Source organism: Rhodococcus sp. 06-418-5 (assembly GCF_002258285.1).
In the GTDB taxonomy this organism is placed as follows: domain Bacteria; phylum Actinomycetota; class Actinomycetes; order Mycobacteriales; family Mycobacteriaceae; genus Rhodococcoides.
The window spans coordinates 1-57,671 of sequence record NZ_NOYE01000012.1; the positions used below are offsets into that span (position 1 = coordinate 1).

General features: G+C 65.7%; 56 protein-coding genes (1 of these 56 running past the window's edge). 38 read left to right on the top strand and 18 right to left on the bottom strand.

The genetic code is table 11. The features are described 5' to 3' along the window. The first annotated feature begins 240 nt into the window (after positions 1-240). Genes CH274_RS05645 through CH274_RS05660 form a run of 4 tightly spaced genes read left to right on the top strand, consistent with a single transcriptional unit; the run spans position 241 to position 3,770 of the window. Complete coding sequence (locus CH274_RS05645; RefSeq protein WP_094657221.1) at positions 241-1,077, top strand: biotin--[acetyl-CoA-carboxylase] ligase; 837 nt, start codon at positions 241-243, stop codon at positions 1,075-1,077. A gap of 47 nt (positions 1,078-1,124) precedes the next feature. Then, positions 1,125-1,724, top strand: coding sequence for a PH domain-containing protein (locus tag CH274_RS05650; protein ID WP_045199999.1), 600 nt, complete (start codon positions 1,125-1,127; stop codon positions 1,722-1,724). A gap of 39 nt (positions 1,725-1,763) precedes the next feature. Then, positions 1,764-2,444, top strand: coding sequence for a response regulator transcription factor (locus CH274_RS05655; RefSeq protein WP_032398281.1), 681 nt, complete (start codon positions 1,764-1,766; stop codon positions 2,442-2,444). A 6-nt stretch (positions 2,445-2,450) separates the two neighbouring features. After that, positions 2,451-3,770, top strand: a complete 1,320-nt coding sequence (locus CH274_RS05660; protein WP_032397649.1) for a sensor histidine kinase — start codon at positions 2,451-2,453, stop codon at positions 3,768-3,770. Between the two features lie 5 nt (positions 3,771-3,775). Here the strand turns inward: CH274_RS05660 and CH274_RS05665 are convergent, their stop codons facing one another. Continuing rightward, the gene (locus CH274_RS05665; RefSeq protein WP_179272769.1) at positions 3,776-4,336 is read right to left on the bottom strand and encodes a GtrA family protein; all 561 of its coding nucleotides are present in this window, start codon (positions 4,334-4,336) and stop codon (positions 3,776-3,778) included. A gap of 198 nt (positions 4,337-4,534) precedes the next feature. Here CH274_RS05665 and CH274_RS05670 point away from each other — a divergent pair, with 198 nt between their 5' ends. From CH274_RS05670 to CH274_RS05680, 3 genes are read left to right on the top strand one after another with little or no spacing between them, the layout of a single operon-like run. Then, a complete protein-coding gene (locus CH274_RS05670; protein ID WP_371828401.1) occupies positions 4,535-5,737 on the top strand; it encodes a 5-(carboxyamino)imidazole ribonucleotide synthase in 1,203 nt (400 codons plus the stop codon). Further along, positions 5,730-6,269 (top strand): 5-(carboxyamino)imidazole ribonucleotide mutase, encoded by a 540-nt coding sequence (purE, locus tag CH274_RS05675; protein WP_094656951.1) that lies wholly within the window; start codon positions 5,730-5,732, stop codon positions 6,267-6,269. Before CH274_RS05670 ends, purE begins: the two co-directional genes overlap by 8 nt. Next, positions 6,266-6,655 carry a hypothetical protein gene (locus CH274_RS05680; protein WP_373453908.1) on the top strand — a complete coding sequence of 130 codons (390 nt, stop codon included), beginning with the start codon at positions 6,266-6,268 and terminating at the stop codon, positions 6,653-6,655. The genes purE and CH274_RS05680 overlap by 4 nt, the downstream gene beginning before the upstream one ends. Here CH274_RS05680 and CH274_RS05685 read toward each other — a convergent pair. Together CH274_RS05685 and CH274_RS05690 are read right to left on the bottom strand one after the other, a co-directional pair. After that, positions 6,643-7,368, bottom strand: coding sequence for a TIGR03089 family protein (locus CH274_RS05685; protein ID WP_032397652.1), 726 nt, complete (start codon positions 7,366-7,368; stop codon positions 6,643-6,645). The two genes, CH274_RS05680 and CH274_RS05685, sit on opposite strands and share 13 nt — an antisense overlap. Positions 7,369-7,427: 59 nt before the next feature. Continuing rightward, positions 7,428-8,852: an LCP family protein gene (locus tag CH274_RS05690; RefSeq protein WP_094657222.1), complete on the bottom strand. Its 1,425-nt coding sequence runs from the start codon at positions 8,850-8,852 to the stop codon at positions 7,428-7,430. Positions 8,853-9,294: 442 nt separating this feature from the next. On the opposite strand from CH274_RS05690, the gene rfbD reads away from it, so the two are divergent. Genes rfbD through CH274_RS05705 form a run of 3 tightly spaced genes read left to right on the top strand, consistent with a single transcriptional unit; the run spans position 9,295 to position 12,179 of the window. Next, entirely contained in the window at positions 9,295-10,149 is an 855-nt protein-coding gene (gene rfbD / locus CH274_RS05695) for a dTDP-4-dehydrorhamnose reductase (RefSeq protein ID WP_094656953.1), read from the top strand. Positions 10,150-10,183: 34 nt separating this feature from the next. Next, a complete protein-coding gene (locus CH274_RS05700; protein WP_032397654.1) occupies positions 10,184-11,095 on the top strand; it encodes a glycosyltransferase family 2 protein in 912 nt (303 codons plus the stop codon). Further along, entirely contained in the window at positions 11,085-12,179 is a 1,095-nt protein-coding gene (locus tag CH274_RS05705) for a sugar phosphate nucleotidyltransferase (RefSeq protein ID WP_032397655.1), read from the top strand. The genes CH274_RS05700 and CH274_RS05705 overlap by 11 nt, the downstream gene beginning before the upstream one ends. Positions 12,180-12,192: 13 nt before the next feature. On the opposite strand, the gene CH274_RS05710 is transcribed toward CH274_RS05705, so the two are convergent. The 3 genes from CH274_RS05710 to cofD all read right to left on the bottom strand — a co-directional run bounded on the left by CH274_RS05710 (position 12,193) and on the right by cofD (position 15,104). Next, positions 12,193-12,654, bottom strand: a complete 462-nt coding sequence (locus tag CH274_RS05710; RefSeq protein ID WP_082074002.1) for an NUDIX hydrolase — start codon at positions 12,652-12,654, stop codon at positions 12,193-12,195. Positions 12,655-12,762: 108 nt separating this feature from the next. Next, positions 12,763-14,133 carry a coenzyme F420-0:L-glutamate ligase gene (locus CH274_RS05715; protein ID WP_094656954.1) on the bottom strand — a complete coding sequence of 457 codons (1,371 nt, stop codon included), beginning with the start codon at positions 14,131-14,133 and terminating at the stop codon, positions 12,763-12,765. Then, entirely contained in the window at positions 14,130-15,104 is a 975-nt protein-coding gene (gene cofD, locus CH274_RS05720) for a 2-phospho-L-lactate transferase (RefSeq protein ID WP_094656955.1), read from the bottom strand. Before cofD ends, CH274_RS05715 begins: the two co-directional genes overlap by 4 nt. A 713-nt stretch (positions 15,105-15,817) precedes the next feature. Here cofD and CH274_RS05725 point away from each other — a divergent pair. Beyond that, positions 15,818-16,051: a WhiB family transcriptional regulator gene (locus tag CH274_RS05725; RefSeq protein WP_027496498.1), complete on the top strand. Its 234-nt coding sequence runs from the start codon at positions 15,818-15,820 to the stop codon at positions 16,049-16,051. A gap of 30 nt (positions 16,052-16,081) precedes the next feature. Here CH274_RS05725 and CH274_RS05730 read toward each other — a convergent pair whose 3' ends face one another. Continuing rightward, the gene (locus CH274_RS05730) at positions 16,082-16,561 is read right to left on the bottom strand and encodes a metallopeptidase family protein (protein ID WP_032397658.1); all 480 of its coding nucleotides are present in this window, start codon (positions 16,559-16,561) and stop codon (positions 16,082-16,084) included. Positions 16,562-16,633: 72 nt separating this feature from the next. On the opposite strand from CH274_RS05730, the gene CH274_RS05735 reads away from it, so the two are divergent. The 14 genes from CH274_RS05735 (at position 16,634) to secA (ending at position 35,352) form a co-directional block, all read left to right on the top strand. After that, the gene (locus CH274_RS05735) at positions 16,634-17,044 is read left to right on the top strand and encodes a DUF3499 domain-containing protein (protein ID WP_179275648.1); all 411 of its coding nucleotides are present in this window, start codon (positions 16,634-16,636) and stop codon (positions 17,042-17,044) included. A 196-nt stretch (positions 17,045-17,240) separates the two neighbouring features. Beyond that, entirely contained in the window at positions 17,241-18,623 is a 1,383-nt protein-coding gene (locus tag CH274_RS05740) for a phosphomannomutase/phosphoglucomutase (protein WP_094657224.1), read from the top strand. A gap of 71 nt (positions 18,624-18,694) precedes the next feature. Next, a complete protein-coding gene (locus tag CH274_RS05745; RefSeq protein WP_032397659.1) occupies positions 18,695-19,837 on the top strand; it encodes a hypothetical protein in 1,143 nt (380 codons plus the stop codon). Then, on the top strand, positions 19,837-21,066 hold the full coding sequence (gene manA / locus CH274_RS05750; protein ID WP_094656956.1) for a mannose-6-phosphate isomerase, class I: 1,230 nt from the start codon (positions 19,837-19,839) through the stop codon (positions 21,064-21,066). The genes CH274_RS05745 and manA overlap by 1 nt, the downstream gene beginning before the upstream one ends. A gap of 150 nt (positions 21,067-21,216) precedes the next feature. After that, positions 21,217-22,734 carry an amino acid permease gene (locus CH274_RS05755; protein WP_032398289.1) on the top strand — a complete coding sequence of 506 codons (1,518 nt, stop codon included), beginning with the start codon at positions 21,217-21,219 and terminating at the stop codon, positions 22,732-22,734. Positions 22,735-23,000: 266 nt separating this feature from the next. After that, positions 23,001-24,104, top strand: coding sequence for an alkane 1-monooxygenase (locus CH274_RS05760; RefSeq protein WP_045199982.1), 1,104 nt, complete (start codon positions 23,001-23,003; stop codon positions 24,102-24,104). A 121-nt stretch (positions 24,105-24,225) separates the two neighbouring features. Further along, positions 24,226-25,710, top strand: coding sequence for an adenosylhomocysteinase (ahcY, locus tag CH274_RS05765; protein WP_032397661.1), 1,485 nt, complete (start codon positions 24,226-24,228; stop codon positions 25,708-25,710). A 20-nt stretch (positions 25,711-25,730) separates the two neighbouring features. Further along, a complete protein-coding gene (locus tag CH274_RS05770; protein ID WP_094656957.1) occupies positions 25,731-26,396 on the top strand; it encodes a dTMP kinase in 666 nt (221 codons plus the stop codon). 4 nt (positions 26,397-26,400) lie between these two features. Continuing rightward, complete coding sequence (mtrA, locus tag CH274_RS05775; protein ID WP_027496508.1) at positions 26,401-27,078, top strand: MtrAB system response regulator MtrA; 678 nt, start codon at positions 26,401-26,403, stop codon at positions 27,076-27,078. Beyond that, the gene (gene mtrB / locus CH274_RS05780; RefSeq protein WP_094656958.1) at positions 27,075-28,760 is read left to right on the top strand and encodes an MtrAB system histidine kinase MtrB; all 1,686 of its coding nucleotides are present in this window, start codon (positions 27,075-27,077) and stop codon (positions 28,758-28,760) included. Before mtrA ends, mtrB begins: the two co-directional genes overlap by 4 nt. Positions 28,761-28,795: 35 nt before the next feature. Then, complete coding sequence (lpqB, locus tag CH274_RS05785; protein ID WP_052050429.1) at positions 28,796-30,538, top strand: MtrAB system accessory lipoprotein LpqB; 1,743 nt, start codon at positions 28,796-28,798, stop codon at positions 30,536-30,538. 46 nt (positions 30,539-30,584) lie between these two features. Beyond that, positions 30,585-31,268 (top strand): ComF family protein, encoded by a 684-nt coding sequence (locus tag CH274_RS05790; protein WP_032397664.1) that lies wholly within the window; start codon positions 30,585-30,587, stop codon positions 31,266-31,268. A gap of 201 nt (positions 31,269-31,469) precedes the next feature. Continuing rightward, a complete protein-coding gene (gene hpf / locus CH274_RS05795; protein WP_032397665.1) occupies positions 31,470-32,138 on the top strand; it encodes a ribosome hibernation-promoting factor, HPF/YfiA family in 669 nt (222 codons plus the stop codon). A 307-nt stretch (positions 32,139-32,445) separates the two neighbouring features. After that, positions 32,446-35,352, top strand: coding sequence for a preprotein translocase subunit SecA (gene secA, locus CH274_RS05805; RefSeq protein ID WP_094648150.1), 2,907 nt, complete (start codon positions 32,446-32,448; stop codon positions 35,350-35,352). A 37-nt stretch (positions 35,353-35,389) separates the two neighbouring features. On the opposite strand, the gene CH274_RS05810 is transcribed toward secA, so the two are convergent. Next, entirely contained in the window at positions 35,390-35,965 is a 576-nt protein-coding gene (locus CH274_RS05810) for an Rv3235 family protein (protein ID WP_094632511.1), read from the bottom strand. 185 nt (positions 35,966-36,150) lie between these two features. Between CH274_RS05810 and CH274_RS05815 the strand changes: the two genes are divergently transcribed. The 5 genes from CH274_RS05815 to CH274_RS05835 all read left to right on the top strand — a co-directional run bounded on the left by CH274_RS05815 (position 36,151) and on the right by CH274_RS05835 (position 42,155). Beyond that, on the top strand, positions 36,151-37,596 hold the full coding sequence (locus CH274_RS05815; protein WP_094657225.1) for a WS/DGAT/MGAT family O-acyltransferase: 1,446 nt from the start codon (positions 36,151-36,153) through the stop codon (positions 37,594-37,596). Positions 37,597-37,607: 11 nt separating this feature from the next. Continuing rightward, positions 37,608-38,132: a DUF6912 family protein gene (locus CH274_RS05820; RefSeq protein ID WP_032397668.1), complete on the top strand. Its 525-nt coding sequence runs from the start codon at positions 37,608-37,610 to the stop codon at positions 38,130-38,132. Positions 38,133-38,256: 124 nt separating this feature from the next. Further along, positions 38,257-39,372 carry a ferredoxin reductase gene (locus CH274_RS05825; RefSeq protein WP_032398293.1) on the top strand — a complete coding sequence of 372 codons (1,116 nt, stop codon included), beginning with the start codon at positions 38,257-38,259 and terminating at the stop codon, positions 39,370-39,372. A 108-nt stretch (positions 39,373-39,480) separates the two neighbouring features. Beyond that, positions 39,481-40,782: a fatty acid desaturase family protein gene (locus CH274_RS05830; protein WP_032398294.1), complete on the top strand. Its 1,302-nt coding sequence runs from the start codon at positions 39,481-39,483 to the stop codon at positions 40,780-40,782. 122 nt (positions 40,783-40,904) lie between these two features. After that, positions 40,905-42,155, top strand: coding sequence for a fatty acid desaturase family protein (locus CH274_RS05835; protein WP_032397669.1), 1,251 nt, complete (start codon positions 40,905-40,907; stop codon positions 42,153-42,155). Between the two features lie 50 nt (positions 42,156-42,205). Here the strand turns inward: CH274_RS05835 and rsgA are convergent, their stop codons facing one another. The 3 genes from rsgA to ybaK are packed head-to-tail and all read right to left on the bottom strand — an operon-like array spanning position 42,206 to position 45,006. Further along, positions 42,206-43,240, bottom strand: coding sequence for a ribosome small subunit-dependent GTPase A (rsgA, locus tag CH274_RS05840; protein ID WP_179275649.1), 1,035 nt, complete (start codon positions 43,238-43,240; stop codon positions 42,206-42,208). Then, the gene (gene aroA, locus CH274_RS05845; RefSeq protein ID WP_032397670.1) at positions 43,192-44,508 is read right to left on the bottom strand and encodes a 3-phosphoshikimate 1-carboxyvinyltransferase; all 1,317 of its coding nucleotides are present in this window, start codon (positions 44,506-44,508) and stop codon (positions 43,192-43,194) included. Before aroA ends, rsgA begins: the two co-directional genes overlap by 49 nt. Positions 44,509-44,514: 6 nt before the next feature. Further along, positions 44,515-45,006 carry a Cys-tRNA(Pro) deacylase gene (gene ybaK, locus CH274_RS05850; protein ID WP_094656960.1) on the bottom strand — a complete coding sequence of 164 codons (492 nt, stop codon included), beginning with the start codon at positions 45,004-45,006 and terminating at the stop codon, positions 44,515-44,517. Positions 45,007-45,096: 90 nt separating this feature from the next. Here ybaK and CH274_RS05855 point away from each other — a divergent pair, with 90 nt between their 5' ends. Together CH274_RS05855 and rsrA are read left to right on the top strand one after the other, a co-directional pair. Further along, the gene (locus CH274_RS05855; RefSeq protein WP_230596997.1) at positions 45,097-45,879 is read left to right on the top strand and encodes a sigma-70 family RNA polymerase sigma factor; all 783 of its coding nucleotides are present in this window, start codon (positions 45,097-45,099) and stop codon (positions 45,877-45,879) included. Beyond that, positions 45,876-46,184, top strand: a complete 309-nt coding sequence (gene rsrA / locus CH274_RS05860; RefSeq protein WP_176459171.1) for a mycothiol system anti-sigma-R factor — start codon at positions 45,876-45,878, stop codon at positions 46,182-46,184. The genes CH274_RS05855 and rsrA overlap by 4 nt, the downstream gene beginning before the upstream one ends. A 71-nt stretch (positions 46,185-46,255) precedes the next feature. Here rsrA and CH274_RS29960 read toward each other — a convergent pair whose 3' ends face one another. Continuing rightward, complete coding sequence (locus tag CH274_RS29960) at positions 46,256-46,330, bottom strand: 50S ribosomal protein bL37 (protein WP_370878772.1); 75 nt, start codon at positions 46,328-46,330, stop codon at positions 46,256-46,258. A gap of 119 nt (positions 46,331-46,449) precedes the next feature. Here CH274_RS29960 and CH274_RS05865 point away from each other — a divergent pair, with 119 nt between their 5' ends. Both CH274_RS05865 and CH274_RS05870 read left to right on the top strand, forming a co-directional pair. Continuing rightward, entirely contained in the window at positions 46,450-46,665 is a 216-nt protein-coding gene (locus CH274_RS05865) for a biotin/lipoyl-binding carrier protein (RefSeq protein WP_008717734.1), read from the top strand. Between the two features lie 21 nt (positions 46,666-46,686). Then, positions 46,687-48,165: a sensor histidine kinase gene (locus CH274_RS05870; RefSeq protein ID WP_032397672.1), complete on the top strand. Its 1,479-nt coding sequence runs from the start codon at positions 46,687-46,689 to the stop codon at positions 48,163-48,165. Between the two features lie 110 nt (positions 48,166-48,275). Here CH274_RS05870 and CH274_RS05875 read toward each other — a convergent pair whose 3' ends face one another. Beyond that, positions 48,276-48,530, bottom strand: coding sequence for a WhiB family transcriptional regulator (locus CH274_RS05875; RefSeq protein ID WP_032366305.1), 255 nt, complete (start codon positions 48,528-48,530; stop codon positions 48,276-48,278). 265 nt (positions 48,531-48,795) lie between these two features. Further along, complete coding sequence (locus CH274_RS05880) at positions 48,796-49,749, bottom strand: diacylglycerol/lipid kinase family protein (protein ID WP_032398298.1); 954 nt, start codon at positions 49,747-49,749, stop codon at positions 48,796-48,798. Between the two features lie 158 nt (positions 49,750-49,907). Between CH274_RS05880 and CH274_RS05885 the strand changes: the two genes are divergently transcribed. Continuing rightward, on the top strand, positions 49,908-50,327 hold the full coding sequence (locus CH274_RS05885; RefSeq protein ID WP_094656961.1) for a hypothetical protein: 420 nt from the start codon (positions 49,908-49,910) through the stop codon (positions 50,325-50,327). An 18-nt stretch (positions 50,328-50,345) separates the two neighbouring features. Here CH274_RS05885 and CH274_RS05890 read toward each other — a convergent pair whose 3' ends face one another. Further along, entirely contained in the window at positions 50,346-50,822 is a 477-nt protein-coding gene (locus CH274_RS05890) for a GNAT family N-acetyltransferase (protein ID WP_045195752.1), read from the bottom strand. Further along, positions 50,819-51,460 carry an acid phosphatase gene (locus CH274_RS05895; protein ID WP_094656962.1) on the bottom strand — a complete coding sequence of 214 codons (642 nt, stop codon included), beginning with the start codon at positions 51,458-51,460 and terminating at the stop codon, positions 50,819-50,821. The genes CH274_RS05890 and CH274_RS05895 overlap by 4 nt, the downstream gene beginning before the upstream one ends. A gap of 180 nt (positions 51,461-51,640) precedes the next feature. Between CH274_RS05895 and CH274_RS05900 the strand changes: the two genes are divergently transcribed. Both CH274_RS05900 and CH274_RS05905 read left to right on the top strand, forming a co-directional pair. Beyond that, positions 51,641-53,107: a DHA2 family efflux MFS transporter permease subunit gene (locus tag CH274_RS05900; protein ID WP_094656963.1), complete on the top strand. Its 1,467-nt coding sequence runs from the start codon at positions 51,641-51,643 to the stop codon at positions 53,105-53,107. A gap of 59 nt (positions 53,108-53,166) precedes the next feature. Further along, positions 53,167-53,961, top strand: a complete 795-nt coding sequence (locus CH274_RS05905) for a ParA family protein (protein ID WP_032397676.1) — start codon at positions 53,167-53,169, stop codon at positions 53,959-53,961. A 21-nt stretch (positions 53,962-53,982) separates the two neighbouring features. Here the strand turns inward: CH274_RS05905 and CH274_RS05910 are convergent, their stop codons facing one another. Together CH274_RS05910 and CH274_RS05915 are read right to left on the bottom strand one after the other, a co-directional pair. Beyond that, on the bottom strand, positions 53,983-55,227 hold the full coding sequence (locus CH274_RS05910) for an Rv3212 family protein (protein ID WP_094648145.1): 1,245 nt from the start codon (positions 55,225-55,227) through the stop codon (positions 53,983-53,985). A 9-nt stretch (positions 55,228-55,236) separates the two neighbouring features. Then, a complete protein-coding gene (locus tag CH274_RS05915) occupies positions 55,237-56,916 on the bottom strand; it encodes a DEAD/DEAH box helicase (protein WP_094657227.1) in 1,680 nt (559 codons plus the stop codon). A 284-nt stretch (positions 56,917-57,200) separates the two neighbouring features. Between CH274_RS05915 and CH274_RS05920 the strand changes: the two genes are divergently transcribed. Continuing rightward, positions 57,201-57,671, top strand: partial view of a ferritin-like domain-containing protein gene (locus CH274_RS05920; protein ID WP_256993487.1) — the 5' portion only. It continues 261 nt past the right edge of the window; the window shows 471 of its 732 coding nt (coding positions 1-471); the start codon lies at positions 57,201-57,203; the stop codon falls past the right edge of the window.

The following is a 57,671-nucleotide window of genomic DNA, read 5'->3' on the forward strand; positions in this document are numbered from 1 at the left end:
GTGGACCTTGTCCACCGCCGCCTCACCGGACGGAATCTCCGCAACCGCGAGACGTTTACGAAGATCGGCCAATTTACCCGCAGTGGTATGGATATCGGGGGCTTCGGCCGACCCGTGTGCAGTGGAATCCTGGACGCTGGTCATGGGGCACTACTTTAACTGCGAGTGTGATCTGCGCCCCGACCGAGGGTGGTTCGCGGCAGGCCCAGGGCCTGTCGCCGAGCCCATATGCTGGTGCGTATGTGGACAAACCTCGATCGCCCACCACTGGACGTTCGCGCGCTTCGCCGGGCACTGGTGGACGGCCCGCAGGCCTCCTGGTCTCGGGTGGACGTGGTAGCGGAAACCGGTTCGACCAACGCGGACCTGATCGCGGGCGCAGCGAATTACGCGGACCGGACGGCACTGATCGCCGAACATCAGGACAGCGGACGCGGCAGGCACGCGCGACCGTTCTCCGGTGTGCCGCGGTCGCAGATTCTGGTGTCGATGCTGCTGAAGTTCCCCGGAATCGATCCGGCCGTGCTCGGGTGGGTATCGCTCATGACCGGAATCGCACTGGTCGACGCGTTGCGCACCGTCGGTGAAGTCGATGCTCGACTGAAATGGCCCAACGACGTCCTCATCGGTGGCAAGAAAGTCTCGGGCATCCTGGCCGAGGTCGCCGCGCACGGGCCCTCGCCCACCGTCGTCATCGGGCTCGGAGTGAACGTGTCGATGACGAGCGACGAGCTGCCGGTGCCCACGGCGACGTCTCTGGCGCTGGAAGGGGCTGCGGTTCTCGACCGCGACACGTTGGTTCGGGCGATCCTGCGGGGAATGGCCGCCGAGGTGGACTCGTGGCGGGACTCGAACTGGAACACCGACGCCCTCGTCCACCGGTACCGGGAGAGGTGCGGCACCATCGGACAGCGTGTACGAGTCGATCTGCCCGGCGGCGACGAGAAGGTGGGAACGGCAATCGACGTCGACGATCACGGCCGGATCGTGATCGAGGTCGAGCAGCAAGGGTCCGACGCGCCGTCGGTGCTGGCCGTGGCCGCCGGTGATGTCACTCATCTCCGACCCCTCTCGTGAGACCATATCGACTCGACGGAAGTCGAAGCGAGTAGTCAGGAGTGCACGTGGGTTACCCACAGGACGCGTTGGCCGACGAGGAAGAGCTCCTGCTCCATCATCACCCCCACTGGAAGATGCTCGTCCTGCCGTCGGTGACATTCGTTCTGGTCACCGGCCTGGCAGGGGTCGGTCTCGGAGTCGCGAGTGCGCGGCTCGAATCGACCGCCGCGAACGTCGCCATGATCGCCACCGCGGTGCTGTGGGTGGCGATCGTCGTGTGGCGGTGCCTGGTGCCGCTGATCAGCTGGAAGTGCACGCATTTCATCGTCACCGACCGGCGAGTGTTGATCAGACAGGGCGTGCTCACCCACTCCGGCATCGACATTCCGATGAGCCGAATCAGCAACGTGCAGTTTCGCCACGGACTCCTCGACCGGATGTTGCGAACCGGGACGCTCATCATCGCCTCGGCATCGGACGATCCGCTCGAGTTCGACGACATTCCGCACGTACAACGTGTGCATTCCCTGCTCTACCAGCAGGTATTCGACTCGATGGAGTACCGCCGGGAATCCGTGCACGGCCTGCAGGGAGCGTTCGAGCCGATTCCCGAGGATTCGGCTGTCGAGTCCAAACCAGGTTGGCGAGCCGGGAAACGCAGGTAACACAGGCTGTTCTCACCTTCGAACCGTATGGTGACCGATGTGACCGACGTGCTGCTTGCCGAAGACGACGAAGCCATCGCTGCGCCCCTGTCCCGAGCTCTCGGACGTGAGGGCTACACGGTGACCGTCGAACAGACCGGCCCCGCAACCCTCCAGCGCGCGCTGGATGGAAAGTTCGACCTGTTGATACTCGACCTCGGCCTGCCGGGGATGGACGGCCTCGAAGTGTGTCGGCAGGTGCGTGCCAACCGATCCGAGGTCGCCGTACTCATGCTCACCGCGCGAACCGACGAGGTCGACTTCGTGGTCGGTCTCGACGCCGGGGCCGACGACTACGTCGGCAAGCCCTTCCGGCTCGCCGAGCTCATGGCCCGCGTACGTGCGTTGCTCCGCCGCCGTGGTGCCGGGGAGGATTCCCCGATCGAGGTCGGTGCCATTCGTCTCGAACCCGCTGCTCGACGCGTCCTGGTCAGCGGCACCGAGATATCTCTGGCCAACAAGGAGTACGAGCTGCTCAAGGTCTTGCTCGACCATGCGGGCCAAGTCGTCTCTCGTGAGGTGATCCTGCGTGAGGTCTGGGGCGACGCGGAGCTGCGCGGATCGAAGACCCTCGACATGCACATGTCCTGGCTGCGTCGCAAGATCGGCGACGAAGGACCCGTGGCCGAGCGTCGTATCGCGACGGTGCGCGGCGTCGGCTTCCGTATCAACAGCGACTAGCGGTCGATGCGGCGCCGGATTCTGGTCTCGATTCTCGCTGTCGTCGTCATGACGGCCTTGCTGCTCGGTCTACCCCTGATGTACACCGCGTGGTTGTGGGTGGAGGATTTCACCCGCAACGACCTGCAGGCACGCCTGGATCGAATGGCGGCCGAGATCATTTCGCAGGAAGGGTCGGCGGGGCTGATCGAGGGCCAGCTCGATATCGGCTCGCTCCGGTTGGCGATCCCACAGGGTGGTCGGCTCGTGGTCATCTACCCGACCCCCGAGGATGCCGCGTCGCGCGCGGACATCGGGCAGTCGTCCGTGCCTCGACCGCTCGTCGAATCGCTGTCGATGGGTACCTCGGGTTCGCTTCGCCTCGAAGTTCCGTCCGACGACATGCGTTCCCTTCAGCGCCAGGCGCTCGGAGCGGTGACTCTCGTCGTTCTCGCATCGGCGATGGCAGGCACCGTCGTGGCCGTAGCGACGGCCAAGCGGCTGGCCGACCCGTTGCAGGATGTGGCGCGGCGCGCCGCCCGCCTGGCCGAGGGCGACTTTCGGCCGGACCCACGACGGCACGGCATCGCAGAACTCGATCGGGTCTCGGAGGTTCTCGATTCGGCGACCGTCGAGATCGCCGGGCGGCTGCAACGTGAACACACGTTGGTCGCCGATGTCTCGCATCAGCTTCGCAGCCGTCTGACCGCCGTCCGTCTACGTCTGGACGAGATCTCCACGCACCCGGATCCGGCAGTGGTCGACGAGGCCAATGAGGCGATGGATCAGGTGGACCGACTGACCCTCGCCATCGACGAGCTCGTTCGATCCTCTCGAAGTGACGGCGCTGCCGACGCGCACGAGGTCTCGGTCGTCGAGGAACTGATCGGCACCGTCGTCGAGTGGCAGCGAAACTTCGAGGACGTGGGGCGGACCCTGGTGCTCAAGGGTGATGCGGACCTGAAGGCATCGGTGACCGGCTCGCGGTTGCGCGAAGCGGTCTCGGTTCTGGTGGACAATTCTCTGGTGCACGGAGAAGGCGCGTGCACGGTGGCGGTTCGGGCCGTCTCGGCGGTCGAGAGCACCGAGGGACGCCGTGAACGACTGGTCTGTGTCGAGGTCTCGGACGAGGGACCGGGGGTGAGCAACGAACTCGCTCCGCACATCTTCGACCGTGGATTCTCGGGAGCCGGTTCCACCGGTGTCGGGCTCGCGCTGGCCCGGGCGCTGATCGAGGCGGACGGTGGCAGGCTGGAACTGCAGCGCCGCCGTCCGGCGCTCTTCTCGGTCTTCCTGCCTGCGTGGCGTGAACCGTCGGCTGCCGTGCCTCGGCGCGAGCCGCGCTGATCGTCTCAGGGAAGGTCGAGTGCGTCCGCTGCGTCGGTCGGGTCCTCGTTGCGTTCGGCGTCCACTTCCAAGATGGTGCGCGCGTTGTCCTCGGGGAAGGCGAAGCGGCGCAGTGCCCAGAACCGGAATGCCATCTGCAGCAGGTTGCCGATGATGTAGTTGAGGACGAAGTCGATGATGACCACCGTGGTCAGCGACTCACTGGTGTCGCGAATGTCGAAGACGTTGTTCGCGATCCACAGGGGACCGGCTGCGATGAGCACGCCGATGCCGCTGATCGCGAAGAAGAGCAGTGCCTCGTGGTGCCGCTCGCGTCCGCCGCGATGCTTGAATGCCCACTCGCGGTTGAGGAAGTAGCTGAGCAGGGTGGCGAGAACACCCGAGATGATCTTGGCGATCACCGGCTTCTGCTCGAGCACCGTCAGGCTCAGCGAGTAGAAGATGACGAGGTCGAACACCATCGTCGTGCCACCGACGATGGCGAACTTGATCAGCTCACTGTGCCGGATCGCGAGGTCCCGAATGGGCGTGGGTAAGCGTTGGAGCACGCTTGCGATCGTCGGCACAACGGTGAAGTCTACGAAACCCACCCTGGATTCGCCGAACCGAGGCTCCGATCATCAGGGTTTCCACAGGTCCTCGCCCAGCAAGTGGCCCGGCGGGCCGGACGCCGGTTCGGACCGAATGCGCGCGACATGACACCATGGTGAGCCGTGACAGGTACCGAACCGCGCCCCACCGCTGCGCGCCCGTCGTCGACCGGAATGCCCGTGGTGACGATGATCGGCGGCGGGCAACTCGCCCGAATGACTCACCAGTCCGCCATCGAACTCGGACAGACTCTTCGCGTCCTCGCCGCGGGTGCCGACGAGCCGGCAGCTCAGGTCAGCCCCGACGTCGTCTTCGGGCACCACGACGACCTCGATGCGCTCCGCACGGCCGCGACCGGTTCCAACGCTCTCACCTTCGACCACGAGCAGGTGCCGACCGAGCACCTCGAGACTCTCGTGGCGGAAGGCGTCAACGTGCAGCCGCCACCGAGTGCGTTGATCTTCGCCCAGGACAAACTTCGTATGCGCCGCAAGCTCGCCGAACTCGGCGCGCCCGGTCCCGCCTACGCCGAGGTCTCGTGGGCGCAGGACGCGATTGCGTTCGGAGACGAGCACGGGTGGCCGGTGGTACTCAAGGCCGTTCGCGGCGGCTACGACGGGCGCGGCGTCTGGATGCCCGCCGACGCCGAGGAAGCCGAGGCGATCGTCACTGCCCAACTCGACCTGGGTGTACCGCTCATGGTCGAGGAGAAGGTCGCCATGCGCCGCGAGCTGTCGGCGATGGTCGCCCGGTCGCCGTTCGGCCAGGGTGCCGCGTGGCCCGTCGTGCAGACCGTGCAACGCAACGGCCAGTGCGCCGTCGTGCTGGCACCTGCTCCCGACCTCGACGAGGACGTGGCCACGTTCGCAGGCAGGCTCGCGCTCGACATCGCCGGTGCGCTCGGCGTCGTCGGAGACCTCGCTGTCGAACTGTTCGAGACCACCTCGGGCAAACTCCTGGTCAACGAACTCGCCATGCGCCCCCACAACTCCGGGCACTGGACCATGGACGGGTGTCGCACCTCGCAGTTCGAGCAGCACCTGCGTGCGGTACTCGACTACCCGCTCGGCGACACCGATCCACTCGCTCCGGTGACGGTGATGGCCAACATTCTGGGCGCGCCCGAGGCCCCCGAGATGACGATGGACGAGCGGCTGCATCACCTGTTCGCCCGCATGCCCGATGCGAAGGTGCATCTGTACGGCAAGGGCGAGCGCAAGGATCGCAAGATCGGCCACGTGAACATCCTGGGCGCGCAATCGGGTTCGCTTGCCGACCCCGCCTACGTGGCCGCGGTGCGCGAGCGAGCCGAACGCGCAGCGCACTGGATGTCGCACGCCGAATGGACCGACGGATGGGACCCGCACGATGACTGACAACACTCCTGCCCCCGATGGTCGTTCCGCAGGCTCCACTCCTGCCGTGGGCCTGATCATGGGCAGCGATTCCGACTGGCCCACCATGGAAGCAGCAGCAGAAGCACTGGCGGAGTTCGGAATTCGCTTCGAGGTGGGCGTCGTGTCGGCGCACCGCACCCCGCAGCGCATGCTCGACTACGCGCGCGAGGCCGCAGGCCGCGGGATCCGGGTGATCATCGCCGGTGCCGGGGGAGCGGCCCACCTGCCCGGCATGGTCGCGTCGGCGACGCCGCTGCCGGTCATCGGCGTTCCGGTGCCCCTGAAGTACCTCGACGGTATGGACTCGCTGCTCTCGATCGTCCAGATGCCCGCCGGTGTTCCCGTGGCCACCGTCTCCATCGGTGGTGCACGCAACGCAGGGCTGCTCGCGGTCCGGATTCTCGGTGCATCCGATCCGGCTCTGCAAGAACGGATGGCTGCGTTCCAGGCCTCGCTCGAGGCCATGGTGCTGGAGAAGGACAAAGCGCTGCGCACCACTCTGCTCGGGTGAGCGCAGCCGTGTCACGCAGCGAGCAGATCGAGCGCGCAGGTCGCGGTAGTCGGCAGTCCATGCTCGTGACACGGCTGGCGTTGCTCTATGCCCGGCTCTGGCGCGGTACGGCGCGCTTCGACGACGAATTCTCCCTGTTCGTGTGCACCGGGCTGCGCGGCGGATTCGGCCGCGGCGGAACGACATTCGGCGGTGCCTATCTGACGAAGGGCAACACCGCCCGTCGGGTACTTCGGCACGAGGCCGTACACGCAGACCAATGGGCGAACTTCGGGCTCACCTTCCCGTTCCGCTACCTCGCCGAGGAAGCGCGGCATCGGGGCCCGGCGAACAAGTTCGAGATCGAGGCCGGACTCGCCGACGGTGGCTACCGTCAGCCCGGCTGAGCAGCGGTGGCGGTGACCTTTTCGGTCTCGGCGCGCCGCTGGGACTTCGTCTCGTCCGGATTGGCCACCTGAACCAATGACGCACCGACGACGAGAACCGAGAGCAGACCGTCGATCAGCTCGTCGGCCGTGTTCCAGGACGCGCTGGAGGCGATCCGGTCCGAGGCCGTCCACGACCGTGCGTCGGCTCGCTCACGAGCGGCAGCGAGCACCTCGTCCACCGAACGCCCGTCCAGTGCCGCGCCTGCGCTCGCGGAACCCGCGACCCTGAACTGATCGCCGTGCACCCGCACCGACGTCGCGTAATCGGTCATGCCGATCGGCAGATCGGGAACCGCCTTGCCGAACGCGTCGAGCGAGAACGCCAACACCTCGTCCGCCTCGGGAGACTCGTCGAGCCGATCGCCCGACACCATCGCCACGTCCGCGGAGTCGTCGGCCCCGATGACCACCTCGCCGCCTGCCCACCAGACTCCCAGCAGCGCCGCAGCCGTCTGCCAGTGCGCGGGCAACAGTACACTCACCCTGCCACCCACCTCGAAGGCGAACTCGTCGCGCAGCAGGTTGGCGGTCTTGGCGGCCCAGTTCGCGAGGGTCACCGCCGACACCTCGACCCGCTCACCGGACGCATCGTCGTAGAACGTCACGCGCGGACCGGCCGGATCGGCGGCGAGAATCGGGTCGAGCAGGGTCTGAGTCAGATTCGAAGCCACCCCAGCACCCTAGATGACGCTCGACGCCACCGATTCACACGCTCGGCGAGCGGCACCGATCAGTTGACGCACATCGGACCGGTGGAACCGGCGTCGATCGGAGCCGCCGGTGCCTCGGGAACCGCCGTACCCGATTCGGGAGCAATGGTTTCCGCAGTCGCGGCCTGCCCCGAGCCCGGCCCCGCGTAGTCGTTCGCGAGGACCACGCGCACGGTGTCCGCAGGCAGCGAGTCGTCGGCGGTGATCTGCAGATCGCCCAGGGCAGCCGACACGGCACGCGCGGCATCGCTGTCCACATCGGCAGCCTGGATACGGCTCGCGGAAATCGACGAGCCCTCGTAGTTTCCGATGGTGCCGTCGACGTATCCCAGTGCAGTCAGCGAGCCGGCGACACCGTTGGCGAGTCCGTCGATCCCGCTGTCGTTCGCGACGTCGACCGTCACCGTCGACGGATCGACAACCGGTGCGTCCGAATCCTCGGCGTTGGCCTCCGCCGAATTGCCGTCGCCGAGCAGTCCTTCGACGTACTTCTTCACCGCGGCCGGATCGACCTGCACGATCGATTCGCCGTAGTCGGTCGTCGCATTGATGTCGACTGCCGGGATCGTCTCGAACTTGACCTTGCCGCCTGCGAGATCCTGCAGGCGGGTGGCGAACTGCAGAATGTCCCAGTCGGAATCGAGCGTCACCGATCGCTGAACTGCGGTGCTGAGTTGGCCCAGTTTCGCGGGGTTGCTCAGTGTCTTGGCGCTGAGCACACTTCGCACCAGCGAGGCCATGAACACCTGCTGGCGCACGATGCGGTCCAGGTCTCCGCGGGGAAGATCGTGCCGCTGTCGGACGAAACTGAGAGCCTGCGAACCGGAGAGGTTCTGCTCGCCCGCCGGGAAGTTCGCACCCGAGAGTGGTTCCTGCACAGGGTTGTTCAGACACACCTCGACGCCGCCGACGGCATCGGTCAGCAGCACGAAGCCGAGCAGACCCACCTCGGCATAGTGATCGACGGTGATGCCGGTGAGGTTGGCGACGGAGTCGATGAGCGCCTCGCGCCCGGCTTCGGTGGCCTGTGATTCGGCATCGGCGTCGGTGACACCCTGCTCCACCAATTCGAGCCGCTTGTTCTCCTTCGTCGCGCCGTACGCAGCATTGATCTTCGACATCCCGATACCGGGAACCTCGACGTACGAGTCTCGCGGGATGGAGATCGCAGTGGCCGACGAACCATCGTTCGGGACGCGGATCAGCACGATCGTGTCGGTGTTGGACGCCACCTCTTCGCCTGCGTTCAGAGACGCGAGTTCGGCGGGGGACAACGCGTTGCCGTGGGCGTCGGTACGGCTGTCGGTGCCGACCATGAGAATGTCGACGGCACCGTCGGCGGCTCCGCCGAGACCGAGACCGCCCGCGGTGGCGATGTTCGAGCGCAGGCTGTCGACACTGCGCCAAGCGAAACCGGTCACCAGCAGAACCAGGATCGAGAGCACCGCGACCGCGACGTGCGTCGCGGGCCAGCGGGTACCGCCGACGCGAGGCGACCTGCCGTCGGATTCGGGTTGCTCGACGCCACCGTGAGCGCTGCGTCGTTCCGGCCGGCGCGATCTGTCCGCACGTTCGCTGCGAGTTCTCCGTCTGCCTTCTCCGCGGAGTTCGTCGTCGCCGTATCGGTGAGCAGCGTCCCCGCGGTCGGTGGGGCGGCCCGCGGTGCGCGCTCGGGGGCCGTCGGGTCGCCGGGGAGCGCTCCGCCTCGGCGGGGGAGTGCGCTCACCTCCGGGCGTGCCTGGATCTCGTGGCACCGTGACGACCCTCTCTCGTTTCCGGCCGGTCTGAGACACCCGCCTACTTCGTTGTTCCCCCCGCCGTTCGAAGGTTACTTGGCACCGGTCGCTGCCTCGCCGAAGCGAACGCGGCGTGCCACACTTGGCAACCGTGAATGCGATCGTGGTGACCGGTGCACACGGCCAGTTGGGCCGCCGAGTGATGTCTCTGGCCGCCGAACGAGGTGACGGTGTCGAGGTGTTCGGATATTCCTCCGCCGACCTGGACATCACCGACCCCGACGCCGTGGCTGCGGCGGTGACAGCGGGGGCAACGGTGATCAACTGTGCCGCGTACACCGCGGTCGATGCCGCCGAGACCGACGAGGCACGGGCATCGGCGGTCAACGCGGACGGCCCTCGAAATCTCGCGCGCGCCTGCGGGCGTGTCGGGGCCCGGTTGATCCACGTCTCCACCGATTATGTGTTCGACGGCACAGCAACAGAACCGTACGAGGTCGATGCGAAGACCGCACCGCAGTCGGCGTACGGACGCACCAAGCTCGCAGGCGAGCTCGCGGTGCACGAGGAACTGCCCGAGGCCGTGATCGTGCGGACCGCCTGGGTGTACGACAACACCGGCAAGAATTTCGTGACCACGATGCGTCGACTCGAAGGTGAGCGCGAGACGATCTCGGTGGTCGACGACCAGATCGGGTCGCCCACGTTCGCTCACGATCTGGCGTCGGGCCTGCTCGAGCTCGAAGCCGATCCTGCTGTGCGCGGTCGAACGCTGCACTACACCAATGCGGGGCAGGCCAGCTGGTTCGACCTCGCACGCGCGGTGTTCGCGGGCATCGGTGCCGATCCCGAGCGAGTGCAGCCGTGCTCGAGCGCCGAGTACGTCGTTCCGGCACCTCGGCCCGCGTACTCGGTGCTGTCACCGACTGCATGGGTCGATGCCGGTCTGACCCCGGCGCGGCCGTGGTCGGACGCGTTGGCGGCCGCCTTGACGCAGTCGACATGAGGGTCGGACGCGAGATCGGGCTAGTCTTGCCCGCGTGAGTTCCGAGCTGGCCGTGGTGACGGTGACCTATTCACCCGGCGAATACCTTGACCAGTTCCTGACGTCTCTGCGTGAGGCGACGACGCGTCCCCTTCGGGTGATCATGGCGGACAACGGCTCGGTCGACGGCACGCCCGAGGCAGCCGAGGCCGCGTTCGAGGAGGCGGAACTGCTGCGAACCGGAGCGAACATCGGTTACGGCGCAGCGGTCAACCGCGCGGTGGCCGAGATCGACCCCGACGTCGAGTTCGTCGTCGTGGCCAACCCCGACGTGCGGTGGCATCCCGGATCCCTCGACGGCCTGCTCGACGCTGCGGCGCGTTGGCCACGGGCGGGTGCCCTCGGACCGCTCATTCGTGAGCCCGACGGCTCGCGTTACCCGTCGGCACGGTCGGTGCCCGATCTCACGTCCGGTGCAGGCCATGCGGTGTTGGGCAAACTGTGGCCGACGAACCCGTGGACTCGGCGGTATCGCCAGGAGAACGAGACGGTCAGCGAGCGTCCGGTGGGGTGGCTGTCGGGATCGTGCCTGTTGCTGCGGCGTTCGGCATTCGACTCGATCGGTGGATTCGACTCGCGCTACTTCATGTACATGGAGGACGTGGATCTCGGCGACCGGCTCGGAAGAGCGGGCTGGCACAACGTCTACGTTCCCGATGTCGAGGTGACCCACTCGAAAGGTCATGCGGCAGGACGGCATCCGGAAGTGATGTTGCCCGCACATCACACCAGCGCGTACCGCTTCCAGGCCGATCGGCACGACCGGACGTGGCAGGCTCCCTTACGATGGGCCCTGCGCGCAGGTCTCGGTCTTCGCTCGAAGATCGTTGTGGCCGGAGCGCTTCGGGCGCGGGCAGTTGACGGACGAGTATCGGACGAGAGAACAGAGGCTGGACATGTCGGATAGTTCCACATCGGGTGCCGCACGTACCGACGCAGTCATCTTGGTGGGCGGCAAGGGAACTCGGCTCCGGCCGCTGACGCTCTCGGCACCCAAGCCGATGCTCCCCACCGCTGGGTTGCCGTTCCTCACGCACCTGCTGGCGCGCATCAAGGCCGCAGGCATCGAGCACGTGGTTCTCGGTACATCGTTCAAAGCCGAAGTGTTCGAGCAGCATTTCGGGGACGGATCCTCGCTCGGCATCGAACTCGAGTACGTCTTCGAGACCGAGCCGATGGGCACCGGTGGAGGTATCAGAAACGTACTGCCGCGTCTGCGCGCCGAGAACGTCATGGTCTTCAACGGCGACGTCCTGGGCGGCACCGATCTGACAGCGGTGCTCGATACGCACCGAACCACCGATGCGGACGTCACGTTGCATCTGGTTCGCGTCGGTGACCCGCGCGCGTTCGGTTGCGTACCGACGGACGAATCAGGCCGGGTGACAGCGTTTCTCGAAAAGACTCAGGATCCGCCGACCGATCAGATCAACGCGGGCTGCTACGTCTTCAAGCGCGAGATCATCGAGTCCATTCCGTCCGATCGCCCGGTGTCGGTGGAGCGAGAGGTGTTCCCCGCCTTGCTGGCCGAGGACAAGAAGGTCTACGGGCACGTCGACAGTGCCTACTGGCGCGACATGGGAACACCGGAGGATTTCGTCAAGGGCTCGGCCGATCTGGTTCGCGGCATCGCGCCGTCGCCTGCACTGCACGGTGATCGCGGCGAATCACTTGTTCATCCGGGTGCAGGCGTGGCCCCTGGTGCCTTGCTGATCGGTGGAACCGTCGTCGGACGCGGTGCCGAGATCGGGGCGGGTGCCCGCCTCGACGGGGCCGTCGTGTTCGACGGTGCGATCGTCGAAGCAGGGGCCGTCGTCGAGAGATCCATCCTCGGCTTCGGGGCCCGTATCGGACCCCGCGCACTGGTGCGCGACGCGGTCATCGGAGACGGTGCCGACATCGGTGCTCGCTGCGAGTTGCTCCGCGGCGCGCGCGTGTGGCCCGGGGTCAAGTTGCCCGACGGTGGAGTCCGCTTCTCCACCGACGTCTGAGGCGTGCTCGCCGTCAGCGGCGGCGGGCAGCGAGTGCGACGAGGTGGTCGATCGTCTCTCGCTCGGCGTCGTCGGGCAATGCATCGACCGGCCACCAGCGCAGATCCGTCGATTCCTCGCTGCGGACCGCTCGCGCGCCGTCCGGGGCCCGGACCAGGAATCTGAGGTCGAGGTGCCGCGTCGGTGCGCCGAGCGAGCACGTGATCGGGTGGGTGTGCGCCGAGAGCAGTATCGGATCGATGGTCAGATCGGCGATCCCGGATTCCTCGGTGGCCTCCCGTAGCGCGGCGTCGACCACGGTCTCGTCGGTCGGTTCGCAGTGGCCACCGAGTTGAATCCACCGACCGACCTTGGGATGAAGCGTCAGCAGCACATGGGCTCCCGATGCGTCGAGGACCAGCGAGGACGCGGTGAAGTGTCCGGCCCGGTTGGCGCGCAGGCAGGCGTCGGGATTGCTGTCGAGAAACGCCAGCATGGTGTGCCGGAGCGATTCGTCTCCCGAGTCGGAGGGTGCCCAGCCGTGCAGGGCCGTGCCGACCGAGTTCCACAGTGTCGAACGACGCGGCGTCGCCGCCGACACGCTTCAGACCTCCAGCAGCGAGGAGCCGGGCACCACTGGCTCCCGCACGGTCAGCGGCTCGGCGGAGTGCCCGATCGCGATGGCCCCCATGGCTTTCCAATCCGCTCGCAGGCCGAGTTCGGCGCGCACGGTGTCGGCCGCGAAGATCGTCGAGCCGATCCAACAGCTGCCCAGGTCACGAACCGCGAGAGCGACGAGCAAAGCCTGTACGGCCGCGCCGACGGCGACGGTGAACATCGTGTCCTCCGCCGCCCGTCGCCGCTCGTCGGGGTACGAGTGTGCGCCGTCGGGCACACAGAACGGGATCACGATCTCCGGAGCGTCGAACAGAATGTCGCCGCGGCTCAGTCGTGCGGCTGTTCGCTCCTCGCTCAGGCCGTCTGCGGTCAGGTCGGCTCGCCATTGCTCTCGCATCGCCTCGAGCAGCCGGCGGCGCAGCGCGGGTGTCCTGACCCAGACGAAGCGGACCGGACGGGTGTGGTGCGGAGCAGGGGCGGTGAGGGCATCGGACACGGCAGCACGAACGGAGTCGGGATCGACGGGTTCGTCGGTGAACGAGCGCACCGACCGTCGGAGCAGGAGGGCTTCGCGTCGACCACGATCGAGTGCCTCGGCGGTGCCGAGCCAGAACAGATCGTCCTCACCCCCGCGCAGGAGGGCTGCGGCGGTGGAACCGTCGTCGACCGGAGTCAGTCCGCGCACCACGGCGATCGGAACCCCGCCCAGCTTGCCTTTCACCAGATCGCCTGCGGCAGCGAGCTCGTCGGCGATCGCGACCTCGGTGACGACGAGCTCGTTCCCTTGGCCGTCCTCGGCTCCGGCGTATGCATGTAGGACGCCGAGGCCCGCCGCTCCGATGGCGGCGTCGGTCTGGCCGATCCGCCACGCCCGCCCCATGGTGTCGGTGACGACCACGGCGACCGTCACCCCCAGGAGCGACCCGAGGGCAGTGCGGAGTGCTGCGGCACTGGCGTCGGGGTTCTCGGGCAGCAGCGCCAGTTCGCCGCCGTCGACGTTGGAGCCGTCGATTCCCGACGCGGCCTGCACGATGCCGAGTCGATTCTCGGTGATGAGGGTGCGGCCCTTGCGGGCGACGATGCGTACGGCTTCCTGTTCCACCAGGACTCTGCGGGCGGCATCTCGCTCGTCTGCATCGCGAGGTGCCTGTACGAGACGGCCCTCGACCTTGGAGAGAATCTTGCTGGTGACGATGAGGATGTCGCCGTCACGCAACCATGGCGCACGGTCCGCGACGGTCGCAGCGAGATCGTCGCCCGGCCGGAACTCGGGGAGCCCGGTCACCGGAAGAATTTCGATGGCCCCGCCGGGCGCGTGATCACTGGGTGCGGTGTGTGTGGTGTGGGAGTCGGTCACAGGTCGAGTCCGGCTGCGCGCAGTGCAGTGCGTGCCATCACTGCAGTGGTCTCGGGGTCGGTCATCAGCAACGGAACCGACTGCACGTCCACACCGTCGACGACCGCCGTATCGGTGGTGTGCACCAGCCATGCGTCGAGAATGCCGGTACCGCTCCGGCTTCCGTAATGACGGCCCACCGCCTGCGCCGTGGTCTCGACTCCGATGACGGACAGGCACTCGTCGGCCATGCCGCGCAACGGCTTACCGTCGACGACGGGGGACAGGCCGACGACTTTGGCATCCGTCGTGCGAAGCGCACCGCGGATACCCGGCACTGCGAGGATCGCACCGACACTGACCACCGGGTTGGACGGCGCGAGGACGACGGCGTCGGCCTCGGTGATCGCCTCGACGACTCCCGGTGCCGGAGTTGCCTGTTCGGCTCCGATGTTGGCGAAGCTGTGGGTCGGGATCTGTGCGCGATACCGAACCCACCACTCCTGGAAGTGAATTGCGCGCTGCTGCTCGCCGCTCGGGTCGTCGGGATCGGTGACGACGACATGGGTCTCGGAGCGATCGTCGGTGACGGGCAGCAGCCGGACTCCCGGTTGCCAACGGTTGCACAGAGCTTCGGTGACGGCGGACAGCGGAAAGCCGGTGCGCAACATACGACTGCGGATCAGGTGCGTGGCGATGTCGCGGTCGCCGAGTCCGAACCAGTCGGGATCGGCACCGTAGGATGCCAACTCGTCTCGAGCGTTCCAGGTCTCCGCGATCCGACCCCAGCCTCGATCGGTGTCGATCCCGCCGCCGAGGGTGTACATGCAGGTGTCGAGATCCGGGCAGATGCGGAGTCCGTGCATCCACACGTCGTCGCCGACGTTGACCACGGCGGTGATCTCGTGCTCGGGCTCGTCGCCGAACAACGTTTTCAGGCCCTGCAGAAACCGAGCGCCACCGACGCCGCCGACCAGAACAGTAACTTTCACAACACGCGAGCCTAATGGGGTTGCGCTGGTGCGGGGTGAGCGCCCACCCCGTGCCGCAACGTCCGTGTGGACGGTTTGCGCGTGCCAGAACCGATGCGACACGCACGGGACGGGCTTCGATTCGGGGAGAGCGCCGATTTCGGGCATGTGATGGTATTGGATTTGCGCGATCGGCTTGACCGCGACACACCTGGACGTGTCTAATCACAGGTATGTCATTCAGTGTTCGCAGCACGAGTTCGATTGCGGCGAACCTGGTTTCGAACACTCGTTCCCTTCCTGTTCGTCCCTGACTGGACGTCGAGTAGAGGTCGAGAGTCGGATCCGGCACGTTGGACCAGCTCGATCGAATGACCGCGCGGGGCAAGGTATTCGAGAACACGAGGACCGAAAGTATCTGCGCTACCACAGGTGAGGAGGCGGAAGCGATGTATGACCAGCACGTGACACGTGATCAGCGGGGCGGACCCACTGCACATCTCAGCGCTGTCGACGACGCGCCGCAAACCGAGTCCGGCATCGGCGCAGATTCCAGCGTCTCGATCGATGCGGGTTCTGCGTACGTCGTCCCGACGGACGAGACCGACGACGTCGACGTCATCGACGCCGACGCGGAACTCGATTCGGATTCCGACGTCGACTCGATGCCGTTCGTCGCCGAGTCGGTTCCACCGGCCAAGCCGTTCCTCAGTCTCGTCGCGGGTTTCGACGAGATGTTCGAGGAAATCGAGGACCAGTGGCAGGAACGCGCACTGTGTGCGCAGACCGACCCCGAGGCCTTCTTCCCGGAGAAGGGCGGATCCACCCGCGAGGCGAAGCGCATCTGCCTCGGCTGCGAGGTCAAGGACGAGTGCCTCGAGTACGCGCTCGCCAACGACGAGCGGTTCGGCATCTGGGGCGGGCTGTCCGAGCGGGAGCGTCGCAGGCTCAAGCGCGGAATCGGCTGAGCAGTTCGGTTCGGTCTCCCGACGCGTCGGTCACTCCCCGGCCGGGTCGACCTCGTCCGGGTCGATTCCGAGATACGTGGCCACCTGCTCGACCAGAACCTCGAACAACAGATCCTCCAAATCCTCCGGATGCTTGGCGCGTCGTTCCAACGGGCGCCGAAACAGCACCACTCTGGCGCGTGTCGTCTCCCCGCGCTTGTCGATGCCGGCGGGTACCAGGCGTGAGAGCGGTACCGGACCCTCCGCCACCACCTCGGGTGGCCACGTCACCGATTCCGGATCCAACGCCCTGATCTTGGGTACCTCGTCCACGGCGATGTCGAGCTTCGAGAGCTTCTCGTGCCACCGATGATCGATCCGCGCGAACGCCTCGAGCACCAGCCGGTCGAACTTCTCCGCCCGTGAGCGCCGCGCCGGGATGTCCTCGGGCAGAACCGGTCCGCGGATGCCGCGTCCGTGTCGGGCCACGGACCGAGAAGTGATCCGGCGCGCGGATGAGAAACGAGGCATACGAGGAGGTTATCGCGCTCGTCCGGTGTGTCGGTCGTTCGGTCGGTTGCACCCACCGGATACTCTGCACTCGTGAGATCACTGCGTGGCTGCTGCAGGCCTGGTTGCAACCGTTCTGCCGTTGCGACGCTCACATACGTCTACTCCGATTCCACCGCGGTCGTCGGACCGCTGGCCACAGTCGACGAACCGCATTCCTGGGATCTGTGCGAGGTGCACGCGTCGACCACCACCGCTCCCAAGGGCTGGGAACTGGTGCGCTACGAAGGCGGCTACTCGACGTCGAGCCCCGACGAGGACGATCTGACGGCGCTCGCCGAAGCCGTACGCGAAGCGGGTCGCGGCGATCGCGTCCGATCCGAGGATCGCGAGAGCTACGATCGCTCGATCTCCCGGCCGTCCGAGACCGAACGCCGATCCGCTCCGGCCGTCCGAACGGGCAGGCGCGGCCACCTCCGAGTTCTTCCCGACCCCACGTCCTGAGCCGCCCGAGGACACCGAGTGTGGCGTCCGTCGGTCCGACTGGCCGGTCCGTCTGCCGTCTGGCAAGGTTCGGGGAGCAGGACAGAAACGGACCGCAAGGTTCAGCCGATACTTGGTGTGGATCGCACCGCTACCGACGCTCGATTTCCGACGCCGATGTGCGGCGTCGTCGACAACGATCACCAGGAGAATCTTCGTGGCCCGAACCGCAGAATCCGTGAACGCCGTCATCAAGGCATACGACGTCCGAGGCGTCGTGGGCGAGCAGATCGACGAGGCGTTCGTGCGCGACGTCGGTGCGTCGTTCGCTCGATTGGTTCGTGACGAGGCGGGGGCCGCGCGTTCGGTGGTCATCGGGCACGACATGCGTGATTCGTCGCCCGCACTCTCTCGTGCGTTCGCCGACGGCGTCACCGCTCAGGGGCTCGACGTCGTGCACATCGGCCTGGCGTCGACCGATCAGCTCTACTTCGCCTCGGGCCTGCTCGAATGCCCGGGAGCGATGTTCACCGCCAGTCACAACCCGGCGAAGTACAACGGGATCAAGCTCTGCCGCGCCGGTGCGAAGCCCGTGGGCCAGGACACCGGTCTGGCCACGGTGAAGGCCGAATTGGTGGACGGGGTACCGGAGTTCGACGGCCCCGCCGGGACCGTGACGTCTCGTGACGTGCTGACCGAGTACGCGCAGTTCCTGCGCGAACTGGTCGATCTGTCGGGGATTCGCGCCATGAAGATCGCGGTGGATGCAGGCAACGGCATGGGCGGGCACACCGTGCCCGCTGTGTTCGCGCCGCTGCCGGTGACGATCGAACCGTTGTTCTTCGAACTCGACGGCAGCTTTCCCAATCACGAGGCCAATCCACTCGACCCGGCGAACCTGGTGGACCTGCAGCGATTCGTCGTCGAGACCGGCTCCGAGATCGGCCTTGCCTTCGACGGCGACGCCGATCGGTGCTTCGTCGTCGACGAGAAGGGCGACCCGGTGTCACCGTCGGCGGTGACCTGCCTGGTGGCCGAGCGCGAGCTGGCCAAGGAGCCGGGCGCGGTCGTCATCCACAATCTGATCACCTCCCGTGCGGTACCTGAGCTGGTCGAGAAGCTCGGTGGCACGCCGGTCCGCACCCGCGTCGGCCACTCTTTCATCAAGCAGCAGATGGCCGACACCGGAGCCGTTTTCGGTGGCGAGCACTCGGCGCACTACTACTTCCGTGATTTCTGGGGAGCGGACTCGGGCATGCTTGCTGCGCTGCACGTTCTCGCGGCTTTCGGTGCACAGGATCGCCCCTTGTCGGAGATGATGGCCACCTACGAGACCTACAGCGCGTCGGGAGAGATCAACTCGACGGTCGGTGACGCAGCCGAACGGACCGAGGCCGTGCTCGCGGCGTTCGCCGATCGGACCGCCGGAATCGACCGCCTCGACGGCGTGACGGTCGAGTTGTCCGACGGCGGCTGGTTCAACCTGCGGGCATCCAACACCGAACCCCTGCTTCGACTCAATGTGGAAGCGCGGACCCGCGAAGAAGTCGACGCACTTTCGACGGAGATCTTGAGCATCGTTCGCGCCGGACTGGAATAGTGGTTACCGAGGGCCCGTGAGTGGGTATGCAGACGTTTCGAGCGGGTGACGTAAGGGGAGGTGTCGCAGCCATGACGGCAGTGTCGTCTCTGGTCGATCTCGACGATTCGGATGCTCTCATCGCAGCCGATCGCGAGGGCTCCCTGCGCAGCGCAGCGCTGGCGGGCGCTCAGGTTCGTGCCGTCGCGACCGCGGTCGACGAGTCGGTCCTCGCCCGGCTGGCCGATCTGCGTCCCCGGAGCGTGGTGATCGTGACCGGCGACGGGCGTAGCAGTCGAGCAGCGTCACTGCTGGTCGCTGCGCTCGGTGACCGCCTCGGCGTCCCCCTCGTGCGAAGCACCGGTACCCCGCCGTGGATCGGCCCACTCGACGTGGTGGTGGTGGCAGGCGACGACGCAGGGGATCCGCGGCTGGCAGAGTCGGTCGACGCGGCATCCCGGCGTGGTGCCGAAGTCGTGGTGGTTGCCCCCGAGGAGGGGCCGCTGCGTGCCGTCCGGGGAGCCAGGGTCATGTGGTTGCCGCCGCGAATCGCGGTTCGTGACCACAATGCGCTGATGCGTTACCTCGCGGCGTTCGTTGCGGTACTCGGGGCGGTTGCCGGCGGATCGTGGAAGACGTTGCTGCCCAATTTGTCTCGTCTTGCGGACCTGCTCGACGCGGAGGCGGTGAGGAACAGCCCGTCCAACGAGATGTTCCACAATCCGGCCAAGGCCCTCGCCAGTGGGTTGAACGGTCGACGCGTTGTGCTGACCGGGGGCAGTCCTGCTGCGGTCGAGGTCGCTCGGCACGGCAGCGAGGTGCTGCTGCGCGTGGCGGGTGTCGTCGTCGGTGCGGGGGAATTGGGTGACGTCATTGCCGCGTCCATTCGGGCGTCCGTCGTCGAATCATCCGGCACATCACAGACATTCGACTCGTTCTTTCACGACGAGCAGCTCGACGGACCACCGCCTGCGCTGCCGATGCGCGTCGTCGTGGTGGCCTCGGACGTCGATCGCGCGATGACCGAACGACGAATCGCAGGTGTACCGGAGTCGGAAATGTTGCTCGCCGATTCCAGCGAGGCGCTGTTCGGTGGCGAGCACGCACGTTCCGAATTCGACGGCCCCCCACCGGTGCGGGATCCGGATAGACTCTCGGTGCTCGACACGATGTCCGTGTTGGCCACGCGGTTGGACACCACTGCCGCGTACCTGCTGTTGATGGGCGGTAGCTAGTGCAGCTCTTGCGAGGCGCGGTTCGGTCCTACGCATGGGGTTCGCGAACCGCTCTGGCTCGAATTCAGGGACGCCCGGTGCCGTCCGATCATCCCGAGGCAGAAATCTGGCTCGGCGCTCATCCGGCCGACTCCGCGCATGTGGTGCACGAGGGCGGCAGCACCCCGCTGCTCACGCTGATCGACGACGATCCGGGTACTCATCTCGGTGGCTCCGCGCAGCAGTACGAGTCACGCCTGCCGTACCTGCTCAAACTGCTTGCCGCGGAAGAGCCCTTGTCTCTGCAGGCGCATCCCAGCAGTGCTCAGGCACGTGAAGGCTTTGCACGCGAGAACGCCGCGGGTGTCCCGATCGACTCTCCGGTACGCAACTACCGGGATCCGAACCACAAGCCCGAACTGATCGTCGCGCTCACGGAATTCGAGGCGTTGGCAGGCTTCCGGCGTCCTACCGAGACCGTCGAACTGCTCGACGCGTTGGCCGTCCCCGCCCTGAGCGGGTATCGAACTCTGCTGGCCGCCCAGCCCGATGCCTCGGGCCTGCGCACCGTGTTCACCTCGTGGATCACGCTGCCCGGGCAGGCACTCGACGACATGTTGCCTGCCGTCGCCCAAGGATGCATCGACTATCTTTCCGGGCCCGCACGCACGGACGGTGGACGATTCGCCGCCGAGGCCAGAACTCTGCTCGAGCTCGGGGAGTCGTATCCCGGTGACGCCGGAGTGCTCGCGGCGCTGCTGCTCAATCGGGTGAATCTGACTCCCGGCCAGGGTCTGTACCTCGACGCCGGAAATCTGCACGCGTATCTGCGCGGCACCGGGGTCGAGATCATGGCGAACTCCGACAACGTGCTGCGCGGCGGACTGACCCCCAAACACGTCGACGTCCCGGAACTGTTGCGGGTGCTCGATTTCGAGCCTGCCGACATCTCGCCCATCACTCCGGGTGTCGACGATCGACCGACCTATCTGTATCCGACGCCTGCACCGGAATTCGCGCTGAGTCGGACTTCGGTTGCGGCGGGGGAGACGGTCGCCGTTCCCGGCTCCGGCCCGAGAATTCTGTTGTGCACGAGTGGCACCGTCGTCGCCGCTACCGCAGACCGACAGTTCGAGCTGACGGTGCCCCAGGGCAGCTCGGCATGGATACCCGCTGCAGACGAATCGGTCACCGTGACCGCCGACTCGGGCGAGGCCGAGGTGTTCGTGGCCTCTGTTGGCCGCCTGTAGATCGCGCGTTCGCGGAGCGTCTGCCGATTCGAACCGTGAGATCGGTCCGATGGCGTGCCCGTAGGCAATAGTCTGATGCCACAGTGAATCGAAGTGACGGATGAGTTCGGTGATCCGTCGGTAGATGTGAAGTGGCGATACGGAGACCCGATGACCAGAGCAGACCGGCCCGCGAAGACCCCACGTACGACGGGTTGGTTCCGGACCAAATCGATCGAGCAGTCGATCGAGGACACCGACGAGCCGGACACGAAACTTCGGAAAGAACTCGGATCCTGGGATCTGACCGTGTTCGGCGTCGCCGTCGCCGTCGGTGCCGGCATCTTCACCCTGACCGCGCGGACCGCAGGAAACGTTGCGGGACCGGCTGTGTCGTTGGCCTTCGTGCTCGCGGCGATCGCCTGTGGCCTCGCGGCGCTGTGCTACGCGGAGTTCGCGTCGACGGTGCCCGTGGCGGGAAGTGCGTACACGTTCTCGTACGCGGCGTTCGGCGAGTTCATCGCATGGATCATCGGATGGGATCTGATCCTCGAGTTCGGCCTCGCAGCCGCCGTGGTGGCGAAGGCATGGTCGCTCTATCTGGGCGATCTGCTCGGTACGTCCGCTCCGGTGCTCGAGATCGGTTCTCTGAATTTCGACTGGGGCGCACTGCTGATCGTGGTGGTCCTGACGGTGCTGATCGCGTCGGGTACCAAGTTGTCCTCACGGGTGTCGCTGGTGATCACCGCGGTGAAGGTCATCGTCGTTCTCTTCGTCGTGGTCGTCGGCGCGTTCTACATCAAGGTCGCCAACTACGATCCCTACATTCCGCCGTCGGAGCCTGCGTCGACCGGCGAGGGGCTGCACCAGTCGCTGTTCTCGTTCGTCACCGGTGCCGGCGGCAGCACCTTCGGTTGGTACGGACTGTTGGCTGCGGCGTCACTGGTGTTCTTCGCGTTCATCGGTTTCGACGTGGTCGCCACGACCGCGGAGGAGACCAGGGAACCCCAGAAGGCACTGCCGCGCGGGATTCTCGGATCGCTCGCGATCGTGACCGTGCTCTACGTGGCCGTCACGTTGGTGCTGACCGGAATGGTCAAGTACACCGATCTGGCCGGCGACAGCTCCACGCTGGCGACGGCGTTCGAGCTGAACGGGTTGACCTGGGCCAAGAACATCATCTCGTTCGGTGCCCTCGCCGGTCTCACGACCGTGGTGATGGTGTTGATGCTGGGGCAGACCCGAGTGCTCTTCGCGATGTCGCGCGACGGACTGGTGCCGCGGGGACTGGCACACACCGGAAGCAAGGGCACGCCGGTTCGGACGACGATTCTGGTGGGTGTCATCGTCGGTCTCCTCGCTGCCTTCGTTCCGCTGGGAACGCTGGAGGAGATGGTGAACATCGGCACGCTGTTCGCGTTCGTGCTGGTGTCTGCGGGTGTGCTGGTTCTGCGCCGGACTCGACCCGACCTCGAGCGTGGCTTCCGGGTGCCGTGGGTTCCGTTGGTGCCGATTCTCGCCGTCCTGGCCTGCTTGTGGCTGATGCTCAACCTGTCGGTGGAGACGTGGTTGCGGTTCCTGGTCTGGATGGCCGCAGGCGTCGTGATCTACGTCCTGTACGGCAGGCGTCACTCGGTGATGGGGCTGCGAGAAGCAGGCAAGTCCAGGACCGAGAAGCCCGAGCGCTGACCCATGCAGTGACAGCGCCGGGCGTTCATGACCGCTGACCAGCGATTGTGCGGCGAATTTAGATAGCGTCACATCAGACCGTGGGAATGTTATACCCTCGAAAACAGACTTGGAGGACTCAAAAAGTTCGATGAGAGGGTGTTGCAACAGTGAGTGTGGACGGCCGAATCACTTCTACGGAGGATTCGGGTGTCGCTTTCGGGGGGCGGGATTCGAAGGCCAGTGAACGGTCGGTTCGCTGGCGGGACAACAAACGTTATCTGTGGATGCTGGGGCTGTTGGCCCCGGCGTCGGCGCTACTACCGTCGCAGTTGGTCTACTGGACGGGCATGCCGCTCTTCTGGTGGAGCGGCGTGCTGGTGTTCTTCGTGATCATTCCGGTGATCGATCTGATCGCGGGCGAGGACGGACACAATCCGGATGCGTCGGCCAGCGAAAAATTGCAGAACGATCGGTACTACCGATGGTGTACGTATCTGTTTCTGCCCGTGCAGTTCGTCGGACTCTTCGTCGCCTGCTGGATGTGGGCCTACGGCGATCTGAGCGTGGTGGACAAGATCGGCCTCGCGGTCACGGTGGGCCTGGTGGCAGGCACGGGCATCAACGCCGCTCACGAACTGGGCCATCGCATCGAGCAGCACGAGCGCTGGTTGGCCAAGGTCGCCCTGTCCCAGACGCTGTACGGACACTTCTTCGTCGAACACAATCGCGGTCACCACGTCCGGGTGGCGACGCCGGAGGATCCCGCGAGCGCACGACTGGGCGAGAGTGTGTGGACCTTCGTGCCGCGCAGCACGATCCGCGGCCTTGCCTCCGCCTGGAAGCTCGAGGCGCAACGACTCCGGCGCAAGGGCCGCTCGGTCGCCAGCCCTTCCAACGCGCTGCTGCACACGTGGCTGCTCAGTGTCGTGCTGTTCGGTTCGTTGCTGATCGTGTTCGGCTGGTCCATCGCGCCGTATCTTCTGGTGCAGGCCGTCGTCGGATTCGTCCTGCTCGAGATGGTGAACTACGTGGAGCACTACGCCCTGCTCCGCGAAACGAACGATCGCGGGAAATACGTTCGGTGCTCGCCTCGCCACAGCTGGAACAGCGACAGAATCTGCACCAACATATTTCTGTACCACCTGCAGCGGCACAGCGACCACCATGCCAATCCGGGCAAGCGATATCAGACCCTGCTCTCCTGCGACGAGGCCCCGCAGTTGCCCGCCGGCTATGCGTCGATGGTGATCCTCGCCGCAATTCCGCCGCTGTGGCGTCGGGTGATGGATCCGCGGGTATCGGCGCACTACCAGGGAGATATCGCCCGCGCGAACATCCTGCCCCGAAAACGGGCTCGAATCCTGGCGCGAGCCGGACGAAACGGGTAGAGCGGGTTCTCGACGGTCGGTCGATTCGCCGGTTCCACTCCTGCTCGCTCGGGCAGCCGGTGGTGCCGCCGCGCGGACCCGATAGCCTGGGAACAGATACTCAGTCAACAGGAGAGGCAAGATGACGACCTCAGTTACGTCAGGATCGGCACTCACCGTGGATCGCCGCGGTGGAATCGACTTCAAGGTCGCAGACCTGTCGCTCGCGGAATTCGGCCGCAAGGAAATCCGACTCGCCGAGCACGAGATGCCCGGCTTGATCGCGCTGCGCCGCGAATACGCAGACGTGCAGCCGCTCAAGGGAGCGCGAGTCTCGGGATCGCTGCACATGACCGTGCAGACAGCCGTGCTGATCGAGACCCTGGTTGCACTCGGTGCCGAAGTTCGGTGGGCGTCGTGCAACATCTTCTCCACCCAGGACCACGCGGCAGCAGCCGTCGTCGTCGGGCCCTACGGCACCGTCGAGGAGCCCAAGGGCGTCCCGGTGTTCGCCTGGAAGGGTGAAAGCCTCGAAGAGTACTGGTGGGCGGCCGAGCAGATGCTCACCTGGCCCGAGCAGCCCGCCAACATGATTCTCGACGACGGTGGCGACGCCACGATGCTGGTACTGCGCGGCGCGCAGTTCGAGAAGGCAGGCGTCGTACCGCCGACCGACGACGATCACGATTCGGACGAGTACAAGGTGTTTCTCGGCCTGCTTCGTCGCTCGCTCGAGGCATCGAAGTCCAAGTGGACCGAGGTCGCCGAGTCCGTTCAGGGTGTCACCGAAGAGACCACGACCGGCGTGCTGCGGCTCTACCAGTTCGCGGCCGCCGGAGAGCTCACGTTCCCGGCCATCAACGTCAACGACTCCGTCACCAAGAGCAAGTTCGACAACAAGTACGGCACCCGGCATTCGCTGATCGACGGCATCAACCGCGGCACCGACGTTCTCATCGGCGGCAAGGCCGTTCTGGTCTGTGGCTACGGCGACGTGGGCAAGGGCTGCGCCGAGGCGCTCAAGGGCCAGGGTGCACGTGTGACCGTCACCGAGGCCGACCCGATCAACGCGCTGCAGGCGCTGATGGACGGCTTCGACGTGCGCACGGTCGAGGAGTTCATCGAGCAGGCCGACATCGTGATCACCTCGACGGGCAACCTGTCGATCATCACGTTCGAGCACATGCGCAAGATGAAGCACCAGGCGATCCTGGGCAACATCGGTCACTTCGACAACGAGATCGACATGGCCGGGCTGGAGAAGGCTCCCGATGTCACGCGGATCAACATCAAGCCGCAGGTCGACGAGTACCAGTTCAAGGACGGGCACTCGATCATCGTCCTGTCCGAGGGTCGCTTGCTCAATCTCGGCAACGCCACGGGACACCCGTCGTTCGTCATGAGCAACAGCTTCTCCAACCAGGTCATCGCTCAGATCGAACTGTGGACCAAGCCGGACGAGTACGACAACGAGGTCTACCGCCTGCCCAAGCACCTCGACGAGAAGGTCGCCCGCATCCACGTCGAAGCGCTCGGTGGTTCGATCACCAAGCTCACCAAGGAGCAGGCCGAGTACATCGGCGTCGACGTCGAGGGCCCGTACAAGCCCGAGCACTACCGCTACTGACCGACGGGGCAGGTCCGGGAGTGGGAAAACTGTTCGTCATCGAAGGAGTCGACGGAGCGGGCAAGAACACGCTCGCCCGTCGGCTCGTTTCGGCGTGGGAACGTGACGGCCTGTCGGTCGAGCGCATCGGGTTTCCCCGGTACCACCGATCGATCCACGCCGATCTGGCTGCGGAGGCGTTGCACGGCGAACACGGCGACACCGCAGGCAGTGTGCACGCGATGGCCCTGTTGTTCGCTCTCGATCGCCGGGACGCGGGCGACGAGATCCGAAGGTTGCTCTCGGACAACGACATCGTTCTTCTCGATCGGTACGTGGCATCCAACGCCGCCTACACCGCCGCTCGGCTCGAGCAGTCCGCCGACGGCGAGGCCGTCGAATGGATCAGGTCGCTCGAGTTCGAGCGATTCGCGGTGCCCGTTCCCGATGTCCAGATTCTCCTCGACGTCCCGGTGGCGCTGGCCGCCGAGCGTGCTGCGGCCCGGGAGAGTGCGGACGCCGCTCGCACCCGGGATTCCTATGAGCGCGACAGCTCACTGCAGAGCCGAACCTCGGCTGCGTACAGCACCCTCGCTGCATCGCATTGGGTGTCGCCGTGGCGGGTCGTCACCGCCGACGTCGACCCCGATCGACTCGCCGCCGACATGTTCAATCAGCCATCAGGGGTTCGGAAAGTGACACCATAGGACCATGAAGCCTCGGATTCTGGTTGTGGACGACGATTCGGCTCTGGCGGAGATGCTCACCATCGTGTTGCGCGGTGAGGGATTCGAGCCCTTCGTGGTCGGCGACGGCACCCAAGCTCTGGCTGCCGTACGCGAGAATCGGCCGGACCTGGTGTTGCTCGACCTGATGCTTCCCGGAATGAACGGCATCGACGTCTGCCGCGTCCTTCGTGCCGATTCGGGCGTGCCGATCGTCATGCTGACGGCCAAGACCGACACCGTCGACGTCGTCCTGGGTCTCGAGTCCGGTGCGGACGACTACATCATGAAGCCCTTCAAGCCGAAGGAACTGGTCGCTCGGGTGCGTGCGCGCCTGCGTCGGACCGAGGACGAACCCGCCGAACTGCTGTCCATCGCAGACATCGTCATCGACGTGCCGGCCCACAAGGTCAGTCGCGGCGACGAACTCGTCTCCCTGACGCCCCTCGAGTTCGACCTGCTCGTGGCGCTTGCCCGCAAACCTCGCCAGGTGTTCACTCGAGAGGTGTTGCTCGAACAGGTCTGGGGTTACCGCCACGCGGCCGACACCCGACTGGTCAACGTGCACGTGCAGCGTCTGCGCGCCAAGGTGGAGAAGGACCCGGAGAACCCCGAGGTGGTGTTGACCGTGAGGGGGGTCGGCTACAAGGCCGGACCGCCGTGATCCGTTTCTCCCATTCTCGGCGGCGGATCAACGGCAAGTTCTCACCGGTACTGCGTTGGTTTCGTTCGCTGAGTACGTCGCTCGGCCATGCCTGGCGACGGTCTCTGCAGCTGCGCGTCGTCGTGTCGACGCTCACGCTGTCCCTGGTGGTCATTCTCATCCTCGGTGTGGTGTTGACCAGCCAGATCACCGATCGACTGCTCGAGGCCAAGTTGTCCGCCGCGACCGAGGAGCTCGACCGTTCGCGGACCACCGTCGAGGGCAACCTCGCCGGAGCCGACGATTCGAGCGGGCTCGCGACACGCCTCGAACGGGCCAGGGCGGCACTGACCAACCAGGATCTGGACGCGGCGTCGACCACCGGGTCGGCGGGATCGTTCGATCCGGTCCTGATCGTGGAGGGCGATGCCACCCGAGCGGAGGCGTCCGTCGGTCCGGTCGATCAGATCCCGAACAGCCTGCGCGACTTCGTCAAGAAGGGCCTGATCAGTTCGCAGTACGCCACGGTGACCGACAGCGACGGCGGGTATTCCGGATCGGCGCTGATCATGGGATCGCCCACCGGATCCGACATCTCGGCCCTGCAGCTCTACCTCATCTTTCCGCTGGCCAGCGAGGATCGCACGCTCTCGCTCGTTCGCGGCACGCTGTTCATCGGTGCGGTGGTGCTCCTGGTTCTGCTCGCGGCGATCGCGATGCTCGTCGCGCGGCAGGTGGTTCTGCCCATTCGTTCGGCGTCGAGGATCGCGGTGCGATTCGCCGACGGCAGGCTCAAGGAACGCATGCCGGTCCGCGGCGAGGACGACATGGCCAGACTTGCGATGTCGTTCAACGAGATGGCCGAGAGCCTGTCCAAACAGATCACCCAGCTCGAGGAATTCGGCAATCTCCAGCGCCGATTCACCTCCGACGTCAGCCACGAACTACGCACCCCGCTGACCACCGTTCGGATGGCCGCAGACCTCATTCACGACGCCAGCGACGACCTGGAGCCTGCACTCAAGAGATCGTCGGAGTTGCTGGTCAACGAGCTCGATCGGTTCGAGACCCTCCTCGGTGACCTGCTCGAGATCAGCCGCCACGACGCGGGCGTGGCCGAACTGGCCGCCGAACAGCTCGACCTGCGCATGTGCGCTCGAGCGGCGGTGTCGACCGTGCGACATCTGGCCCGCGAGACCGGCACCGAAGTGATCGTCGACATGCCCGAGACCGCAGTGATCGCCGAGGTCGACCCCCGACGGGTGGAACGAATCCTGCGCAATCTGCTGGCGAACGCACTCGACCACGGCGAGGGCAAGCCGGTCCTGCTGCGGCTGCGCTCGGACGCCGACGCGGCAGCATTCGTGGTGCGCGATCAGGGAGTCGGGCTGCGACCGGGCGAAGAGAAGCTGGTGTTCAACCGGTTCTGGCGCTCGGATCCCTCCCGCGTTCGACGTTCCGGCGGCACCGGCCTGGGGCTGGCCATCAGCGTCGAGGACGCCCGCCTGCACGACGGTAAGCTCGAAGCGTGGGGAGTAGTGGGCGAAGGCGCATGTTTCCGACTCACCCTGCCGCTCGTGCGCGGGCACAAGGTGATCGGGTCCCCACTGCCCCTCAAACCCAGCACCAGAAAATTCGCACAAGGACAACCGATTCCCGCGATCACCGCACCCAAGACATCCGCGTCGGAGCCCGCGACGTGATCTTCTCGTGTCGTCGCAGCACCCGGGTGCTGGCGATGTGCGCGCTCGTCGTCGCCCTCGTGGGCGGCTGCGCCAGCCTGCCCGAATCGTCCAGCCCTCAGGCCATCGGCACCTTGACCGCCGGTGCCGTGCCGACCAGCGCCCCGGCCCCCGAGCCGGGACGCGAGCCCGATCGCCTGCTCGACGACTTCTTCGAGGCCAGCGCGGTCTCGGCCAACAGGCATCAGGCCGCCCGGCAGTTTCTCACCGAGGAGGCGTCGGGAACGTGGGACGACGGCGCACGGACGGTCGTAGCGGACCGGATCGACACCCTGTCCGGTCCACGAACTGCGGACACCGCGCAGTTCACCATCCGCTCGACGACGGCGGGAATGCTGGCCTCCGGCGGCGAGTACCAGGCCGGCTCGGACACGGTCGACGCCGCGATCGAGATGGCCCGAGTGGACGGTCAGTGGCGGATCTCGAAACTGCCGCCGGGCGTCGTCATCGATCGATCCGCATTTCTGAACACCTATCAGCAGCGATCGCTCTACTTCGTGGATCCGCTCGGTGGCGTACTCGTGCCCGACGTGCGGTGGACCAGCGGATCGCAGGACCAGCTCGCCAACCAGCTCGTGCAGCTGCTCATCGACGGCCCCAAGTCGGCGCTGGCGGCCGCGGTGAGCAACGAACTGTCCGACGATGTGAGTATTCGCGGGCCCATCACCAAGGCAGACGGCCAGACCTCGCAGGTGGGGGTGGGACTCGGCGGCATCAAGATCGACTTCGGTGGCCTGCAGAACAAGGGTGACCGCGATCGCGAACTGCTTGCCGCTCAAGTGATCTGGACTCTCGCCTCGGCGGAGGTGGCAGGGCCGTACGTGTTGCTCGCCGACGGTCAACCCATCGACACGACCAAGCCCGACGGGTGGACGACCGCGGGCGTCGACGCGTTCGATCCGCTGGGCGGTACCGACGACAGCATCGGGCTGCACGCACTCGCCTCCGGCACATTGCTCCGCGTCGACGAGGCGGAGACCACCCCCGCTCCCGGGTACTTCGGGCAGGCCCGCAACCTGCGTTCGGTGGCGCTGTCGAACGACGGCACCCTCGTGGCAGGCGTCGCGGACACCGGACGGCCCGCCCCTGCGCCGTCGAGCACGCTCATGGTCGGTAGCTACGACGGTGGCGCGTTCCCCGTGGCCGAGGGGCAATCGATCACGCGTCCCACCTGGGGAGCCGACGACAACGCGGCGTGGGCGGTGATCGACGGCACCAACGTCATCCGGGCCGCCCGCGATCCGTCCACCGGTCAGGTGTCGGTGATCCCGGTCGAGGCCACCGCCGTCACGACACTCGGCAATCGGATCACCGAACTGCGACTGGCCCGCGACGGGGTGCGAGCGGCGCTCATCGTCGACGGCGTCGTGTACGTGGCGACGGTGGTGCGCGAGCCCTCGGGCGTGTACTCCCTGACCGAGCCGAGGGCCGTGGCCATCGGACTCGGTAGTGACGCCACGAGTCTGGACTGGAGTACGGGCGACACGATCGTGATCGCACGGGTCGCCACCGATACACCGGTGGTCGAGGTGACCGTCGACGGATCCCGGATGGATCCGCTGCCCTCACGCAACCTGACCACTCCGGTGTTGGCGGTGGACGCCTCGCCGGAAACGGAGTACGTGGCCGACGCGCGGGCCGTGTTCGCGCTCAACAACACCGATCCGGTCGGCGACCGGTACTGGCGCGAGGTCACCGGATTGACCGGAGTCGAAGCGGTGCCGATTCTGCCCGGCTGACGGGGCCGCAGACGTCTGTCGGTGGGCCCGGGCAGAATCCCCGTCCATGCGATCGCTCCTCGATCTGATTCTGCCTCTCGAGTGTGCCGGGTGCGGTGTGCCGGGGGAGCACTGGTGCCCGGTGTGTTCCCTGGCTCTGTTCGTCCCGCCCATCGCCGTTCGTCCACGAGTCGATCCCGGCGTGCCGTGCTGGTCCCTCGGTACGTACACCGGGCCGCGTCGCAGTGGTGTGATCGCCTTGAAGGAGCGAGGTCGACGGTCGGTGGCCCGGCCCTTCGGGCGAGCGCTCGCCGGGGCCGTGGGACATCTGCGTGACGCAGGTGAGATCGATCCGCCCGAGCTCGGTTCGCTGGTTCTGATCTGCGCGCCCTCTCGGGCTCGGGCGGCGCGCGCTCGCGGGGGTGATCCCGTTCTGCGATGCGCTCGGATCGCTGCCGAACAGTTGGCACCGGAGCGAGTGCTCGTTCCCGAGGTGCTCCGCATGAGCGGCGCGGTCCGCGACTCGGTCGGACTGTCGGCCGGGCAACGGCAGCACAACGTGGCGGGCCGGATCGAGGCCGTCGGGGTGACTCGTCCGCGAACCGGCGCACGTGGGACGAAGTCGGCGGACTTCACCGTTCTGCTCATCGACGACGTCGTCACCACCGGCGCGACCTTGGCCGAATCGGCAAGAGTACTAACCGATTTCGGGGTCCCGGTGGCCGGCGCGCTGGTGGTGGCCAGTGCGTGACGGTGAGGTGGAGGGACACGCCGACAACCAATTCGGGGTGAACGGTGGCACACGAGTCGATGACCGACTAACGTCGCGGACACGCCCCAACTGAACCGGATGTGAGGTGATGCCCCGGACTCGAGATGCCGGAAGGTTCCCCATTCGGCATGCACACTTGCCACGTCCAACAGTGGGCGTGGCCGATATCGGGAGGTACGCGTGACGACCCCTTCACAAGCCTCGGTTTTCTTCGACGAGAAGCCCTCGGAAGAACCCGCCAAGAGCAATGCGGACGTTGTGGTCAAGGGCCGCAACGTCGAGATACCGGATCATTTCCGGATATACGTCTCCGAGAAATTGGCTCGCCTCGAGCGCTTCGATCCCTCCATCTACCTGTTCGACGTCGAACTGCAGCACGAACGAAATCGCCGCCAGGCCAAGGCATGTCAACGCGTGGAGATCACCGCGAAGGGCAAGGGCCCGGTCGTTCGAGCCGAAGCGTGTGCCGACAGTTTCTATGCCGCACTCGAAGCGGTGACGTCGAAACTTGAGAGCAGACTCCGGCGCACCAAGGACCGTCGCAAGGTCCACTACGGCGAGAAGAGACCCGTGTCCGTCGCCGAGGCCACTGCCGAACTCGCCGAGGACGACACGCTGGCCCTCGATCCCGAGATCAAACTCGACTCGTTCGAGGACGACCAGAGCGGTCCCGGGCACATCGTGCGAACCAAGATCCACTCGGCTGCACCGATGAGCGTCGACGACGCGCTGTACGAAATGGAACTCGTCGGTCACGATTTCTTCCTGTTCCACGACAGCGCAACCGATCGTCCCTCGGTCGTGTACCGACGGCACGCCTTCGATTACGGCTTGATCAGACTCACCTGACCGGACCGCTCGAGGCGGCGCGACTCGTTCGCCGTCCGTGAAATCTTTTCACCGCTGCAGGCTCGACACCGGAGACTCGATCCCCACGTCGAGCCTGCAGTGCTGTGTCGGTGTTGTCCGAATGGTCGATCGACGATCTCCGACGACCGACAGTCGGGCTGCCGGGTTCGCAGCGACACCGCCTACCATGGACGCGTTCGGGTTACCCGTCACGCAGAAGTCGTGGTGACGAACCCGTGAGCTCGTGCAGTATGCAGTGTTGTTCGTACCAGTACCCGTGAACCGAGGATCGAGGACGAGAAAGCCCGTGCCGTCGCTGTCGTTTTCCAAGCTGCTCCGTGTCGGTGAAGGTCGCATGGTCAAGCGGCTCAAGAGCATCGCCGACCACGTCTCGACCCTGTCTCCGGACGTCGAGAGCCTCTCCGACGACGAACTGCGCGGCAAGACCGCGGAGTTCAAGGAGAGGTACTCCGCCGGCGAGACCCTGGATCAGCTCCTGCCCGAGGCCTTCGCCGTGGCCCGCGAGGCGTCGTGGCGGGTGCTGTCGCAGCGACACTTCGACGTTCAGGTCATGGGTGGAGCCGCCCTGCACTTCGGCAACATCGCCGAGATGAAGACCGGTGAGGGCAAGACCCTGACCTGTGTTCTGCCCGCTTACCTCAACGCCATCTCCGGCGACGGTGTGCACGTGGTGACGGTCAACGACTACCTCGCCAAGCGCGACTCGGAGTGGATGGGCCGCGTGCACCGTTTCCTCGGTCTCTCGGTCGACGTGATTCTCTCCGGCATGACCCCGGTGGAACGCCGTGCCGCATACGCCGCGGACATCACCTACGGCACCAACAACGAGTTCGGTTTCGACTACCTGCGCGACAACATGACGCACTCGCTCGACGACCTCGTGCAGCGCGGCCACAACTTCGCCGTCGTCGACGAGGTCGACTCGATCCTCATCGACGAGGCCCGCACGCCGCTGATCATCTCCGGACCCGCCGACGCGTCGAGCAAGTGGTACGGAGAATTCGCCCGTATCGCGCCGATGCTCAAGGTGGACACCCACTACGAGGTCGACATCCGCAAGCGGACCATCGGTGTGCACGAGGCTGGCGTCGAACTGGTCGAGGATCAGCTCGGCATCGACAACCTGTACGAGGCCGCCAACTCTCCGCTGGTGAACTACCTCAACAACGCGATCAAGGCCAAAGAGCTCTACACCAAGGACAAGGACTACATCGTCCGCGACGGTGAGGTCATCATCGTCGACGAGTTCACCGGCCGCATCCTGGTGGGACGCCGCTACAACGAGGGCATGCACCAGGCGATCGAAGCCAAGGAGAAGGTGGAGATCAAGGCCGAGAACCAGACGCTGGCCACCATCACCCTGCAGAACTACTTCCGTCTCTACGACAAGCTCTCGGGCATGACGGGTACCGCCGAGACCGAGGCCGCGGAACTGCACCAGATCTACGGTCTCGGCGTCATTCCGATTCCGACCAACCGTCCCATGGTCCGCGTGGACAACGGCGACCTGATCTACAAGACGGAAGAAGCGAAGTTCGACGCCGTCGTCGACGACGTCGTCGAGCGGCACGAGAAGGGCCAGCCGGTCCTCATCGGCACCACGAGCGTCGAGCGCTCGGAGTACCTGTCGAAGCAGTTCACCAAGCGCGGCGTGGCGCACAACGTGTTGAACGCGAAGTTCCACGAGCAGGAAGCGACGATCATCGCCGAGGCGGGCAGGCAGGGCGCGGTGACCGTCGCGACCAACATGGCCGGCCGCGGCACCGACGTCGTGCTCGGTGGCAATCCGGACATTCTCGCCGACCTGAAACTGAGGAAGCAGGGTCTGGATCCGGTCGAGACCCCGGAAGAGTACGAGGCCGCGTGGGAGCCTGCGCTCGAAGAGGTCAAGGCGCAGGTCAAGGCCGATGCCGATACTGTGCGCGAGGCCGGTGGGCTGTACGTCCTCGGTACCGAGCGACACGATTCGCGCCGGATCGACAACCAGCTTCGAGGCCGCTCCGGTCGTCAGGGTGATCCGGGTGAATCGCGTTTCTACCTCTCGCTCGGCGACGAACTGATGCGTCGATTCAACGGTGGTGCACTCGAATCGATCATGACCCGGCTCAACCTGCCCGACGACGTCCCGATCGAAGCCAAGATGGTGTCCAAGGCCATCAAGAGCGCTCAGACGCAGGTCGAGCAGCAGAACTTCGAGATCCGCAAGAACGTTCTCAAGTACGACGAGGTGATGAACCAACAGCGCACCGTCATTTACGAGGAGCGTCGCCGGATCCTCGAAGGTGCCGACATGGAGGGCCAGGTCGAGGGCATGATCACCGACGTGATCACCGCCTACGTCGACGGTGCGACGGCCGAGGGCTACGTCGAGGACTGGGATCTCGAGCAGCTCTGGACCGCACTGAAGACTCTCTATCCGGTGGGAATCGACCACAAGGTGCTCGTCGGCGAGAACGAGGACGGCGAGAAGGACGACCTGAGCCGCGACGAATTGCGTGAGGCGCTGCTCGAGGACGCGCGATCGGCCTACGCCACCCGCGAGGCCGAGATCGACGGAATCGCCGGCGAGAACGGAATGCGTGAACTCGAGCGTCGAGTGCTGCTGTCGGTACTCGATCGCAAGTGGCGCGAGCACCTCTACGAGATGGACTACCTCAAGGAAGGCATCGGCCTGCGTGCGATGGCGCAGCGTGACCCGCTGGTCGAATACCAGCGCGAGGGCTACGACATGTTCCAGGGCATGCTCGACGGCCTGAAGGAGGAGTCGGTCGGCTTCCTGTTCAACCTTCAGGTCGAGGCGACACCGGCTCCGGCGGGGCCCGCGGCCTCGGCAGGTCTCGCCGTGGCTCCAGGACTGTCCTCGCCGGTGGGCTCCGGCCGACCGGCACCGACACCCGCCGCAGCACCGGCACCGACGGCACCCGCACCGACGGCTCCGGCACCCACTGCTCCGGCACCCGCCGCTCCCGCAGTGCCCTCGGCTCTGCGGGCGAAGGGTCTCGACGACCAGGACGAGCAGAGACTGACCTTCTCCGGTCCGGCCGAGGGCGGTGGCACTGCGGTTCGCCGTTCCGGTCCGTCCCCGTCCGGCAGCGAGTCCGCCGCCGAAGGCACCCGCCGCGAGCGTCGCGAAGCCGCGAGGACTCAGAGCAAGGCACCCAAGAAGGCAGCTCGCTCCAAGCGCAAGAGATAGTGCACGACGGTCGCGTCGCCTCCGGGCGAGGCGACCGTCACCCCACTCGTAGCGAGGTGACCGTCCACCCGGGGCGGCGCGGGTCGATCGCCAGCTCGATTCGGCCCGCGAAGGCGAACGTGCGTGGACCGCGGGTGTAGGAGCCGAAGATCTCCGCGGAGACGTCCGATCGATACGCCACGTGTACTCGACGCACGGCAGCGAATCCGAGTCGTCTGCCGGGCGGCGGGTTCCGCACGATGGTCCGCACCAGGTCGACCATCGAGGCGGTGAACAACGGTGACAGCTGGTCTGCGCTGCGTCGTCGATCGATGACCTCGATCATCATGCGCATGGCGCGGTCGGCACTCGACCGTGCATCGGCGGGTACCGGTGGCCGGCCGTAGGGCTCGACGCGCGGTCGAGAACGGTTGCTGCGCACGGATACTCGGTGCCGAGTAGGCGGCGGTTCGGTGGCCGACGCCGGATCCCACGTGTGTACGGCACCGGTGCAGAGCGGCGGTTCGAACGGTGCGGCACGCGAGAGAAAGCAATGATGTTCGGCGCGGACTCGGGGGCCGGGGGCCGAGGTGTCGGAGATGTCCGGCGGGTCGTTCGATTCGATGACGCTCACACCGTCATTGACGGTCCGAGAGCGCGTTCGGTTCCCGTCGGTACCCCGGATCGGCCCGCGATACGGTCCACGACCGACCCCGAGACCGACATCGGCCCGCCACGTACTCTATGTTCGAGCACACTGCGCGCTCGGCCACAGGAATCGGCGCGTACTTCACGCGAGGACGGGGACTGGAACACGCGATGGCGACCAGGCTGACAGCGCAGGATGCGTCGTTCTACTTTCTCGAGGCCAGTAGCAGCCCCATGCACCTCGGGTCGCTCGCCATCTTTCGGACTCCGCGCAGCGGATTCAGCTACGACCGACTGCTGTCGTTGGTCGAACAACGATTGGCCTTGGTTCCCCGGTATCGGCAGAAGGTGCGTGAGGTCGCCTTCGGTCTGGCCAGGCCGGTGTGGGTCGACGACGCGGATTTCGACATCACGTACCACATTCGCCGGTCGGCGCTCCCGAAGCCTGGTTCCGACGATCAGTTGCACGATCTGATCGCGCGACTGACCTCGCGCCCACTCGATCGCACTCGGCCGCTGTGGGAGATGTATCTGGTCGAGGGCCTGTCGAAGAATCGCTTCGCGATCTTCACCAAGTCACACTCGGCCTTGGTCGACGGCGAACACGCGCTCGACATCGGTCAGGTCATTCTGGATGCGAGCAAGAATCCGCCGCCGATGGCCGAGGAACTCTGGATGCCTGCGCGCGAGCCCAAGGACTCGGCGTTGGTCATCGATGCTCTGACCGAGTTGGTGGTGCGTCCTGGGGAGAGCGTCGAGGCTCTGCGCGGTGCGGTCCGCGGGGCTGCCGGTGTCGCGGGCGAGGCAGTGCGTGGCGCCGCGAAGGTCGCGGCAGTTCTGCGCACCGCGACCCAGAGCGCGCCGTCGAGTCCGCTGAACGCCCCGATCTCGCGAAACCGCAGATTCGCGGTGGCCAAGACCGAGCTCGCCGACTACCGGAGAATCCACAACAGGTTCGATTGCTCGATCAACGACGTGGTGCTCGCTGTCGTGACCGGGGCACTGCGCAATTGGCTGCTCTCTCGGGGAGAGCCCGTCACGGCCTCCTCGACGGTGCGGGCCATGGTGCCCATGTCGGTGTACGTCTCGGCCGATCGGGTCGGTTTCGGAGAAGCGGCCGAGCGGCCGGTCGAGCCGGCCGAGGACGATCGCAGCGAGGTCTCGTCGTTTCTGGTGGACCTGCCCGTCGGTGAATCGAATGCCGTGGTGCGGCTCTCGCACATTGCGCACGCCACCGAGGCGCATGCCAAGCAGAGTCGCGGAGTCACCGCACAGACACTGATGCGCATCTCCGGGTTCGCGCCTGCGAGCCTGCACGCGATGGGCGCGCGGGCGGGCAGCAGGCTCTCTCAGCGGGTGTTCAATCTGATCGTCACCAACGCGCCAGGACCCCAGTTCCCGCTGTACGTGGGCGGTGCGCGCATGCTCGAGATGTATCCGGTGTCGCCGCTGTTCGAGAACCAGGCGATGAGCATCGGGTTGACGTCCTACGACGGCTACGTGTTCTTCGGGCTCAATGCCGATCGAGGTGCCATGCCCGACGTGGACGTCGTCACGGCGCTTCTGCACGAGGCATTGGAAGAGTTGGTCGATGCCAGCAACGAATCGAGAGTGTGAGGTCTTCTGCAATGCGTGTCTACGTTCCGGCGACGCTGGAGTTCTTGAAAGTGTTGTCGGCAGAGGGCGAGTTCAGCCCGGTCTCGCGCACGGCCTTCGCGGTGACACCGACGCTGCGTGAGGCGTACTCGTCCGGCGACGACGAGGAGCTTGCCGAGGTGGCGATGGGGGAGGCCGCGCGGGCCTCTCTGCGACTGATCGCCGCCGCCGTCGACGACGAGAGCGATACCGGTACGGTCGCCGAAGGGGTGGTGTACCGGCGGGCGGTGATCGCGGCCGATGTGGACGATCCCACTCTGCGCCCCGATCTCGACGATGCCGTCGTCCGGCTGAAGGAACCGTTGCGGATGGATCAGGTCGCGTCGGTCCACGTCGATCTCGAAGGGGCCGAATCGGCGGTGGCCAAGGCCGTCGCTGCCGTCGATGCCGCGGACATGGGTGACGTGGACGCGGAGTTCGTGCTCGGCGACGCCGAGGATCACACGCTCGCGTGGTACGCCCCGCAAGAGTTGTCGTTTCTGCTCGAACTGCTGTGACTCGGCCGTGTTCGCTCGGGCACGATTCACATCGGCGCAGGTGTTCCCGAACCCGAACCTACGGTAGCGTAACCTCGATGACCGCAAGCGGTTCAGTATCTCGATCGAGGGGATGGAACACCCGATGGATCTGAAGAAGTGGCTGGAGGCTCCGGCGGCCGGAGTATCGGCCCCCAAGCGTCCGAGACTGAACATGGTGCGTGGTGCCTTCACCCGCATCACCACTCCCTTGTTGCCCGATGACTACCTGCATCTGGCGAATCCTCTCTGGTCCGCACGCGAACTCCGCGGTCGCATCGTGCGAGTGGAGAAGGAAACCGCGACGGCGGTGACCCTGGTGATCCAGCCGGGTTGGGGCTTCAACTTCGATTACCGGCCCGGCCAGTACATCGGGATCGGGTTGCACCTCGGCGGGCGTTGGCACTGGCGGTCCTACTCGCTGACCTCTCCGCCGAACTGGGAGGACAAGCTGATCTCCATCACCGTCAAGGCGATGCCGGAAGGCTTCCTCTCGTCACACCTGGTCGGCGGTGTCCCGCAGGGAACCATCGTTCGGCTGGCCGCCCCGAAAGGCAATTTCGCGCTGCCCGTGCCGCCGCCGAACAAAATCTTGTTCGTCACGGCAGGCAGCGGCATCACCCCGATCATCTCGATGCTGCGGGCATTGGATCGGCACGGCGACATGCCCGACACCGTGCACATCCACTCGGCACCCACCGAGGACGAAGTCATGTTCGCCGCCGAGATCGCCGCGCTGGAGAAGTCTCATCCCAACTTCACCTCGCACGTGCAACTGACGCGGTCGGACGGCAAGTTCGCACTCGCCTCGCTCGACGAGCTCTATCCCGACTGGCGCACGCGTGACACCTGGGCGTGCGGGCCTGCAGCTCTGCTCGAAGAGATCGAGAAGACCTGGAAACGCGAGGGGATCGAGGACCGGCTTCACCTGGAGCGGTTCGAGATCTCGCGCGCCGACACCTCCGGTGCAGGCGGCACCGTCACGTTTTCCAAATCGGACAAGAAGACCACCGTCGACGGCGCGACCAGCCTGCTCGAAGCCGGTGAGAACGTCGGCGTTCAGATGCCGTTCGGCTGCCGGATGGGTATCTGCCAGACGTGCGTTGTCCCGTTGACGGCAGGGCATGTGATCGACCTTCGTTCCGGTAAGGAACACAGTGAGGGCGACCGCGTCCAGACGTGCATTTCCGCTGCTGCGGGCGATTGCACACTGGAACTGTAGGTCTGTTTTTCGCACACCGCCTTCTCAGACTGTTCGGTTACGCTTACGTAGGTTGCCCACGTCGAAACCCGATATTTCGGGCACTGCACTCAACTGTTGGAGGACCCGGTGGCTATCACCGACATCAAAGAGTTCGCTCATCTCAGCGAAGCGGACATGGAAGCGTTCGGTCGTGAACTGGATGCGATTCGTCGAGACGTCGAAGACAGCCGCGGCGAGCGCGATGCCGCCTACATCCGTCGGACGATCAGACTGCAGCGGCTGCTCGAGCTCGGTGGCCGTGCGGTGCTGCTCGGCAGCAAGTATCGGCCGGCCTGGTTCGTGGGTACGGCGATGCTCAGTGTCGCCAAGATCGTCGAGAACATGGAACTCGGCCACAACGTGATGCACGGGCAGTGGGACTGGATGAACGATCCGGAGATTCACTCCACCTCGTGGGAGTGGGATCAGACCGGTCCGTCGGAGCAGTGGAAACGCGCCCACAATTACTCGCACCACACGTACACCAACATCGTCGGCATGGACGACGACATCGGCTTCGGCATCCTGCGGATGACCCGCGACGAGCCGTGGAAGCCGATCAACCTCGTTCAGCCGCTCGCCAACATCGTGCTGGCCACCACCTTCGAGTGGGGCATCGCGCTGCACGATTACGACGCGCAGAAGCAGTTGGACGGCGAGGACGAGAAGGGCCTGCTGAAGTCTCCGGCGACCCGCGCCTTCGCGCGCAAGATCGCCAAGCAGGTCGGCAAGGATTTCGTGCTGTTCCCGGCACTGTCCGGTCCGGCGTGGAAGTCGACGTTGACCGCCAACGCGACGGCCAACCTCGTCCGGAATTTGTGGGCGTACGCGGTGATCTTCTGTGGTCACTTCCCCGACGGGGCAGAGAAGTTCACGATCGGCCAGTTCGAGACCGAGACACGACCCGAGTGGTACCTGCGTCAGATGCTGGGCAGTGCGAACTTCGACGCCGGTCCGGTCATGGCGTTCATGAGCGGCAACCTCTGCTACCAGATCGAGCACCACATGTTCCCGGATCTGCCGAGCAACAGGTACTCGGAGATCGCCGAGAAGGTGCACGCTCTGTGCGAGAAGTACGACCTGCCGTACACCACGGGGTCGCTCGGCAAGCAGTACCTGCTGGCGCTGCGGACCATTCACAAGCTGTCGCTGCCCGACTCGTGGTTGCGTGCCACGTCCGACAACGCTCCCGAGACGTCCTCCGAGCGACGGTGGCGCGTAGGGGATTCGCCTGCCGTTCATGCTCTTCGGATCGATCCGCTGACCGGGCAACGTCGCGGTCTGCGGTCGGCGATGCAGGAGGCGCGTGTGAGCCTGCGCAACGCCAAGAAGGAAGCCAGGCGTCAGGCCAAGGCCCTTCGCCGATCGGGCGACCGCGCGTCGTTGTGAATCGTCACACACATTCCCGGCACTAACCTACGGAACCGTAAGTTACGATACGGTAGGTGACGGAATCACACATGGCCTGATACGCGAGCTGTGTGTTCACGACTGCCAGGAGGTTGTTTCCCATGGCGATTACGGACGTCAAAGAATACGCGCATCTGACCGATGCCGACATCGAGGCGTTGGGCCACGAGCTCGACGCCATCCGGCGTGACATCGAAGCGTCCCGCGGTGAACGCGACGCCCGGTACGTCAAGAACACGATCCGCCTGCAGCGATCCCTCGACATCGGTGGCCGGGCCGTGCTCTTCGCCAGCCGTCGTCGTCCGGCGTGGCTCGTCGGCACCGCCATGCTCGGTGTCGCGAAGATCATCGAGAACATGGAGCTCGGCCACAACGTCATGCACGGCCAGTGGGACTGGATGAACGACCCGGAAATCCACTCCACGTCGTGGGAGTGGGACAACACGGGGCCGTCCGCTCACTGGAAGCAGACGCACAACTACATTCACCACAAGTACACCAACGTGCTCGGTATGGACGACGACGTCGGCTACGGTCTGCTGCGCGTCACCCGCGATCAGCGGTGGAAGCCCTTCAACATCGGCAACCCCGTCTACAACCTGCTGCTGCAGCTGTTCTTCGAGTACGGAGTGGCGCTTCAGCACCTCGAACTGGGCAAGGTCGCCAAGGGTCGAGTGCCGCGTGAGGAATTCGAGCAGAAGCGGCGCGAGGTGCTCGAGAAGGTCGGCAAGCAGATCGGCAAGGACTACGTCCTGCATCCGTTGCTGACCGGTCCCGCCTGGAAGAGCACGTTGACGGCGAACATCGCCGCCAACATGATCCGCAACGTGTGGACCAACACCGTCATCTTCTGCGGCCACTTCCCCGACGGTGCGGAGAAGTTCACCAAGTCCGACATGGAGGGCGAAACTCAGGGTCAGTGGTACCTGCGTCAGATGCTCGGCAGTGCGAACTTCAACGCAGGCCCCGTCATGGAGTTCATGAGCGGCAACCTGTGCTACCAGATCGAGCACCACCTGTTCCCGGATCTGCCCAGTAACCGCCTGCGCGAGATCAAGGTTCGAGTGCTCGAACTGGCCGAGAAGTACGACCTGCCGTACACGACCGGTTCGATCGTCCACCAGTACTTCCTGTCGTGGCGAACCATCGCCAAGCTGTCGCTGCCGAACAAGTACCTGAAGGCGACCAGTGACGACGCTCCCGAGACTGCGTCCGAGCGCAAGTGGGCCGATGCTCCGGCCGGTTTGTTCACCGTCGATCCCGAAACGGGCAAGCGTCGCGGTCTCCGCACCGCCATCGCAGAGACGAAGAAGCGCAAGGGAATTCGCAGCCTGGTCCGCAAGGCCGCGTAAGTTCCGAACGGCGTGCAGCCTGGTGGCAACCGACCCCGAGAGGGGGGTTGCTACCAGGCTTCGTTCGTTCGAACGGCTTCGAGGAGCAGACGCACGGCCGCGACGCGTCGGGCCGCGTCTCCGGCCAAGGTGTCCAGAGCGCACTCGGGATCGGCGGGTGGGCCGAGGTGGGTGCATCCTCGGGGGCAGTTCTCGATGGTGTCGGCCAAATCGGAGAACGCTGCGACGACGTTCTCGGGGGAGATGTGCGCCAGTCCGAACGACCGGATACCGGGAGTGTCGACCACCCAGCCGCCGCCGGGCAGAGGGAGCGCCACCGACTGCGTCGAGGTGTGACGGCCCTTCCCGACGCCCGAGACCACACCGGTGGCGCGATATGCGTCGGGCACGAGCCTGTTGACGAGCGTGGACTTTCCGACGCCCGAGTGGCCGATGAGCGCCGTCACCGAGTTCGTCAGCATCGCGGTCAGCTCGGTGAGGTCCTCGGACTGGCCTGCCAACACCACCGGGACGTCGAGATCGGCGAAGGCCGCGGTGAATTCCTCGGGGTCGGCCAGATCGCTCTTGGTCAGGCACAGGACCGGTTCGAGTCCGCCGACGTACGCAGCCACCAGCGCCCGCTCGACGAAACCGGTCCGAGGCGGCGGGTCCGCGAGCGCGGCCACGATGAGCAGCCGGTCGGCGTTGGCCACCACCACCCGCTCGAACGGATCGGTGTCGTCCGCCGTGCGCCGCAACACCGTGCGCCGCTCGGCGACGCGCACGATTCGGGCCAGAGTGTCGACCTTGCCCGACAGATCTCCGACGATGCCGACCTCGTCGCCCACCACGATCGGAGTACGGCCCAACTCGCGGGCACGCATCGTCACCACCGGCCGTGCCGGGTCACCGCCGAGCACACAACCCCATCGGCCGCGGTCGACGGACACCACCATGCCTGCTTCGGCGTCGTTGTGTTCGGGTCGAGTCTTGGTCCGTGGACGCGAACTCTTGCCCGGTCGGATACGAACGTCGGACTCGTCGTATCGGCGCGCGGTCAGGAGCCGACCCCGCTCGGTGTCGACGCGGACAGCATTGCGTCCCACAACATCTCGAAACCGGGCAGAGTTTTGGCTGTGGTACCGATGTCGTCCACCTCGACCCCGGGGACACGCAGTCCGACGATTGCGCCCGCGGTGGCCATCCGGTGGTCGGCGTACGAGTGCCAGACGCCTGCGTGCAGCGGAGCCGGATCGATGCGGATGCCGTCGTCCGTTTCCACGGCGCGCCCACCCAGTCGGACGATCTCGGTTGTCAGTGCGGCGAGTCGGTCGGTCTCGTGGCCCCGCAGGTGGGCGATGCCACGCAGAATCGACGGACCTTCGGCCAGTGCGGCGAGTGCCGCGACCGTCGGGGTCAGCTCGCCGACATCGTGAAGATCGAAATCGATGCCGCGCAACGTATCCGGGCCCTCGACGGTCAAGATGCCTGCGGTCAGGTCGACTCGAGCGCCCATCCGGGTGAGTATCTCGCGGAAGGCATCGCCGGGCTGGGTGGTCGATTCGGGCCAATTCGGCACGCGCACTCGGCCTTCGGTCACCGCCGCTGCAGCGAGGAAAGGGGTGGCGTTGGACAGATCCGGCTCGATGATCCACTCGATCGGCGCGACCGGTCCGGGGTGCACCCGCCAGGTGTTCGCGTCACCACCGGACTCGGGGGAATCGACTCGGACGCCGGCGCGCCGCAACATGTCCACGGTCATGTCGATGTGCGGCATGGACGGAACGGGCTTGCCGATGTGGTGGATTTCGATTCCCTCGTCGAACGCCGCCGCGGAGAGCATCAGACCCGAGACGAACTGCGAGGAACCCGAGGCGTCGATGTCGACCGATCCGCCGCGCAGCGAACCGGTACCGCGCATCGTGAACGGCAGAGCGCTGCCGTCGATCTCGGCCCCCACCGCACGCAGGGCGTCTAGGATGGTGTCGAGTGGACGAATGCGAGCCTGTTCGTCGCCGTCGAACGACACCTCGCCCGCGGCGAGGGCAGCCAGGGGCGGCACGAAGCGCATGACGGTACCCGCCAGACCACACTCCACGGCTCCTCCGTGCAACGGAGCCGGAGTCACGCGCAACGCCGTCCTGTCGTCGTCCGCGGCGATGATCTCGATCCCCAAGGTTGCCAGGGCGTCGATCATGAGATCGGTGTCACGGCTGCGCAGAGCACCGGTGATCGTGGACGAGCCGGAGGCGAGCGAGGCGATGATCAGTGCGCGATTGGTGATCGATTTCGATCCGGGCAGAGTGACTGTCGCGTCGACGGGTGCGACGGCGGCTGGGGCTGTCCAATTGCTCACCGGTCCATCTTCTCTCATTCGATGTCAGCGCGCGGCGATGGGCGCGGTTGTGGCACGGGTGAGCCCGATGAGATCGGCTGGTGCGAGTTCGATTTCCAGTCCCCGACGACCTCCGCTGCACAGAATCGTCTCGAAGCCGAGCGCCGAGTCGTCGATCGCGGTGGGCAGGGATCTGCGTTGTCCGAGTGGTGAGATGCCGCCGAAGACGTACCCGGAGGAGCGCTCGGCGGCAGCCCTGTCGGCCATCGCGATCTTCCTGGTGGACAGCGCAGCGGCCGCGGCCTTGAGAGAGAGCATCGCCGTCACCGGAACGATCGCCACCGCCAGCGAGCGATCTGCTCGTTCCACGACGAGCGTCTTGAAGACCTGTTCGGGTCGAACGCCGAGCCGATCGACGAGTATCCGGGCTGCCTCCTCGCCGTAGGACTGCACCCGAGCATCGTGGTCGTAGGAGTGGACGGTGTGCGCCACCTTTCGTGCGGTGAGCAGCGCGAGAGCGGGTGTGGACGCAGCCATTCACCGGACTCTAGCGACCGAGCGGGAACACGACGGGACGACGCCGTGTTGTGTAACGACAGATACGGATGCAGGCGGAAGGAATGACGAATGGCAGTGCTGACCGCGGGACGTCCCCTCGTGTTGAAGGGGGTGATCTCTTCGCAGAAGCCGACTACGGGCGCCGTAGCCTGGGCGGTGGAAGCTATCGAAGGGATCAGCGTGACAGAAGCCAGCAATCCCGTCGCTGACGTGGACGACGAAAAGGCGATCGCGGAGCGCAGGGCTGCCGAGACCGAGGCTCAGTTGACCGAGCGCTTCGAGCGCGACGCGTTGCCGATGCTCGATCAGCTCTACGGCGCAGCTCTGCGAATGACGCGTAACCCTGCCGACGCCGAGGATCTGGTTCAGGAGACGTTCGTCAAGGCCTACTCGGCGTTCCGATCGTTCCGTGAGGGCACGAACCTCAAGGCATGGCTGTACCGAATTCTCACCAACACCTACATCAATTCCTATCGCAAGAAGCAGCGTCAGCCCGCTCAGTACCCCACCGACGAGATCAGTGACTGGCAGCTCGCCGCCACCGCCGAACACACGTCGACAGGGTTGCGATCCGCCGAGGTGGAAGCTCTGGACGCGCTGCCGGACGACGACATCAAAGCCGCGCTGCAGTCGCTGCCCGAGGAATTCCGGATGGCTGTGTACTACGCCGACGTCGAGGGATTCCCGTACAAGGAGATCGCCGAGATCATGGGCACGCCCATCGGCACGGTGATGTCGCGTCTGCACCGCGGACGCAAGCAACTGCGAGGCCTGCTGGCAGGGGTTGCACGGGAGCGCGGATTCAACCGGGACGGCGCAGTCGACCGGCACGAGCAGGAGGTAGTCCAGTGACGGGCACCGGAAAGATCGACGGCGGGGACGACGGCGACGCACAGTTCGAGCGGCTCGACTGCTCGGCGGTGATCGCGGACGTGTGGGTGATGCTCGACAACGAATGCGACGAAGCGAGCCGGACCCGTCTGCAGAAGCACATCGACGAATGCGGATCCTGCTTCGAGGCATATGGAATCGAAGAGAAGGTCAAGCGGCTCATCTCACGCAAGTGCGGGGGAGACCAGGCACCGGCCGGGTTGCGCGAGCGACTGAGCGTCGAGATCCGACGGACGGTGTTGATTCGTCAGACCGACTCCGAATAACCGCAGTTCGTACGACGACGAGGGGCCGAGAAGCAGTAGCTTCTCGGCCCCTCGTCGCTTGTGGCAAACCGTCAGCTGTTCGGACGTTTGCCGTGGTTGGCCTTGTTGCCCTTACGAGCACGCTTCTTACGTCCACGCTTTCCCATGATGGGCTCCTCTCGTTTGTTCACTACAGTCTCCCACGTGTGATTGGCTTACTGTGACGGGCCTGGCCTCCGGTGGGTGGTCTGCGCAGTTCGTGGTGACGTGAGAGAGGGGTTCGCCGGTGTCCGAGGACGTTCGTGCGGAGATGGTGTCCACGGTGTTTCAGGTGGTCGTGGCCCGAGGCGACGCAGTCGAGGTCGGTGACACCCTCGTCATCCTGGAATCGATGAAGATGGAGATTCCCGTGTTGGCCGAGACGGCAGGGACAGTCACATCGGTGGACGTCGCGGTGGGCGACGTCATTCAGCAGGGCGACCTCATCGCCGTCGTGTCCTGAGCAGTGATCACGTGAGCTGTCGTGTCGACCCTCAGTGACCTTCTGGCCGAGCACACCGACCTCCCCGGTGTCGCGGTCGACCACTTGCAACGAGTCGTGGGGGAGTGGCAGCTGCTGGCCGACCTGTCGTTCGCCGACGTGCTGCTGTGGGTCGGCACCGATGACGTGGCCAGTGGGACTGCCGACGTGCTGTGTGTGGCTCAGTGCCGGCCGACCACTGCGCCCACGGTCTTCACGCACGACATCGTGGGAACGACGATCTCCGAGTCCGAGCACCCCGACGTGATGGTCGCGCTGCAGCAGCGGCAAATAGTGCACGGAGGAGTGGTGACCCGGACCGAGAGCATTCCGGTGCGCTGCGGGGAGCACGTCATCGCGGTGCTGACCCGAGACACCAATCCCGCGCAGCTCCGTCCGCCGAGTGCCCTCGAGGTCGCGTATCGGGAATGTGCCGACGACCTGTGTCTGATGATCAGCGAAGGGACGTTTCCCACCCCGGAGGAGCGGACCGATGTGAACTCGTCCCCGCGAGCGGGCGACGGATTCATTCGCGTCGACACCGAGGGGCGGGTGGACTACGCCAGTCCCAACGCCCTCTCGGCGTACCACCGGATGGGATTGACGACGGAGTTGTCCGGTCGAGATCTGGCGTCGGTCACGCGATCTCTGGTCACCGACCCGTTCGACTCACAGGAAGTGGCCGACCACATCAGATCGTCGCTCAGCGGCAACGTGGGACACCGGATGGAGGTCGATGCACGCGGTGCCACCGTTCTCGTGCGTACGTTGGCTCTGCAGCCCCGGGGGAGGTCGGCCGGTGCGGCTGTGCTGATCCGCGATGTCACCGAGGTGAAACGACGCGATCGAGCCCTCCTCAGCAAGGACGCGACCATCCGAGAGATCCATCATCGGGTGAAGAACAACCTTCAGACGGTGGCGGCGCTGCTCCGGCTGCAGTCTCGTCGACTCGAGAACGAGGAAGCGCGGACGGCGTTGTCCGAGTCGGTTCGTCGGGTGACGTCCATTGCACTCGTGCACGAGATGCTGTCGATGTCGGTGGACGAGGAAGTGGATCTCGACGAGATCGTCGATCGTCTGGTGCCCATCATGTTGGACATAGCGACGGTCAACCCGAGAGTTCGAGTGGTGCGCGAGGGCAAACTCGGAGTCTTCTCGGCCGAACGGGCGACGCCCTTGGTGATGGTGCTCACGGAGCTGGTGCAGAACGCGATGGAGCATGGATTCGACGCCGGTTCTGCGGGTGTCGTCCGAATCGGAGCGGACCGGTCCGCGAAGTGGCTCGATGTTGTCATCCACGACGACGGGCGCGGGTTGCCCACGGGGTTCTCCCTGGAACGCTCGGACGGTCTCGGACTGCAGATCGTGCGCACGCTGGTATCGGTGGAGCTGAACGGATCGCTCGGTCTGCATCCGGCGGCGGGAGGGGGAACCGACGCGATGTTGAGAGTTCCTCTGGGACGGCGTGTGCCGAGGGCCTGATGCACGTTCGGTGAACAGTGTGTAACGAGCCCGCCGACGATCCGTGGAACGCAGAAGGCCCGGCATCCGCTGAGCGGGTACCGGGCCTTGCCGATTGCTGCGTGTGCGTCCTAGACGGAGCTGCGTGCGCGCGTACGTGCGTTGCGTCGCTTGAGAGCACGGCGCTCGTCTTCACTCATTGCGCCCCATACTCCTGCGTCCTGGCCGGATTCGAGTGCCCAGGACAGGCATTCAGCGGTGACGGGGCACCGAGTACAGACGACTTTGGCATCGGCGATCTGCGCGAGCGCCGGACCACTGTTTCCCACCGGGAAAAATAGTTCCGGATCTTCATCGCGACAAATTGCCTTGTGGCGCCAGTCCATCCTCTGCTCCTTACCGGGCGCCGAAGCGCCGTTTCGTTTCTCTTCTGTTCACGAGTGGGTAACCAATGTTTCCGCACTGTTGCTTGTGAATGCTTTCACGAACTCAGGTGAAGTCAAGGGGTACGCGCGTGACCGTGGTCAAGCTCACTCTGTTAGGCTCGCTTTAGCCTTCTGCGCTCCTTTGTACCCCGAGTGAACGGATTTCGCTCGTGGTTTCCCCAGAACAGCGTTGTGTGTTGCCGCATATGCCCAGGACGGGCGGCCCTCACCTGCCCGGCGCGACCACTTCGAGCGCGTCGGGAGTGGAGAAGAACTCCGCTTCCGTGCGCTCGCCCAGATAGTCGCCATCCATCTGCAAACCGACCGGTTCCGCCGACGAAATTCGGACACTCGGCACATCATCGATCCGAATCAGCTTGCGCGACTTCGGTTCTGCGCCCTTGGCCAGCAACTGGCGAGACACCCGCAAGGTAGGGAGCAAGGCAGTCGAACGCATGCCGAACACTCCCAGACCCGAATCGAAACCGGTACCCGGATTGGTGTGCACCGGCCTCTCGTTCAAATACGTCCACGGACTCGAATTCGACACGAACGCATAGTGCACACCCTCGAACGGATCCTGACCCGGAACCTCCACCGTCAACCGAGCCGGCTGCCGCTTGTGCTTGAAGAACTCCTGCACCGCCGACCGCACATAACGCGTCGCAGACACCGGCTTGCCGTCCTTGCGCCCGGCATCGATAGCCCGACACACGTCCGCATCCAGACCCATACCCGCGTTGAACGTGAACCAACGGTTGTCGCAGTGCCCCAACCCGATCGTCCGCCGCGCCCGTGCATCGAGCAGGCCGATCAACTGATTCGTCGCCGCCACCGGATCCGCCTCGATACCCAGCGAACGAGCGAACACATTCGCACTACCACCGGGAACGACCGCAATCGGCGGAATCGCACCGATCGTCACCGCCTGCATCGACGTCGGCAACGGCACCCCGAGCAACCCGTTGATCACCTCGTTGACCGTCCCGTCACCACCATGAACGATCACCAGACCCATCCCGTCCTCACGGGCACCCCGAGCAAGCTCCGACGCATGATCACGATGAGTCGTCTGCGCAACCGTCACCCGCACCCGACTCGACAACGCATGAGCCAACAGATCCCGAGCCGCAGCCGTCGTAGAAGTCGCATTGGGATTGACGATCAGCAGCGCACGCACGAGCACTGACACTAACGGGGTCGTTCCGCAGGCTCCACTCCGGTCACCTGCGTCGTTCCGCAGGCTCCACTCCGGTCACCTGCGTCGTTCCGCAGGCTCCACTCCCGTCACCTCGGGTCGTTCCGCAGGCTCCACTCCCGGTTGCCTAGGCTGGTCGCGTGTCCACCTCACCCGAGAACCTCACCCCGCCGGCCACGTTCCGATCCGCCGGGGCGCTCGTCGCAGCGCAAGGCGTGGCGTCGCTGGTGGCCGCCTTCGTTCTTCTCGTCCGAGCGTTCTCCGGAGAAGGGGACAACGCCGTGGCCAACGGCTACGGCACCGCGGGATGGTTCGGTGTCCTCGGTATCGGAGTCGGGGCGGCGGGCATCGCCCTGGTGCTCGGAAAACGCTGGGGAAGGTCCATCGCCACCGTCGTACAGCTGCTGCTGCTACCCGTCGTGTGGTCACTGTTGACCGGATCGCATCAAACCGTCTACGGCATCGCCCTCGGAGTAGTTGTCGTCGGCGTGCTCGTGTTGCTGTTCAGCCCGCCGTCCTCTCGGTGGATGGCCGCCGAATACAGCGACGTCGACGACTGATTCCGCCGAGGTGGTCGTTCAACGCGCCCGGGTGGCCAGCTCTGCCAATGCCGTCTCGGTCAGGCGGAACGTGGTCCACTCGTCCTGCGGCTCTGCTCCGAGTGATCGGTAGAACCCGATCGACGGGGTGTTCCAATCCAGAACCGACCAGACCAAACGCGTGTACCGCCGATCGACGCATTCGGCAGCCAACGCCGCGAGCAGAGCCGTTCCGAGGCCTTCTCCGCGCGCGGCGGGCTGCACGTAGAGATCCTCCAGATAGATTCCGTTGACGCCGTCCCACGTGGAGAAGTTCAAGAACCACAGCGCGCACCCCACCACCGTCCCCTCGTGCTCGGCGACGTGTGCGAACACCGACGGCTGCGCCCCGAACAGCGCAGAACGAAGCTGCTCGTCTCGAACGGTGCACAGCGAGGACGATTTCTCGTACGCGGCCAGTTCGTGCACGAGAGCGGTGACGGCGGGAACATCGGCCTCGGTGGCGCGGCGAATCATCCTGGGTTTCCTTTCGGTGCCGTGGCAGCGGTGAGAATCGACGGGTGCACGTTGTGCGCAACGAGCTGGCGAAACGAATGCTCGAAACCGAGCAACGAATACGCGGCGGGTGAGAGTGCGAAGCGTTTGCCCTCGGTGATGGGGGCCTCTGTCCAGCCGGCGATCAGCGCGCGCGAGAAGTGGCCGTGGCCGACCAACACGACGTCGCGGCCGCTCAACAGTGGCAGCACCACCGAGAGCACCAGTTCGACGCGCACAGCGATGTCTCCGATGGACTCACCACCCGGGCACGGATGCGTCCAGACGGTCCAGTGCGGCACCGTCTCGTGGATCTGCGTCGAGGTGATGCCCTCGTAGTCGCCGTAGTCCCACTCCGACAACGCATCCCACGTCCGGTCGACCTCCAGGCCTGCGAGCTCGGCAGTTCGACGGGCGCGCTCTCGCGGACTCGTGATCACCAGGGGATCGCGTAGCTTCAGGAGTCGGAGGAGCGATCCGGCCTCGACGGCCTGTCGCTCGCCGGTACTCGTGAGAGGGACGTCGGTGTTCCCGGTGTGCTTGCCGGCAAGCGCCCATTCGGTCTCACCGTGCCGAAGTAGAACGACTCTGCCAGCCTCGACGCCGCCGTGTGTTGTCATGGAACGATCATGCCCGCTCTCGGGATGTGGCCCTTGTCATAGGTGGCCTGCGGATGTGTCCGATTTGTCGATTGAGTACGGACCTACCGGCCGGTTACTCTCGGGGCGAATCTTCGCTGCCTCGGGCAACACAGCTCTTCCCGTCGTGCCTCACACTTCCTTCTCATCTCCTGGAGAACCATGACCGACCTGCAGAAGCCCGCGTCGTCCGATGCTCCGGAGAAGCTCGACGGCGCGTTGCTGAAGATCGCCGGTGTCGTCGTGCTCGGGGCGATCATGTCGATTCTCGATGTCACCGTCGTCAGCGTCGCACTCCGGACGTTCACCGACGTGTTCGACACCACCTACGCCAACGCCGCGTGGACGATGACGGGCTACACGCTCGCTCTGGCGACCGTCATACCTCTGACCGGTTGGGCTGCCGATCGGTTCGGTACCAAGCGCCTCTACATCACCGCGCTGGTGCTGTTCGTCCTCGGTTCGGTGCTGTGCAGCTTCGCCTGGGACATCACCTCGCTCATCGCCTTCCGGGTGTTGCAGGGTCTCGGCGGCGGCATGCTGATGCCGCTGGGCATGACGATCATGACGCGCGCCGCCGGTCCCGAGCGAATCGGGCGGGTGATGGCCGTGTTGGGTGTTCCGATGCTCATCGGTCCCATCGCAGGGCCCATCCTCGGCGGCTGGCTGATCGAGGCAGCGAGCTGGCACTGGATCTTCCTCATCAACCTGCCGATCGGCATACTCGCCCTGATCGCGGCCGTGGTGATCTTTCCCAGGGACAACCCGACTCCGTCCGAATCCTTCGACTTCCGCGGCATGCTGATGCTCTCGCCCGGCCTCGCCCTGTTCCTCTACGGCGCGTCCTCGGTCGTCGAAACCGAAACCGTTCTCGCGGTGAAGGTACTGGTCCCGGTCATCGTCGGGCTCGTGCTGATCGTCCTGTTCGTTTTTCATGCCCTGCGTGTGCAGCATCCGCTGATCGATCTACGGCTGTTCGCGAACCGATCGCTCACCGTGGCCGTGATCACCACCACGCTGTTCATGGTCGCCTTCATGGGCGCGGGACTGCTGTTCCCGAGCTATTTCCTGCTTCGCGGCGAAACGACGTTGACTGCCGGGCTGCTGCTCGCACCGCAGGGCATCGGCGCGATGATCGCGATGCCGATCGCCGGAGTGATCGCCGACAAGTTCGGTCCCGGCAGGATCGTGCTGGCGGGAATGGTGCTCATCACCGCAGGGATGGCGGTGTTCACCCAGGTCGGCACCGACACGTCCTACATCCTGCTCATCGGCGCACTGTTCGTCATGGGTCTCGGCCTCGGTTCGACGATGATGCCCATCATGACGGCCGCGCTGCAGACACTGACCGACGACACGGTTGCCCGCGGCTCGACGTTGATGAACATCGTTCAGCAAGCGGCCGGTTCCATAGGCACTGCGCTGATGTCGGTGGTGTTGACCGCTCAGCAGAAGCCCGCATCGACGGCGACCAGCCAGGTCGAGGCCTTCGACATCTCGGCCAGGGCGTTCGGAACCACCTTCATGGTCGCGCTGATTCTGATCGTCGCCACGTTCGTCCCCGCCTTCTTCCTGCCCCGAACGAAGCACGTCACCGAGCGGTCCGCGGCACCGATCGCGATGCACTGACGCGCCCGAGAGATGCCGAACCCTCGCTCATCGGCTCGATGTAAGCAAGGATCAGGGCCGTGACGACAATTCTCGCGGTAGCGAATCAGAAGGGCGGCGTCGCCAAGACCACCACGGTGGCTTCGCTCGCGGCTGCGCTGCATGCTCTCGATCGACGCGTCCTGGTGGTCGACCTCGACCCGCAGGGCTGCCTGACGTTCTCGCTCGGGCACAACCCGGACAAGCTCGATTCCTCGGTCCACGAAGTGCTGACCGGGGATGCGAAGGTCGAGGACGTCCTGATCGAGACCGCGGAAGGAATCGTGCTGCTGCCTGCGACGATCGATCTCGCCGGCGCGGAAGCGTTGCTGCTGATGCGTGCGGGTCGCGAATTCGCCCTCAAGCGGGCCCTCGCACCGATCCTCGAGGATTTCGATGTCGTCGTCATCGATTGTCCGCCGTCGCTCGGGGTACTGACCCTCAACGGCCTCACCGCCGCGCAGTCGGTGTTGGTGCCCCTGCAGTGCGAGACCCTCGCGCATCGAGGGGTCGGTCAGTTGTTGCGAACGGTGTCCGAGGTGCAGCAGATCACCAACCCCGATCTGACGCTTCTGGGTGCCCTTCCCACACTGTTCGATGCTCGCACCACGCACAGCAGGGACGTGCTCGGCGATGTCTCGGATCGCTATTCGTTACCGGTGCTCGCGCCGCCGATTCCGCGGACCGTGCGCTTCGCGGAGGCCAGTGCATCCGGCGCGACGGTACTCTCGGGCCGAAAGAACAAGGGCGCGCAGGCCTATCGAGAACTTGCCGAGAATCTGCTGGCGCACTGGGACGGCAAAGCCGATCTGAAGACCTACGATCCGGCGGAGTAGTACGAAGCCCCTGAGATCGAGTCAGCCCAGAGCGACCACGTCGGAACCGCGTTGCTCGACGACCACGTCGCCGATCACCGAGATCTGTATCGGGCCGTCGTAATCGCCTCGGTCGACCGGAATGTCGGCCGTCGAAACACCGGTGGCGAGATCGACCACCGATATGCCGTCGGGTACGGGTACGAGGAGTCGTCCGGCCATGACCGCGCCGTTCCCGAGGGCTCCGGGGACGGTCCACAGAGGGCCGAGGTTGTCGGGATCGAACGCCTGGACTCCCGCGCCGGTGAACCAGGTGAGCACCGAACCTGCTTTCGTTGCAGGGAAGTTCGGGGTAGGGGAGGAGCCTCCGGGGAGAGCGAATTCGGAGGTTCTCGCGGCCGCGTCGTCGTACAGTCCCACCCGATCGGGCGCGCCGTTGTTCGCTGGGATCCACAGCGCGACAACGCTGCCCGTGATCGCGATGATCCGCCCGGCAGTCGGTGTGTCGGATTCGGGAACGAGTTCCGGTACCACCGCTGACCCGTACTCCTCGGGTTCACTGGCGTCCTTGGGGGCAGGATTGATGAGCGACAATCGCGCGGCGGGCTCTCCCGGGCACTGTTCGAGCACGGCCGTTCGTGAGTTCGTCGACGCCGAGGACAGCAATGTGCAGCCGGTTCTCGGCTGACTTCCCGGATTGACCGGGGCGTCCACTCGGCCGTATTCGAGGGTGCGCACCAGGTCCGACCGCCACAGCTCCATGCGGGTGTCGCCCCTCGATGTCACGTAGGTGCCGTCGGAGGACAGGCGGACCGCATCGTCGGCGTCGGACGTGCGCTGCGCCTTGCGGTCTCCGGTGGCCCCGTCGAGTTCGGTGACCTGAGAGCAGCCGCGGCCGTCGCGGTAGACCGCGACCGCGGTGTTCCACGACGCGACCACCGAGCAGAGCGGGAGATCGCGTGTGTACGACCAGGATTGCTCGCCCGACCGTGGATCGCGGCCGAGGACGGCACCCCCGTCGGCGGTGACCACCGTGGATCCGGTGACGACAGGAAACGGGGTTCGCGTCGAATCCGTCGCTGCGCTCGGTGCGCGCCACAGTTCGGTGAGCGTCGTGGGCACCGCGGCGGCGGGTTCGGCTCGAGGCAGTGGCTCCTCGGCCGGGATCGATGTGGTTCCGCGAGCATCACCGGTGAACCAGGCGATGCTCGCGGCAACGACCACCACCACTGCGATGACGGCGGCGACGACGAGGTCGGTTCTCGTCCGACGTTCTGGAGCCAGCACGGCGGGAGGTTACTCCGATGCGCTCGCAGTCGACGGTCCGGCATCGGCGGACGATCCACTGGGGCGACGACGCCTACGGCGGCGCGGGGCAGTCTTGGTGGCCGTGTCGGTGGTCGCTGTGTCGGTCGTATCCGACTGTCCGGCAACCGAATCCGAGGCGGAAGTGGATTCGTTCGTGGTGGTGGCAGAGCCTGCGGCGTTGTCGCCGTCCTGCCCTGCGCGGGTGCGCCTGCGACTGCGCGAGCGGCGCGGCTTCGTCGTCGACGACGCGTCGGCCGCAGGCGCTGCGGCATTCGTCTCGCCGTCGTCGTCCGTCTTCTCCGGGGCACGCGACGGTGCCTTGCGCACGGTGCCGGTGGCATCGGTGGGGATGTCGAGGTCGGAGAACAGGTGCGGCGAGCTCGAATACGTCTCGACCGGATCCGGCATACCCAGACCCAGAGCCTTGTCGATCAACTGCCAGCGCGGGATGTCGTCCCAGTCGACGAGGGTGACGGCGATACCGGTGCGCCCTGCACGGCCGGTGCGGCCGATGCGGTGGACGTAGGTCTTCTCGTCCTCGGGGCACTGGTAGTTGATGACGTGGGTGACGTCGTCGATGTCGATTCCTCGGGCCGCGACGTCGGTGGCGATCAGCACGTCGATCTTGCCGGTGCGGAAAGCCTTGAGAGCCTTCTCGCGCTGGACCTGGCCGAGGTCTCCGTGGACCGCGCCGACCGAGTAGCCGCGCTCGGCCAGCTCGTCGGAGACCTTCTGCGCGGTGCGCTTGGTGCGGGTGAACACCATCGTCGCGCCGCGACCTTCGGCCTTGAGGACCTTGGCGACCATCTCGACCTTGTCGAGGGCGTGGGCCCGGTAGACGTGCTGGGCGGTGCGATCGTGCACGGCCGAGGACTCCGCCTCTTCGGCGCGGATGTGCGTCGGCTGCGTCAGGAAGGTGCGGGCCAGAGTGATGATGGGGCCGGGCATCGTGGCGGAGAACAGCATCGTCTGACGCTTGTCGGGGACCATGCCGAGGATGCGCTCGATGTCGGGGAGGAACCCGAGGTCGAGCATCTCGTCGGCCTCGTCGAGAACCAGGACCCCGACCTTGCCGAGGATCAGGTGGTTCTGCTTGGCGAGGTCGAGCAGTCGGCCCGGGGTGCCGACGACGACGTCGACGCCGTTCTGCAATGCGCTGATCTGCGCCTCGTACGGACGGCCACCGTAGATGGAGAGCACCTTGACGGGGCCGTTCGCGCCGCTGAGGTACTTCGACGCGTTCTCGAGGTCGGAGCTGACCTGCACGCACAGTTCACGCGTCGGCACGATCACCAGGGCGCGGGGGGTCCCGTCCAGCGGGGAGGTGCCGGAGTTGTCGGTGGCGAGTCGGTGCAGCAGGGGCACACCGAAGCCGAACGTCTTGCCCATTCCGGTGCGTGCCTGACCGATGAGGTCGTCGCCCGCGATGGCGAGCGGCAGCGTCAACTCCTGAATGGCGAACGTGCGCTCGATTCCCATCTCGGACAGTGCGCGAACGATGGTGGGGTCCACGTTCAGCTCGGCGAAAGTGGGAGGTACGTGCGTGTCGTCCACGTGCGCCGACACCGTGGTATCGCCGGTGTCGGACTCTTGGTCGATGACTGTCTTGCTCAGGGGACTGGCCTTCCTCGTGTTCGAACGTGCGCACGAGGAAGGGCATAGGCCTATTGCCGGCCGAAGTCGATGCCCTCGATCCGATGTGATGTCGCCGTCAGCCTCAGCGCGGCCGCGGACTGCGATGTCCGCTGCGGCGAAGCTGTCGAGGCGACCCGGATCAGGTGCGCACACATTATCGATGACCGTCGCGTGCTTCTTCGGTCCGTTTCATCGGTCCGCGAGCGACGATCGAGCACCATGGTAGCTTGCCGAACGGATTTCTCCATTGTCGGCAGGTCGCGGCAGGTCCGGCGCGCGCCGAGACGACGGGTCCGACACCGGACTACGATTGCCGCATGGGAGCCCATTCGTCGGAGCCGTCGTCCGCAGTTTCACCCACCACCGTCGTCGAGTCGCCGGAAACGGACCGGGTCGACCCGGCGATCGCGCACGATCACCCCGGCATTCCGGATCTGTTCGCGGTGCTCGCCTACGGCGAGATCTCTGCGTTCTATCGCCTGGCGGACGACGCTCGAATGGCTCCGACCATGGAGGGTCGCGTCGCGCTGGCGAGCATGGCGGCTGCGGAGATGAGCCACTTCGAGACGTTGCAGAAAGCCCTGTCGGATCGCGGTCTCGATGTCTACGCCTCGATGGATCCGTTCGTTCGCGCTCTGGACGAGTACCACGAGTCGACGACGCCGTCGACGTGGTTGGAGTCGTTGGTCAAGGCCTACGTGGGTGACGGCATCGCGGCCGATTTCTACCGGCAGATCGCGCACAGTCTCGACCCGGCCGTGGCCGAGATCGTTCGAGACGTGCTCGCC

Bases quoted from the DNA above. Each gene is read 5' to 3' on its own strand.
- CH274_RS05875 (WP_032366305.1), bottom strand. From the start codon at position 48,530: ATGGACTGGCGCCACAAGGCAATTTGTCGCGATGAAGATCCGGAACTA.
- ahcY (WP_032397661.1), top strand. From the start codon at position 24,226: ATGACGACCTCAGTTACGTCAGGATCGGCACTCACCGTGGATCGCCGC.
- CH274_RS05710 (WP_082074002.1), bottom strand. From the start codon at position 12,654: ATGCTGGCGTTTCTCGACAGCAATCCCGACGCCTGCCTGCGCGCCAAC.
- CH274_RS05825 (WP_032398293.1), top strand. From the start codon at position 38,257: ATGGATCTGAAGAAGTGGCTGGAGGCTCCGGCGGCCGGAGTATCGGCC.
- purE (WP_094656951.1), top strand. From the start codon at position 5,730: ATGACTGACAACACTCCTGCCCCCGATGGTCGTTCCGCAGGCTCCACT.
- ybaK (WP_094656960.1), bottom strand. From the start codon at position 45,006: ATGGCTGCGTCCACACCCGCTCTCGCGCTGCTCACCGCACGAAAGGTG.
- lpqB (WP_052050429.1), top strand. From the start codon at position 28,796: ATGTGCGCGCTCGTCGTCGCCCTCGTGGGCGGCTGCGCCAGCCTGCCC.
- CH274_RS05670 (WP_371828401.1), top strand. From the start codon at position 4,535: ATGCCCGTGGTGACGATGATCGGCGGCGGGCAACTCGCCCGAATGACT.
- CH274_RS05645 (WP_094657221.1), top strand. From the start codon at position 241: ATGTGGACAAACCTCGATCGCCCACCACTGGACGTTCGCGCGCTTCGC.
- CH274_RS05745 (WP_032397659.1), top strand. From the start codon at position 18,695: ATGACGGCAGTGTCGTCTCTGGTCGATCTCGACGATTCGGATGCTCTC.
- CH274_RS05820 (WP_032397668.1), top strand. From the start codon at position 37,608: ATGCGTGTCTACGTTCCGGCGACGCTGGAGTTCTTGAAAGTGTTGTCG.
- CH274_RS05900 (WP_094656963.1), top strand. From the start codon at position 51,641: ATGACCGACCTGCAGAAGCCCGCGTCGTCCGATGCTCCGGAGAAGCTC.
- CH274_RS05755 (WP_032398289.1), top strand. From the start codon at position 21,217: ATGACCAGAGCAGACCGGCCCGCGAAGACCCCACGTACGACGGGTTGG.
- CH274_RS05660 (WP_032397649.1), top strand. From the start codon at position 2,451: ATGCGGCGCCGGATTCTGGTCTCGATTCTCGCTGTCGTCGTCATGACG.
- CH274_RS05790 (WP_032397664.1), top strand. From the start codon at position 30,585: ATGCGATCGCTCCTCGATCTGATTCTGCCTCTCGAGTGTGCCGGGTGC.
- CH274_RS05725 (WP_027496498.1), top strand. From the start codon at position 15,818: ATGTTCGAGGAAATCGAGGACCAGTGGCAGGAACGCGCACTGTGTGCG.
- CH274_RS05730 (WP_032397658.1), bottom strand. From the start codon at position 16,561: ATGCCTCGTTTCTCATCCGCGCGCCGGATCACTTCTCGGTCCGTGGCC.
- CH274_RS05855 (WP_230596997.1), top strand. From the start codon at position 45,097: ATGGCAGTGCTGACCGCGGGACGTCCCCTCGTGTTGAAGGGGGTGATC.
- CH274_RS05895 (WP_094656962.1), bottom strand. From the start codon at position 51,460: ATGACAACACACGGCGGCGTCGAGGCTGGCAGAGTCGTTCTACTTCGG.
- CH274_RS05890 (WP_045195752.1), bottom strand. From the start codon at position 50,822: ATGATTCGCCGCGCCACCGAGGCCGATGTTCCCGCCGTCACCGCTCTC.
- CH274_RS05705 (WP_032397655.1), top strand. From the start codon at position 11,085: ATGTCGGATAGTTCCACATCGGGTGCCGCACGTACCGACGCAGTCATC.
- aroA (WP_032397670.1), bottom strand. From the start codon at position 44,508: ATGAGAGAAGATGGACCGGTGAGCAATTGGACAGCCCCAGCCGCCGTC.
- mtrA (WP_027496508.1), top strand. From the start codon at position 26,401: ATGAAGCCTCGGATTCTGGTTGTGGACGACGATTCGGCTCTGGCGGAG.
- CH274_RS05835 (WP_032397669.1), top strand. From the start codon at position 40,905: ATGGCGATTACGGACGTCAAAGAATACGCGCATCTGACCGATGCCGAC.
- CH274_RS05815 (WP_094657225.1), top strand. From the start codon at position 36,151: ATGGCGACCAGGCTGACAGCGCAGGATGCGTCGTTCTACTTTCTCGAG.
- CH274_RS05760 (WP_045199982.1), top strand. From the start codon at position 23,001: ATGCTGGGGCTGTTGGCCCCGGCGTCGGCGCTACTACCGTCGCAGTTG.